This window comes from Mycobacteroides sp. CBMA 271 (genome assembly GCF_009729205.1).
Lineage (GTDB): Bacteria > Actinomycetota > Actinomycetes > Mycobacteriales > Mycobacteriaceae > Mycobacterium.
Genome location: NZ_VTHB01000005.1, coordinates 1 through 57,671, shown reverse-complemented (window position 1 = coordinate 57,671; position 57,671 = coordinate 1). Strand labels below are relative to the sequence as shown.

Genomic DNA, 57,671 nt, shown 5'->3' with positions numbered 1-57,671 from the left:
TCATTACCAACGTGATCGTCTTCGGCATGTGGTACTGGGAGTTCGACCGCGGTGGGCCCTTCGCGCGCCACACCACCGAGCGGCCACACCCCGACTTCATGTTTCCGCAGATGGCCAATCCTGAACTCGCACCTCCGAACTGGCGCCCGAAGTTCCCCGACTATCTGTACGTGAGTTTTACCAACGTGGTGGCGTTCTCCCCGACCGACACCATGCCGATGTCGCGGTGGGCGAAGATGCTGATGACGCTGCAATCAATGGTGGCCCTCTCCACCGTCGCGCTGGTGCTTGCCCGCGCCGTCAACATTCTGAGCTAGCAGTGAATCGGATCCTTCATCTGGTGGCGATGATCGCCGTCAATGCCATTCCGCTGACCGGCTGGTTCGTCGGAGGATGGACGGCCGGCACCACACTTTTGGTCTATTGGTTCGAGACCGTAGTGGCATCCCTGTTCATCGCGCAGCGGGCCGTGCTGCACAAACGGTGGAATCCGCGCCGTGGACACTTCAAGTACCAGGGACCCGGTCCGGGCCCCTCCACTCAAACATCGTTCGTTGGGGGGTTCCTTTTCTCGACCCTCGTCTTTTCGGCCGCGCACGGATTCTTCCTCGGAATGATCCTGTTTCTACTCCATCACAACGGCCAAGGAGCATTGATCGGAATCGACTGGCGCAGTGTGGGAATCGGATGCATACAGGTGTTCGTGGTGCTGGCCGTCGACTTCCTGGTTGATCTACGCGGACTGCGCAGCTGGTCGTTCTGGCAGCTCGAGGTGATGGCCAGTCGCGGCTTCTTACGGGTGGCCGTCGTACACCTCACCCTGATCTTCGGCATGTTCGCGGTCGCCGCAACCGATGCGCCCTCCGCACTATTCGGGGTCTTCGTCGTTCTCAAGACCATGTATTCGCTCAGCACCGCATTGCCGCAATGGGAACCGGACGTGCCGCCCCGCTGGCTCAGCGGAGCAATGAATCGCATCCCCAGCGTGCGCCCGGGGTTGACGTTCGAGCAACAGTGGGCCAAGGACCGTTCCGACGAAGCCGAGCGGCGCGAACGCAATGAGCAGCCGTGGACGGGCGCCCGGCGCTAGGTCAGCCGCCCAGGCAGCCCGGCCCGAGCAGCGCCTTGAGATCACCCATCAACGCCGATGACGGCGTCACTCTCAGCGTCTGATCCAGTTCCAGGGTGGTGACGCGCTCGCCACTGATCAAGCGCAAATGAACCTGGTTGGTGCCGGGATGGCGTGCCAGCACCTGCTTGAGCGCGGTGACCTTGTCGATGGTGCACTGCCGCGTCGGCATGGTCACCGCGACCGGACGGTCATCGGCGGCCTGCGAAAAGTCTGGCACCACAAGATCATTAGCGATCAGGGAGATACGGTCATCCCGAATCGCCACCTTCGCGCTGACCAGCACCACCGCGTCATCGGCGATCTCCGCGCCGTACACCGAGTAAGACTGCGGGAAGAAGAGCACCTCGATACCACCGGTGAGATCTTCCAACTGCGCAGACGCCCAGGGCATTCCGTTCTTATTCACGCGACGGTTCACCGAGGCCAGGATGCCACCCACCCGCACCTGGGTGTCGTTGGCGATATCACCTTCGAGGATCGTGGGGATCTGGGTGTCGGTCTGACGGCCCAGCAGGTGCGCTACCCCGTTGAGCGGATGCCCGGACACGTACAGCCCCAGCATCTCTCGCTCCAGAGCCAGCTTGTGCTTCTCTTCCCACTCGTCGTCGGGGACCTTGATAGCGAAGACAGAAGAGGCATCGGTGTCGTCGTCGCCAGCACCCCCAAACAGGTCGAACTGCCCCATCGCTTCGGCCTTCTTGGTGCCGAGGACCGAGTCGACGGCATCGGACTGCACCAGGAACAGCCCCTTGCGCGAATGCCCCAGGGAATCAAAGGCTCCCGCCTTCACCAGCGATTCCGTGACCTTCTTGTTGCAGGCCGCGATGTCGATCTTGTGCAGATAATCAGAGAAATCGGTGAAGTTGCCTTTGGATTCCCGCGTCGCGATCAGCGACTGCACCACATTGGCGCCGACGTTGCGCACACCGCCAAGCCCGTAGCGGATGTCCTCCCCCACCGAGGCGAAGTTGTGCACCGACTCGTTGACATCCGGCGGCAGCACCGTGATCCCCAGCCTGCGACAATCGGCGAGGTAGATCGCCGCTTTGTCCTTGTCATCACCCACCGAGGTGAGCAGGCCGGCCATGTACTCGCCCGGGTAGTTGGCCTTGAGGTACGCGGTCCAGAAGGACACCAGGCCGTACCCGGCGGCGTGCGACTTGTTGAACGCGTACCCGGCGAACGGAAGAATGGTGTCCCACAACGCCTTCACGGCCTTTTCCGAGAAGCCGTTGTTGGTCATGCCCTCGTAGAAGCCCTTGTACTCGGCCTCCAGCACTTCAAGTTTCTTCTTACCCATGGCCTTTCGGAGCGCATCGGCCTTACCCATCGAGTACGAGGCGACCTTCTGGGCGATGAACATGATCTGCTCTTGGTAGACGATCAGGCCGTAGGTCTCGGACAGGATCTCCTTGAGCGGCTCCTCTAGTTCAGGATGGATCGGCTTGATCGGCTGGCGACCGTTCTTGCGGTCGGCGTAATCGTTGTGCGCGTTCATGCCCATCGGGCCGGGGCGATACAGCGCCAGCACCGCCACGATGTCGTTGAACCCGGTAGGTTGCATACGGCGCAGCAGGTCACGCATGGGTCCGCCGTCGAGCTGGAATACGCCGAGAGTGTCACCGCGGGAAAGCAATTCGTATGTCGCCGCGTCCTCTAGCGGCAGATGGTCCAGGTCCAGGTCGACGCCGCGGTTGGCCTTGATGTTGTCCAGCGCGTCGCCGATGACGGTGAGGTTGCGCAGGCCCAGGAAGTCCATCTTCAACAGACCGATGGCCTCACACGACGGGTAGTCCCAGCCGGTGATGATGGCGCCGTCCTGCGCCCTGCGCCACAGCGGGATCGCCTCGGTGAGCGGCTCCGAACTCATGATGACCGCACAGGCATGTACGCCTGCGTTGCGGATCAACCCTTCCAGGCCGCGCGCGGTCTGGAAGATGGTGCGCACATCCGGATCGGTGTCGATCAGGGTGCGTACCTCGGCGGCTTCCTTGTACCGCTCATGTTCCGGATCAGTGATACCCCACACCGGGATGTCCTTGGCCATGATGGGCGGGGGCAGCGCCTTGGTGATGCGGTCGGCGATCGCGAAACCGGGCTGGCCGTAGTGGATTCGCGCCGAATCCTTCAGGGCCGCCTTAGTCTTGATGGTGCCGAAGGTGATGACCTGTGCAACCTTGTCGCTGCCCCATTTATCGGTGGCATAGCGGACCATCTCACCGCGGCGGCGGTCGTCAAAGTCGATATCGATATCGGGCGCCGACGGGCGTTCCGGGTTGAGGAAGCGCTCGAAGAGCAGTCCATGCGGGATCGGGTCGATGTTGGTGATTCCGAGCGAGTATGCGACGAGCGAACCCGCGGCAGAACCACGGCCCGGGCCAACACGGATGCCAACCTCCTTGGCATGCGCGACAAGGTCGCCGACGACGAGAAAGTATGCAGGGAAACCCTTTTGCTTGATGACGTCGAGCTCGAAGTGAGCGCGGGTGAAGTACTCCTCGGGCACTCCGCCGGCGATGCCGTGGAAACGTCGCTCCAGACCGCGATCGACTTCCTTACGCAGCCAGGAGTCTTGGTCCTCCCCCTCGGGCACGGGGAAAACCGGCATCCGGTCCTTAAAGCTCCAGACGTCGGTGTAGGGCTGGATGCGCTCAGCGATCAGCAGCGTGTTGTCGCAGGCGCCGGGAACCGAGTCGTCCCACAGGTCGCGCATCTCGGAGGCGGGCTTGAGGTAGTACCCGTCACCATCGAACTTGAACCGGGTGGGATCGGACATGGTCTTGCCGGTCTGCACGCACAGCAACGCCTCGTGGTTGTGGGCATGGTCCTTGGTGACGTAGTGACAGTCGTTGGTGGCCAGCGGCGGGATGCCCAGCTTCTTGCCCACCTCGAGCAGACCCTCCCGAACTCGCCGCTCGATGGACAGCCCGTGGTCCATCAGCTCCAGGAAGAAGTTCTCCCTGCCGAAGATCTCCTGCCACCTGGCGGCGGCGGCAACAGCCTCATCCTCCTGTCCGAGGCGCAGCCTGGTCTGTACCTCGCCGGAAGGGCAACCGGTGGTGGCGATGATGCCGCTGGAGTGCTCGGCGATGAGCTCGGCATCCATCCGGGCCCACTTGCCCAGCTGGCCCTCGAAGGAGGCCAGCGAGGACAGCTTGAACAGATTTCGCAGCCCCGTCGCGTTCTCGGCGACCATCGTCATGTGGGTATAGGAGCCCGAGCCCGACACGTCGTCGGACTTCTGGCCGGGATCGCCCCAGAACACGCGCTTGGTGTCGAACCGCGACGCCGGGGCGATGTAGGCCTCGATACCGATGATCGGGGTGACGCCGATATCGGTGGCGACGTTGTAGAACTCGCTGGCGCCGTACATGTTCCCGTGGTCGGTCATGCCCACGGCGGTCATGCCCAGGCGCTCAACCTCGGCAAGCATCGGCTTGATCTTCGCCGCACCGTCGAGCATCGAGTACTCGGTGTGGTTGTGCAGGTGCACGAACGAAGAATTCGAGGAGCTCACACGTGCCTTTCGTACCGACCATGACGGTCGTCAATCGTTAGAGAGGTCAGTTTATGGGCACGGTCCGACAGCCCCGGGCGTGTCGGGGGTGTGTCGCCCAGCTCATCCAGCTACCCGGTTCACACGGGTCACAAAAGCCCCGTCAGCAACTATCGGGACCGGTCCCACCCTTCCGGGCAGGTGACATCCACCGTGAATTCGAAGTCGTATTCCATCCCGCTATCTCTTAGCGCAGTTCCCGAACCCGCCAGCACGTAACCGCCCTGCTTCTTCGTCACCGTGACATTCCCGTTTGAGCCATCTCCTTTGGCAAGGAGCGTCAGCCCATCGACGTTGCGGATGTTCACATATTCCACCTGCGGCGCCAAGGGCTTATTCAAATACGAGCCGATATGACCACCGCCGCCACCGCCGACCTCAATCGCGAAATTCGAGGACGAGCCACCCCTGAACCGGCATTCAACGGGGCCTGTGAGACTCGAAACCTGGCCGCCCAACGTAATCTTGGCGCTCCCACCTGAACCCATTAATGCATTCGGTGGCAAACCGACCTGAGCTCTAGGCGCGTTATTGGCGGTCGCTGCCACGTGTGACGTGGTACTCCTGACGACATCAGCGGTCTGCGAGTCTTTGGCCGAACTGCATCCCGACAGCGCAGTGCCCAGCACCATGGCTCCGGTGACCACGTAACGCCACATATCTGGCAGGCCTATTCCGCGGGGCAGGTGGCGTCGATGGTGAAGGGCACGTCGGTGACGGTATCCATCTTCTCAATGTCGACGCGCTGGCCCTCACCGGTCACGACGTAGTTATCGCCCGTCTTGACGACTTTCACGCCACTTCCGTCGGCCACGCTGACGATGATGTTGCGAGAAATTATCCCCACCGATTTCGCTTTCGGTGACGATCCCTTGGTCAGCTGAACAGCGACATACGCAACCTTCGGGTCGCTACCGATTGCTAGGTAGAACTCAGTCTCAAGGGCCGGGCAGGACACCGGGCCGGTGAGTTTGGAAACCTCGCCGTCGACCGTGATCTTGGCCTTGCCCTCCGGCGCAATCGAGTCGGGGGAACCACCAATCGCGTTGGGGGCCCGCCTCAGCGTATAGCCCGGCACGTTCGTGGCCGCGGCGACGGCGCTGGTAGCCGCACTGGTGACCTGCGCAGCGCTCGACGTGTCCTTGGCCGAACCGCAACCCGTCAGGGCGATGGCAAGAACCGCAGCTCCGGCTATAACAGAACGCAACATGAAGCCCCCTCAGACCTTCGGGCACCGCGCCGGCGCCACAGTGAGCACCACGGTAGCCGGTCAGTACGCGCCGCCACCCGCCTTTGGACAGGTGACGTCCATCGTGATCGCCATCTGTTTGGGCGTGACTCCGTCTCCCCCCGTCCCCTCCCCCTTGATGGTGTAACCGTCCGCGGTCTTGCTCGCCGTACCACTCCCGGCGAACTCGCCACCGAGGAGAAATAGGGTTCCCGCGTCATTCAGCACCACATCCGTCACCTTCAGCTCTGACCCGTCGAGTAGCCGCGCGGCGGCAAAACTTGCACCCGGTGCCATGCCTCCGACCAAAATGGTGATTTCATTCCCGCTGACCCCGCACTGCACCGGCCCGGTAAGTTCCGCGGCCTTTCCATCAACAGTTATGTCCGCCTTCGGCTTTGGCGCCAACGAGTCCGGACCCGCGCTTCTCGTCTCCCGATCCGTTGCCTCGTTGGGCAGGGCGCGCTTCGCGGCCGCCGCGACGCTCGTGGCCGCGCTCGTCATCTCCTCCGGACTTTTCGATGCCTTCTCCGAGGCACCACACCCGCCCAAGGCCACCGCCAGAACCGCACTTCCGGTAATCGCGTAACGCAACATCGAGCCCCCTCGATCGTTCGGCACCCCACTGCGCCGATCAATCCCACGGTATCGCGGCGTCGTGTCCTGGTGAATCAAATCCGGAACTCGTCGACAAGACCGGGAAACGGCGGGGGCATCCATTCCAGAACTGAGTCCATCTGCCGCAGCGACACGCCCCGCGTGCCACGCATCGTGAGGTTGCGCAGCGGGGTGAGCACCGGGCTGGACACCAGGCCCAGTGCACCGAGCCTGCGTGAATCACGGGCGATCCGCTGTGTCCGGCGACGACGCAATGCGTCGTACGCCCGGAGGTCCGGGCACACGCGCGCGAGCGTGATGGCATCCTCCAATGCCTGACAAGCTCCTTGGCCGATGTTCGGCGTCATCGCATGCGCCGCATCGCCCAATAGTGCGACCTTGCCCTTCGCGAAGGTCCTCAGATTTGGCAGATCATGACTGTCATGCTGCAAAACTCCTTCCGGGCCAACCGAATCGAGCAAAAACGACACGGGATCCGGGAATTGCCTGAAGGGATCCAGACCCAAGTCGGGATTGCCGGGCTCGGTGGGCTGGAACCCGTAGCAGTAGGCACGTCCACCGGACATCGGGAAATAGCCGAAGCGCGCCCTATCTCCCCACCGCTCCAACTGTGACCTCGGCTGCTTGTCGCCGAGTGGGACGGTGACGAATCGCGTGATCGAGTACCCGTTGTACCGCGGCGGTTTAGCTTCCGGCCATAGCGCATTTCGCGTGACGCTGTTGAGCCCGTCCGCGCCGATAACGAGGTCGAAGGCGTGGTGCTCACCGTCCACTTCGAGGACGCCGTCGAGACTGACGCCGGTCACCTTGGTCCCCAACTCCACCTTCTCGGATGCGACGGCCTGGGCCAGGATTCCGACCAGCTCCTTGCGATGTACCACGCACGTGTCACCGAAGTTTTCGAAGTAGCGCGCGCCGGGATCGAAGAGTCGCTGCCCGGTGTGGGTAAGGAACGCCCCGCTGCAGTGGTGGATTCCGTGCGCACGCACCTCGGCGCCCAGCCCCAGTGCATCGAGCACACGCATGGCGTTGGGCCACACGCTGATTCCGCAACCGACCTCGGTGAACTTGTCCCGCTGCTCGAAGAGTGTCACATCATGACCCACCTGCGACAGGCTGATCGTCGCGGCGAGCCCGCCCAGCCCTCCTCCGATGACCGCAATGCGCACACACCGACGCTAGCCCGCCGTGGTGGCGTTCCGCCCCGACGATCCTCGGGGTGTGTCAGGTCGCGGCGAGCTGCATCCGGCGGGCCCGCGTGACCGTGTCGACCGTAAAGATCGCCAGCGCCACCCAGATCAAGGCGAAGCCCGCCCACCGCTCCGGCGGCATCGCCTCATGCTTGACCAGCACACCCCACAGCATCTGCAGCGTCGGCGTCAGATACTGCAGCAGCCCCAGCGTAACCAGCGGGATACGTTGTGCGGCAATACCAAACAGCAGTAGCGGTAGTGCCGTCACCACACCGCTGACGACCATCAGCGCGGTGTGACCATGCGTGTAGCCGAAAAAGTGCTGCTGACCGGCGATCCCGAGGAACGCCAGGAAGGCAATCGCGAACGGTGCCGCGACAATCCCCTCGGCAGTCAGGCTCACGCGGGGGTCAACGGTCACCGTCTTCTTAATGGCACCGTATCCGGCGAACGAGACTGCCAGTATCAGCGTGATCACCGGGAGCCGCCCATAGTTGACGGTGAGCACTGCCACCGCCGTGAACGCCAGCACGAGTGCCAATAGCTGCCAACGGCTCAGTGGTTCACGGAAAATCAGCACACCCAGCAGCACCGTGACCAATGGATTGATGAAGTACCCGAGCGCGGCGTCAAGCACATGCCCGGAGTTGACGGCGTAGATGTAGACACCCCAGTTGAGGGCGATCAGCACCGAGGCGCAGACGAGCAGGCCCCAGTTTCGCGCGCCCATGGTGATGAGGTCTCGCAGCCGCCGGGAGATGGCGACCACGACTAGCATCAGCAGCAGCGTCCACACCATCCGATGCGCCAAGATCTCCAGTGCGCTGGCCGGCTCCAGCAGCGGGAAGAACGCCGGGAACATCCCCCACATCAGATACGCGCCGGCGCCGAACAGATACCCGGACTTCAGATTCTGCGCGGAAGCCGGAACGGCCCCACTCATCGCAGAACGTCGAGCGCGTGCGCTAGATCCTCGGGGTACTCACTGGTGATTTCTATCCAACGACCATCTCCCGGATGGGCGAAGGCTAGCGATTTGGCGTGCAGCCATTGACGTTCCAGCCCAAGCTTGGCTGCCAGGGTCGGGTCGGCCCCATAGGTGAGGTCGCCGCAGCAGGGATGTTTGATCGCCGAGAAGTGCACCCGGATCTGGTGTGTGCGGCCGGTTTCCAGATGGATGTCCAGCAGGCTGGCCGACACGAACGCCTCAAGGGTGTCGTAATGGGTGATGGAATGACGTCCGTCTTCGACCACGGCGAATTTCCAGTCATGCCCGCGGTGCCGACCGATGGGCGCGTCTATGGTGCCGCTGGATGGGTCCGGATGTCCTTGTACAAGAGCGTGATAACGCTTTTCCACGCGGCGGTACTTGAAGGCCCGTTTGAGTTCCGTGTACGCCTTCTCGGACAGTGCTACCACCATCACCCCGGAGGTTCCGGCGTCGAGACGATGCACGATGCCCTTGCGTTCCGGCACACCGGAGGTGGTCATGCGGAACCCCGCGGCAGCCAGCCCGCCGAGCACGGTGGGACCGGTCCAACCCACTGAGGCATGGGCCGCGACGCCCGCCGGCTTGTCGACGGCGACGAGGTCGTCATCGGCGTAGAGGATCTTCATGCCCTCGATGGCCTCGACTCGATTCTCCGGCGGCGCCTTGGGTTCTGGGAGGGTGACTTCTAGCCAGGTACCCGCGGTGAGTTTCTCGGATTTCGCGACGACGACTCCGTCCAGGAGCACGGCGCCGTCCTCGGCCAGCGTTGCCGCCGCAGTGCGCGACAATCCGAGCAGGCGGGCCAGCCCGGCATCTACGCGCAGGCCGGCGAGGCCGTCAGGCACCGGCAGGGAACGTGAGGTCATGTCGGCTTGGTCTGCGAAGTCTGCGCGTCGGCGCTCTCGGTGTCCTCTACGTCGCTCTCGGAGGACTCTGGGCTGAACTCCGTGCTCTGCTGATTGTCCTGGTCCTCGGCCGTCCGGCGCTCCGAGCTGTCGTAGTCGTAGCCGAACAGCGACAGCGCCACCAGCAGGATCGCCCCACCCACTACCGCGGGGTCGGCGATGTTGAAGACCGGCCACCATCCCACCGACAGGAAATCCACCACATGACCGCGCAGCGGTCCAGGGCCGCGAAAAAACCTGTCGACCAGATTGCCCAGCGCGCCGCCGAGGATCATGCCCAAGCCAAGTGCCCACCACGTCGAGACCAACCTGCGACCGATGATCAGGATGCCCACTACCACCGACATGGCGATGAGGGTCAGGACCCAGGTGTAGCCGGTGGCGAAGGAGAACGCGGCACCTGAGTTGCGCACCAGTGTCCAGGTGACGGTGTCGCCGATGATGGGGACGGGTTTGCCGGGCTGCAGCAGCTTGACGGCCAGTACCTTGCTGACGATGTCGAGCGCGAGTACCACGGCTGCCACGATGAGCAGCAGTTTTATCCGCCGCTGGGGCTTCGGGGCGGTCTCGGGCTCGTCACTCACATCACCCATCATCCCTTACTCGGCGGGGCGCTTCGCGCAGCGCGTCTGCGATGATCGCGGACGTGACCCTCGTGCTACTCACCACCGGCGGAACCATCGCGACCGCGGTGGGCGCTGACGGCATCGCCCGTCACACCAGCTCTGGGGGCGACCTGCTTACGGCATCCGGAAACGGCGATGTCGTGGTCGACGACCTGATGGCGGTCGACAGCTCGGAAATGACACCGCAGCGCTGGCAGCAGATCTCCGCATCGATCCGTGGCCATGTCGCGGACGGCGCCACCGGGATCGTGATCGCGCACGGCACCGACACCATGGAAGAGACGGCGCTCTGGCTCGCGCTGACGTGTGCGGTTCCGGTGCCGGTCGTGCTCACCGGGGCACAACGCAGTGGGGATCGTCCGGATTCCGATGGCCCCGGCAATCTGCGCGATGCGCTGACTGTGGCCGCCAGCGGCGGCGCCCTTGGTGTGGTGGTGTGCTTCTCCGGGCAGGTTTACCCGGCGGCAGGGGTCCGCAAGATGGACCTCGTGGCGGCGGCGGGTTTCGCCGGTGTCGCGCCCATCGGACAGGTGTGTGGCGGCGTCTTCACGCACAGCGGCGAGGCATCCTCGGCATTTCTCGGCACGGTGACCCACACGGCGCTTCCGCGCGTCGACGTCGTGAGCCTGTATCCGGGCGCCGATGCTGTGGGGCTCGACTCATACGTGCGGGCCGGGGCGCACGGGCTAGTGGTGGAATCCATGGGGGCCGGCAACACCAATGACGCTGTCATTGAATCGGTTTCGCGACACATCGAGGCTGGTATTCGGGTGCTCGTGACCACCCGGGTGCCCAATGGAGCACTTAGGCCGGGCTACGCGCCGGGACAGAAGTTGGTAGACGCCGGCGCTGTCATGGTGCCTAGACTTCGTTCCGCGCAGGCGCGTGTGTTGCTGATGGCGGCGTTGGCCACCGGATCAGATCTCATCTCCGTCGTCGAGCGACTCGGCTGACTCCTCGGGCCAGTCCAGGCTCGCTATCGGGTCGGCGCGAGTGATGCCCGGGTCGTCGACGGCGAAGGTGCGCGCGATTCCCGGTCCGCTGCTTCGCGTTTCAAACCTGACAGTCATAACGCCGTGACCAGTGCCCTGGATCCACCCGTGGCCGAGGTCGGGATAGGCGACGTCATCACCGACATGCCAGTTGGTGGTGGGCGCAGGCTCGGCGGCGGCCGGAGCCTCGTCGGAGTGGGCGACGGATTCTGTCTGATCCAGATCGGGAAACATCGAAGTCTGTTGAACGTCGGAAAAGCCGGAGAACCCCACGCCGACAAGCCGAATGGGGCCGATCTCGATCGGGTCGAGCAGCAGCCGCCGGGCGGCCGACATCAGCACGGCACGCTCCGTGGTGGCATAGGGCAATGTCGCCGATCTGGTCAGGATGCTCATGTCCGAGCGCCGCAGCTTCACAGTGACGGTGCGCACGCCGCGGCCATGCTTGACGAGCCGTCGATGGGCGTGCGCGCCAATCGGTTCGATGGCCTCGCGAAGTTGGTCGATAGTCGTGAGGTCGTCGGCGAAGGTGGATTCTGCGCTGATCTGTTTGGTTTCGGCACGTTCGGCCACCGGCCGCTCATCGATGCCACGCGCGAGCTGATGCAGGGCCGGCCCGATCGTGGCCCCCAGCACGGAGGCGACCTCACTGGTCTGTAAGGCCGCAAGTTGACCAATGGTGTTAATTCCCAGCCGATTCAGCCGTTCTTCGGCCACCGGTCCTATCCCCCACAGTTTACGCACCGGGAGTTCGTCGAGCATCTCACGTTCCGCATCGGGCGCGATGATGCGCACCCCGTCCGGTTTGGCCAGTCCCGAAGCGATCTTGGCGATCTGTTTCCCGGAGCCCGCCCCCACGGATGCGGTGAGCCCGGTCTCGGCGAGCACCCGCGCGCGCAGCTGGGCGACGTATTCGATGACCGAGGCCGCCTCAGCCCCGACTAATTCAGCAGGCTCACCGAATGCCTCGTCAAACGACAACTGCTCAAGCACCGGGATCATCTCGCGGACGGTGGCGAAGACCCGTCGGCTGGCGACACCGTAGACCGCGCCACGCGGCGGTAAGACGACAGCGCTAAGCCCGACCAGGCGGCGGGCCTGATGCATGGGCATGGCCGAGCGGGCGCCGAACACCCGGGACTCATAGCTCGCGCCGGCCACCACGCCGCGACCGCCGGCGCCGCCGACGAGCACCGGACGACCACGCAGGGTTGGCCGGGTCAGCTGCTCGACGGAGGCGAAGAAGGCGTCCATGTCGAGGTGCAGAACCCATCGACCGGCAGCACACACGGCACTCATCGTATTGCCGCGGGCCGACAGCTAACATCGGAGACATGAAACACGCGGGGGCTGCCCTGTTGGCGGTAGTTATGGCAATCATGCTGGCGACTCCAGCAGGGGCAACATCACCGGAAGCGATATCGAAGATCTTCCTGTCCACGGACGAGACAGCCACATTGCTCAATGCGCCGTTGACTTTGGAGACACCATTCGACAGTCCGTACCAAGACTTCAACATCGACGTTGCTGCCTGCCATGACGCGGTGGATATCGGCTTGCCATCGGTGTTTGAGACCGCCTCCCTGCAGGCCTTTCACATCTCACTGATGCGCGATGTCCCGGTGAACGGGCGGTACTTCATCAAGCAGGCGGCTGGGATCTTTGCGGACGCTGCCGCTGCTAAGGCGGTATTCACTGGTCTGGGCGGGGCGCTTGCGGCGTGCTACCGGACACCCGGTGCGGTAGAGATGACCTTCCCGGGCGGCGGCGCCCCCGAGCACTGGCGATTCCAGGATCTCGCCGGCGGCGGCACCGATCGGCTGACCTGGCGGAAGAAGGAAACCGTCGATATCGGCTGGGAATGCACCTTCGGCGCACAGCTCAAGGGCAATGTGGTGCTGCAGGCCAAGACATGCGAGTACTCGTATCCGGGCGCGCACAGCACCGCGCTGTTGAACGCGATGCTCGCGCGCACGCCGAGCTAGTGCGGCGGCCGTTTTGTCCGAACCGCGACAACCTTTGGCCAAATACGGATACCCAGCCTGAATCCTTGTCCCTAGCCTGGTGACATGGCAATGAATCTGGTGCATCGCTGGTGCTGTAGCTCAGAGTTGTGGGCGCGCAAGACCGAGAAGCAGCTCCTCCCATGGGCGTTACAGGGAGTTGAGCTCGGCGAAGACGCTCTGGAGATCGGACCCGGTTACGGCGCGAATCTGCGCGTACTCACCGACCGAACCCCACAGCTGACGGCCGTCGAGATCGACGAGACCATGGCTTCACGCCTGCAGCGGCTCTACGCCGACAGGGCGACGGTCATCCAGGGTGACGGCACCCAACTAGGGTTCGACAACAACCGGTTCAGCTCCGTGGTCTGCTTCACCATGCTGCATCACGTGCCGACACCGGATCTGCAGGATGCCCTGTTCGCGCAGGCGCATCGCGTGCTGGCACCGGGCGGTATTTTCGCGGGCAGCGACGGCGTGCATTCGACCATGTTCCGGCTGCTGCACATCGGCGACACCTACAACCCGATGCCGACATCGTCATTCCCGGATCGGTTGCGGGCCGCGGGATTCACCGACATTGAGCACCACGCGGAGGGCGGCAATCAACGCTGGCGCGCCGTGAAGGCTGCCTAGCCACCCGCCTTCGTCAAGGACACCCGGACCCCGTCGCCGATTTCGGTGGCGGGGTCTGTGGCTTCGCCGATTTCCAGTGTCGTGGCCAGGATTTCGCCGGCGATCAGCTCACGATGACGTTCGGCCCACGTGCGACGCTCCGCGGGCACGTCGAGCACTACTTGGATCCGATCGGACACCTCAAGGCCCGTCGACTTGCGTAGGTCCTGAAGCTCGCGGATCAGATCACGTGCCCAACCCTCGGCTTCGAGTTCCTCAGTGACGGTGTCGTCGAGGATGACCAGCCCGCCGCCCTCAGGTAGCGCCGCCGTCGAATCCGGTTCAGCTGCGACCAGTTTCGAGTCGAACTCGCCCTCCTGGAGGGTGATGCCCGCGGCGGTGACGGTGCCGTCGGCGTTCTGCTCCCAGTCGCCGGACTTCACCGCACGAATGACCGTCTGCACGTCCTTGCCCAGTCGCGGACCGGCGGCACGCGCGTTCACGGTCAATTCGAACTTGCCGTAGGCGGCAATATCATCGGTCAGTTCAACGGATTTCACGTTGAGCTCATCGGCGATCAGTGCAGTGTAGGGCTCCAACCGTTTCGGATCGGGCACCGCCACCGTCAACTTGCGCAGCGGCAAGCGCACCCGCAGTTTCTTGGCCTTGCGCAAAGAGGACCCGGTGGAGGCCACCTTTCTCACCTCGTCCATGGCGGCCACCAAATCGGGATCGGCGGGCAGCGCGCCCTCGGCGACCCAGTCGGTCAGGTGCACCGACCGCTCCCCCGTCAGTCCGCGCCAGATGACCTCGGTGGTCAACGGAAGCAGCGGCGCAGCCAGCCGGCACGTCGTCTCCAGCACGGTGTGCAGGGTGTCGATGGCATCCGTGTCCTCTTCCCAGAACCTCGAACGTGACCGCCTCACATACCAATTGGTGAGTGCATCGGTGAATTGCCGCAGCTGCTCACACGCCACCGAGACGTCGCAGTCGTCCATGGACTTGGTGAGGTCATCGCGCAACTGTGCCAACTTGGCCAGGATGTACCTGTCCAGCACCTGCGTCGAATCGGTGCGCCAGGTGCCCGCCTTGGGCGCATACAGCTGCAGGAAGCTCCATGCGTTCCACAGCGGCAGGAGGACTTGCCGCACGCCTTCACGGATGCCCTGTTCGGTGACGATCAGGTTGCCGCCACGCAAGATCGGTGAGGCCATGAGGAACCATCGCATCGCATCGGAGCCGTCGCGGTCGAACACCTCGTTGACGTCCGGGTAATTGCGCAGCGATTTACTCATCTTCTGGCCGTCATCGCCTAGCACGATGCCGTGTGACACACAGGTTCTGAACGCGGGCCGATCGAAGATCGCGGTGGCCAGCACGTGCATCACGTAGAACCAGCCGCGGGTCTGCCCGATGTACTCCACGATGAAGTCGGCCGGGAAGTGGCGGGCGACCTGCTTGTCAGGGTCGGCGGATTCGACTCCGTCGAACCAATCGGCGTTCTCGAACGGGTAGTGCACCTGTGCGTAAGGCATTGAGCCCGAATCGAACCAGACATCGAAGATGTCGGGGATGCGACGCATGGTGGACTTGCCGGTCGGATCGTCCGGGTTCTGCCGGGTCAGCTCGTCGATGTACGGCCGATGCAGGTTCGTCGGACGAACCCCGAAGTCGCGTTCCAGCTCGTCCAGACTGCCGTAGACATCGATGCGCGGGTAGGCCGGGTCGTCCGACTTCCACACCGGAATGGGGCTGCCCCAGTAGCGGTTTCGTGATACCGACCAGTCGCGCGCGCCTTCCAGCCATTTGCCGAATTGGCCGTGCTTGACGTGCTCCGGATACCAGGTGATCTCCTCATTGAGCTCAACCATCCGGTCCCGGAAATCGGTCACCTTGATGAACCAGGAGGACACCGCCCGGTAGATCAACGGGTTTCGGCAGCGCCAGCAGTGCGGGTATGAGTGGTCATACGTCTCGTGACGCAGCAGGACAGCACCGTTGGCGGCAGCAGAACCGGTGCCGTTCTTGAGGTCCTTGATGATCTGCGCGTTGGCGTCGAAGACCTGCTGGCCCTCGTAATCGGGCACGGTCGCATCGAAGCGCCCCTTGGAGTCGACAGGGGTTACCGGAGTGATACCGGCCTTGTCGGTGACGTTCTTGTCCTCTTCACCGTAGGCGGGCGCCATGTGCACGACGCCGGTTCCGTCCTCGGTGGTGACGTAATCGGCGGGCAGTACCGTGAAGGCATTCGGCGAGGCGTCCTGCTGAAAGTACGGGAACGGGGGCACGTAACGCAGGCCCAGTAGATCCTCACCCGTGTAGGTGTCCAGGACCGTGGGCTCTTCGCCGATCTCGCGGGCGTACGCGCCAACCCTGGCCTGCGCCAACAGGTAACGATCCTCTGAACCCTCAGGCTTGACGACGACGTAAGTCACCGCGGGGTTGACCGCGACGGCCAGGTTCGATGGCAGGGTCCAGGGCGTGGTGGTCCAGATCAGCAGGCGGGCACCGTCAAGACCCGCCCACCGGGTGTCCTCGTTGCCGGCGATGCGGTAGCCAACGGTGACGGCGGGGTCCTGACGACTCTGATACACATCGTCGTCCATGCGCAGCTCATGGTTGGACAACGGTGTTTCATCGCGCCAGCAGTACGGGAGCACGCGGTAGCCCTCGTATGCCAACCCCTTGTCCCACAACTGCTTAAACGCCCAGATGACCGATTCCATGAAGGTCGGGTCGAGCGTCTTGTAGTCATTGTCGAAGTCCACCCAGCGCGCCTGCCGGGTCACATACTCGCGCCATTCCTTGGTGTAGCGCAGCACCGATTCGCGGCAGGCGTCGTTGAATTCGGCAATGCCCATGGCGTCAATCTGCGACTTATCGGTGATGCCAAGCTGACGCTCTGCCTCCAGCTCGGCGGGCAATCCGTGGGTGTCCCAACCGAATCGGCGGTCTACCAGGTACCCGCGCATGGTCTGATAGCGCGGCACGATGTCCTTGACATACCCGGTAAGCAGGTGCCCGTAGTGCGGCAGACCGTTTGCGAATGGCGGGCCGTCGTAGAAGACGTATTCCGGGGAGCCCTCGCGGTTCGCGATGCTGGCGCGGAAGGTGTTGTCCCGATCCCAGTAGCTCAGCACCTGCTTTTCGAGCGCAGGAAGATTTGGAGATCCGCTGCGCTGATCGGCGCCTAGATCGGTGCGCGGGTACGCGTCCATCGATGTGTACTCCCTGTGCTCACTGGCACGGGGACGATGGGACGCCGTCGGCGTACCTCCGCGGTACCACCCCGCTTGCCCCTGCCGGGGCCGCTTGTAGGCGGCTGTGACGGGCCTACCCGTCCGGTTCTACTGGGCGTCCTTAGGAACTAAGAATGCTTTTCTTCCGGAGACTCCCCGGTGATGGCCGGATCGGTGTCTATGGTGGCAATTCTATTCGGGTGCGTTGATATGGCCAAACTGTTTGCTACAGTGACCCGAAAATCGAGGTATGGGGGCTCATATCATGTCATCTACAAGGTTCGTCGCGGGTCTCACGTGTGGACTGGTCGTTGGTGTTGGTATTTGCGCTGGGATTGTCGCCAAGAACAACCACCGCGTGGTCGATTTCCCTCGGTTCGCCGAGAACACCGACCCGTCCCTGTTCGTCGCGACCTACCCCACGCAGGACATCACTACACAGGCCGACCTGCCCCGCTGGACTGTACGTATCGAGAACGTCGAAAAACGCCCTAGCAGCAGAGGCAACTGGGCGTTTGAGACGGCCACTGCCGCCGCCTTTGTGACCTACCGCGGACCGGGCGTCACCCGAGGCAACACCGGTGATCTCATCCTCAAGCGGACGTATTCTCGACCATCTGGAAGTGGTTCGTGGGAGGCAACCAGTATTGACGGCACGTGCTCCGCAGAGGACCAGGCTGCACAGAGGCACTCGTTGCCCCCGGGCCAGGAGGTTCGAATACCGTTGTGCCTGTACGGAATCGACGGCAATGTCATGAGCGATCATCCCGTTGTTCCGCCCTATACATTCGATATGGCGATCTACGACCTGGGCGAAACTCCGAAATACGAGCCGTTCGGAGGCATCGGCACTGTCAACCAGGCCAACGTCGTCTCCTCCCCTGGCCTGAAAGAGCACCGGCTCCAGTGGGATTTCTTCAACGAGGCCGGCGTGATCGTTCCACCGACACAGCAGCATGAGCGCCCCTTCGGCGCCCTCGGTGTGCACTATCGGGGAGTGTTCATGGTCACGCGGCCCGCGGAACTGCCGACCGACCGCCAGCTCGTATTGGCGCCGAACGAATCCGGTTGGCCGGCCGGCGCCAGCATCGTGCCGTGCCCAGGACAACGATTGGTAATACCTATCGACCTCGACCTCTACGCCCAAATGGGATCGAGCGCGGAGACATCCGCATGTTTTAGAGAGCAAGGTGTCAGCGCCGAGCCAGACCTGCGGAAGGATCTCACGCGCTCCCATGTGAGTAGCTTTATGCTGCACACCGTTTCCCGCGTGATCTGGCGGATGTCCGGCCCTTAGGCATGCTTCCGGAACACCATCACCGTGGCCAGGACCAGCGCGAATGCCAAGAGAACACCGACGAAGGCCACCGTCAGCGACCATCCCCCGGACTGATAGGCCAGCCCACCCGCAGCGCCCGCCACCGAGCTGCCCAGGTAGTAGCTGAACAAATAGAGCGCCGACGCCTCAGCACGATCGCGCTGCGCGACGGCCCCGACCCAGCCGCTCGCGACAGTGTGGGCGGCGAAGAAACCTGCCGTAAAGATGCCAACACCGATGATCACCGCGATCAGCGAGTTCGGAATGGTCAGCGCCAGACCCACCGCCGTGACGGCGACGGCGCCGATCAGGACCAGTCCCCTGCCACGCCGGTCGGCCAACCGTCCGGCCGTCGCCGACGAGACCGTGCCGGCCAAATACAGCAGGAACAGCAGCCCAGCGATAGCCGTCGGCAGACCGAACGGCGGCGCGACGAGACGGTAACCAAGGTAGTTGTACACGGTGACGAATCCGCCCATGAGCAGGAATGCCAGCCCGAACATGATGAGCAGGACCGGGTTTCGCAGGTGCCTGCCAAGAACGCGGATCGTGGTGCCAACCCTGACGTGCTTGGGCACGAAGAATTGCGACCGCGGCAGCAGCATCGCGAAGAGCACCGTGCACACCAGTGTCATGACGCCGCTGCCCAATAGCGCGATCCGCCAATTGCTTAGGTCGAGCACCGAGGACGCCACCAGCCTCCCGGCCAGCCCGCCGACCGTCGTCCCGGCGACATACCTGCCCATCGCCGAGCCGAGCGAGCCCGGATGCACCTCTTCGGCTAGGAAGGCCATGGCCACCGCCGGAATCCCGGCGAGGGCAACGCCTTCCGCGGCACGGCCGATCAACAACACCGCGAACGTAGGGCTCGCGGGCAGCAGCAGCCCGATGATCGTCGTGGCTATCGCCGACACCAGCATGACCCGCGTGCGCCCGAACCGTTCGGAGAGCGCACTGGCCGGAATGATCGATAGCGCCAGCATTCCGGTGGTCACCGAGACGGTTAGCGCCGCTGCCGCGGGACTAACCCCCAAATCCTCCGAAAGCGCCGGCAGCACGGCCTGCGTGCCATAGAGGGCGGCGAAGGTGGCCAGCCCGGCCGCGAAGAGGGCTCCGGTAAGGCGCCGGTACCCGGCGGTTCCAGTCTCATGTGGCGTGGGAATCACACCGGACTCTGCGGGGGTGCTCGTCCTCATCGCCATAGAGGTGAATCCTGCCCCGACCGGTCATATCGCGGAAATGAGAATTTTGGCGCTCTATAATTCGCCTGACACATAAGTAGAGGTGGAAGCATGACGGATGGCGACTACGAGTGGTACATCACACTCGCCGAGCTGCAAAACGTCACCGCGGCCGCCGCCCAGCTCCGCCTCGCCCAACCCACACTCACCAGGATGTTGGCCCGCTTGGAACGGCGTCTCGACGTGCAACTGTTCGATCGACACGGCAAGCGGCTCGCGTTGAATCCCTTCGGCCGGATCTTCTATCAGCACGCCCGCCGGGCCCAGATGGAGCTCGACTCCGCGCGACGCGCCATCGCCGACCTCGCCAACCCCGCCGAGGGCGAGATCAGGCTCGGATTCCTGCATACCTTCGGCCCCACGCTGGTGGCCGGCTTGATCGCAAGCTTCGCCGAGACGTCACCGCATGTGCGGTTCGTCCTGGAGCAGGGCGCCGCGGGCAGCCTCGATGACCTCGTGGCGAACGGCGATCTTGACGTTGCGATCGTCTCCCCCCGCCCTCGTCGCCCGAACCTCAGTTGGCGCAATCTCTTCCGACAGCGTCTTGGCGTCGCCGTACCCATTGACCATCGACTCGCAAGCGCCGAAGAGGTGACCATGTTCGACCTCGCCGATGAGTCCTTCGTGGGTATGCATCCGGGGTTCGGAATGCGCCGCATACTCGAAGAGCTTTGCGCTGCAGCGCAATTCCAGCCGAATATCGTTCTCGAATCAAGCAATCTCACGACATTGGCGGGTCTGGTCGCGGCCGGCCTCGGCATCACGGTGCTACCGGTTGACGGCAGCACCTACCCGCCAGAACTCAGGATGCTGCGCCTTGTCGACGCCGATGCCCACCGTGACGTCGGCATCATCTGGAGTTCCGGGCAATCGCTCTCGCGTCCGGTCCGCGATTTCATATCCCACGCTGTCGCGTCGACCTGAGTAACAATCATCCCCATGCCACCCGAGAACGGGATCGCCGAAGCCATTGCGCAGATCGACGCCGCCGCTGACGAAGCGGCGTTCTGCACGGCGGTAGGCGCTGCACGGATGATGATTGCCCTGGAGGTTCGGGCCCGCACACCCGAGCCGGCTCTTGCCGCCGCCTGGTCAGAGGCGTTACTGCACAGTGTCCGCACGGCGGCCCGGCTCGTCACCGACGGCGCGAATCCTGGCTGGAGCTGGTTCGTGTCGGGAAGCGTCGCGCGCGGCGAGGCGGCACCCGGCTCGGATATCGAGACACTGCTTGTCCTGGATGACGCCGTAGACGCTGACGGCAAGACCCGCATCATGGACAAGGCCGCCCAAGTCCATGCCATGCTCGAGCGCGGCGGCATCGGTAGCGATGCGAACGGGGTTCTGGCCAGCCGCGGCCGATTCTGCCGCAGGACCGCCAGCTGGTTCGACGGCATCGAGCGCTGGTGCGCCAACCCACCCGAAGACCGCGGAGTGGTGATGGCGGGGCTGATGGCCGACGCCCAGGGCGTGGGCACGAGTTCATCGGTGTCGGACAACGTCCTTCGTGCCGAGAATGCCCGCTGCGCGCTCCAGCACTACCCCATTCGTTTGGCCATGCTCCAGGATGCCGTGGCGGTACGTGCCGGATTCCCCTCGCGGCTAAGGATTTTCGCTACACAATCCGACACCGTCGACCTCAAGATCGCGGCGATCGACCCTCTGGTCAAGATCGCACGCTGGGGAGCGCTGTCGGCTGGCTCGGATGCACTCGCGACGCTGGACCGTCTCGATGCAGCCGCCGCAGCCAAGGTTCTCGATGCCGATGATGCCTCGACACTGCGGGATTGCTTCGGCTGGCTACTGCGATTCCGGTGGCGGTCGCGCGCTACGGCATGGCAGGACGGACAGCACCTATCCGATACGGTCTCGCTGTCGGCCTTGGCCCCGCAGGAACGTGCGGTGCTGCGCACCATCGCTCGTGAAATAGCGGGGATCCGACGCAAGCTGATCTATTTGTCGTCGACATCCTCATTCAGATAAGCGGTCATACCAGCGCATCGCCCAGCGAGCGTCGCCGACCGCTGTATGGCGCTGGCCTGCGCTCGGAAGTTTCACGCCGAATTGCAATGACAGGTTGGAGTAATCGGCATCCGGCACCAACCCGCGCTCGCGAAGCCTTGTCGCGGTCATGGCGACAACATCAACGAGCGCCGGATTCCATGTCGGGCTGACTCCATGCGTCAGGAACATCTGCGTCAAACACTCCGCATCGAACTGAGGTATCACCCCGACAACGGTGGCTCCCGCGGTCCATTCCTCGACAAGCGAAACGGCATCAACGGCACGAAAGACGCGGGGAAACTGCAGTGGTCTCAGCCGAACTTGCGGATGGCGCTTGTGGAACCCGCTGATGTCAAGGCCAGCCGGATCGGCCGAGTCCAGATCTAAGTCCTGGACGTCCACACACAGGTGCAGCTGCCGTTGCCCGTCATCGGTCCGCCGGATAATTGCAATCTCCCACGGCTGACGTTCCCGGTGGAGCCCGGTGGTCTCGGTGTCGAGGAAGACGAGCGCCATAGAGACATCTTCGCGCGAGCGACACGTTATGTGCGCCAATACCGGCGTGTCTGCGTGCGCAACGCGACGCTCGCGTTCATGGCGGTGGGCTAGGCCGCTCGCTTGAGGTGCCAGGTCAGACGTGAAATTAGTGCTGTCGGGTTCCGACGAACATCATCGACGGTAATCGGCACAACCGTCCACCCGCATCGTTGCAGACCCGCGAATCGCGCTTTGTCCTTGCGCATCGCGGTCGCACCGACATGCCACTGGTCGCTGTCATACTCTGCGGCCAATCGAACAACGGGCCAAGCGAAGTCCACGCGCCAGCCACCGATCTCGTGCTGTAGCTCCGGTCGAGGCAGCCCGGCGTCTAAGATCACAAGCCGCGCTTCGCTTTCCATCGGCGATTCGGCTCGCTCATCAACCAATGGGAGCAGTTCACGAACCTGCGCGATCCCCCTTCGGCCCGCTTGCAGGCGCACAGCGCTTTCCAGGCTGAGCCTGCGACAATGTCGACTGCGCATAGAGGCATCCAAGGTGGCCAACGCCCGCGGTCGAGAAAGCCCTCTGGCCACCTCGATCGCCGTCCAAGCGGGCGCTGTCACTCGTCGGCCGGCCAACAATGTAGTCGGTGCGTCGTCCCGTCGATGTATGCACAAGCCGCTTTGGTCACGCAGCCGAGAAAGCTCAGGTTGCAGGACGTGAATATCCTCCGATCGCTCGGTATCGAAACCATATAGCGTCGCGGCAGTCGCCAGGCACGGCACGACCGGTCTACCCACCAACAGATCTAACCCTCGTAGCCGAAGCTGAGTTTCGGGAATCCCATCGGTGTATACGCCATGCCAGAGACGCTGCAGCGCACCGCATTCCACCAACTGCGCCAACACCCGCCTGGAGATGACAGTCAGCAGTTGTTGGTAGGTAACAACCCCCGACTGTTTTGCGAGCAATGCCGCCACCCCATCGTGCATGCCGCCAGGCTTACATGCCGAGGCCCTGCCGCCAAGAGCAAAGCCGCAGTTGTGGATAACAAGCGACCCATCAGCGACACGTTATGTGCGCCAATACCGGCGTGTCTGTGTGCGCAACGCGACGCTCACCGAGAGCATTCAGCCGGCGGCGTTGAGCAACCGCTCGGCGGCCAGCGCGGGTGTCAAGGCGCCCTCGCGCACCTGCTGCTCAATATCCGCCCGCACCGCCTTCACGTCGGGCGCATTCAGCACACGGTCCAAGACCGCATCGCGCACCATCGCCCACATCCAGTCCACCTGTTGGCGGCGACGCTTCGCCTCGAATTCACCCGCCTCGGTGAGCACCTCGCGATGCCGCAGCACGGTGTCCCACATCTCGTGTACCCCGTTGTTCTCCAGCGCACTCATCGTGAGAACCGGTGGGCGCCAGATGGTGTCGTGCGGATAGATCAGACGCAAGGCCCCCGACAGCTCGCGCGCGGCTTTCTGAGCCTCGATGGCGTGCTGACCATCGGCCTTGTTCACCACCACGATATCGGCGAGTTCCAGTACACCCTTTTTGATGCCCTGCAACTGATCTCCGGTGCGCGCCAATGTCAGGAACACAAATGTGTCAACCATGTTGGCGACGGTGACCTCGGACTGCCCCACGCCGACGGTCTCGATGAGGATGACGTCGAACCCGGCAGCCTCCAGCAGCACCACCGTCTCACGGGTCGCCCTGGCTACGCCGCCGAGCGTGCCGGAGGTGGGCGATGGTCGAATATAGGCATCGGGATGCACTGAGAGACGACCCATCCGGGTCTTGTCGCCCAGAATCGAGCCGCCGGTGCGGGTGGACGACGGGTCAACCGCAAGCACCGCCACCCGGTGCCCCTGTTCGATGAGGTACATACCGAGGGCCTCGATGGTGGTCGACTTCCCCACCCCTGGCACGCCCGTAATACCCACCCGCAGCGCATCTCCCGCATCGGGCGAGATTTCCAGCAGCAATTGCTGCGCTTGAGCACGGTGATCGGGACGCGTCGACTCCACCAGCGTGATGGCTCTCGCGAGCACCGAACGATCGCCCGAACGTATTGCGTTCCTCTGATCCATTTACGCGAGCTTGTAGCCGAGTCGTTCAGCCAGCTTGTGCAACAAGCCAATTGCAGCCTCTGAAATGACCGTGCCCGGCGGGAAGATAGCCGCGGCACCCGCTGCGTACAGCTCGTCGAAATCACCGGGAGGGATAACTCCGCCGACGACGATCATGATGTCGGGACGCCCCACCGCGGCCAACGCCTCGCGCAGCGCGGGCACCAACGTCAGGTGACCGGCAGCCAACGAGGACACCCCGACCACGTGCACGTCGTTATCGGCCGCCTGGCGGGCGACTTCCTCGGGGGTCTGGAACAACGGGCCCACGTCTACGTCGAAACCGATATCGGCGAAGGCCGTCGCGATCACCTTTTGTCCGCGGTCGTGCCCGTCCTGCCCCATCTTTGCGACCAGCACGCGGGGCCGGCGGCCATCGGCTTCGGCGAACTTCTGCACCAGCTCGGTCGCTTGAACGACGGCGCCGACCGGGCCATTCCGCCCCACCTCGTCCCGATACACCCCGCTGATGGTACGGATTTCGGCATGATGCCGCCCGTAGACGGTCTCTAGCGCATCGGAGATCTCCCCGACAGTGGCTTTGTGGCGGGCGGCGTTGATTGCCAACGCCATGAGGTTGTTGCCCAATCCGTCTTCCCCAGCGCGGCTGGAATCGGCTGCTGCACGGGTCAACTCGGCCAAAGCGGCCCGCACTGCGTCGTTGTCGCGCTCAGCGCGCAGCTGTTGCAGCTTGGCAAGCTGCTCGGCGCGCACGCGCGAGTTCTCGACCTTGAGAACCTCGATCTGCTGATCCTCGGGGACCTGGTACTTGTTGACGCCGATCACGGGCTGGCGGCCGGAGTCGATACGCGCCTGGGTACGCGCGGCGGCCTCTTCGATCCGCAGCTTCGGGATGCCCTGGTCGATGGCCTGCGCCATACCGCCGGCCTCGGTGACTTCCCGAATATGTTCGCGCGCACGCGAAGCAAGTTGATGAGTCAGCCATTCCACGTAGTACGAACCGCCCCACGGATCGATCGGGCGACAGGTGCCCGACTCCTGCTGGATGAGCAGCTGCGTGTTGCGGGCGATGCGCGCCGAGAAGTCGGTCGGAAGGGCCAACGCCTCATCGAGAGCATTGGTATGCAGCGACTGGGTGTGTCCCTGGGTCGCGGCCATCGCCTCGATACAGGTGCGCGCCACGTTGTTGAACACGTCCTGTGCGGTGAGCGACCAGCCCGAGGTCTGCGAATGCGTGCGCAAGGATTGGGATTTGGCGCTCTTCGGATCAAACTGCGCCACCAGCTCGCTCCACAGCAACCGCCCGGCGCGCAGCTTGGCAACCTCCATGAAGAAATTCATGCCGATCGCCCAGAAGAACGACAGACGCGGAGCGAACACGTCGATGTCCAGGCCGCCGCCCAGACCGGCCTTGATGTATTCGACACCGTCCGCGAGGGTGTATGCCAGCTCCAGATCGGCTGTGGCACCAGCCTCTTGGATGTGATACCCCGAGATCGAGATGGAGTTGAACTTCGGCATCTTGGCGCTGGTGAACGAGAAGATGTCCGAGATGATTCGCATCGACGGCTTCGGCGGATAGATGTAGGTGTTGCGGACCATGAACTCTTTGAGAATGTCGTTCTGGATGGTCCCTGCCAGCTGCTGGGGGCTGACGCCCTGTTCCTCGGCGGCCACCACGTAGAGCGCCAGGATCGGGAGCACCGCACCGTTCATGGTCATCGACACCGATACCGATCCCAGGTCGATGCCGTCAAACAGCTGACGCATATCGAGGATGGAATCGATGGCCACACCGGCCATTCCAACGTCGCCCTGCACGCGCGGATGATCCGAGTCGTATCCACGGTGGGTCGCCAGATCGAAGGCGACCGACAGCCCCTTCTGGCCCGAGGCAAGGTTGCGACGGTAGAACGCGTTTGATTCGGCGGCGGTGGAGAAGCCCGCGTACTGGCGGATGGTCCACGGCTGGTTGACGTACATCGTCGGGTACGGGCCGCGCAGGAACGGCACCCGCCCGGGGAAGCTATCCAACGGATACCCGTCCGCGCACACGGCTTCTCGATCGGCCGCCGTGTAGATCGGCTTGACGGTGATCGCCTCGGGCGTCTCCCAGTCGAGTTGCTCCGGCGTGTATCCGTGCGCGCCAGCCGCCTGGGCGATGGCTTGAGTCACGGCGTCCGCGTCCACGGCATCCGAGGCCGAGGACGCGCCCTCACCGTGTAACGGAACGTCAGCAAAACTGCCAAGAATGCCCTCGGATACCGATAGATCAGTCATGTCACGCCCCCAACTTGGTCAGCATGGCCGAAAGCACTTCGACAGCATTGATTTTCATGGTCAGGTAGCCATCCGGGCGCGAAGCCTCGGCGACCTCCGCGACGGCCTTTTCCGGCCCCGCGAGATAGACGTCGGTGACGCCGACTGCCCTCGCCGCATCGACGACGGCACCCGCTTCAGCGGCGTACCGGGCATCGGTCCCGCAGATCACGACGAGGCGCGCTCCGGCCTCGTTCACCGCACCCGCCACCGCACCGGCATCGAGAGTGCCGGGGTTGATGCTCTCAATTCCACCGGAAGCCAAGAGGTTCGATGCGAAGGTAGTCCGCACGTTGTGCTCGGCCAGCGGGCCAACCGGAATCAGCAGCGCGACGGGACGAGCGCCCGAGGACGCCAGGAATGCGTCGGAACGATCGCGCAGGTTCTCGAAGCCGGCAGAGTAGCGGTACCCGACGGCCGGGTTCGGCGGCAACGGCGCTTCGGCCAGGTTCGGGAACTCGTTCACACCCGTCACCGAGGTGCGCCGGTGCGCGATGTCATCGGTGCGCTGCGTACGGGTCGCGGCGATGCGTTCCTGGATCAGAGCGGCGGCCGACTCGAATCCGCCCGCACCCTCGATCTCGGTGAACAGCGACCACGCCTGCTGCGCAAGGGTTTCCGTGAGATCCTCGATGTACCAGGAGCCGCCGCCGGGGTCGAGCACCCGTCCCACATGGGACTCCTCGATGAGCAGCAGCTGGGTGTTCCTGGCGATCCGTGCGGAGAACGCCGGCGAGACCGAATCCAGTCCACCGGCGATGGCGTCATCGAATGGTCGCACCCGAACGCTGTCCGCCCCACCGACCCCGGCACCAAAGGCAGCCAGGGTGGTGCGCAGCATGTTCACCCACGGGTCACGTTGGGCCATCATCGGTTCGGAGGTCACCGCGTGCATGGCGGCGCCGCCGTCCTCCGGCGCACCCGCCACCTCGGCCACTCTGGCCCAAAGCACCCTCGCGGCACGGAATTTGGCGATCGACAGGAACTGGTCGTCGGTGGCGGCGAATCGGAAGCTGATCTGTCGCAATGCTTCTGCGATGCCTAGGCCCGCGTTCTGCAGCAGCCGCAGGTAGGCAACCCCGGCGGCCACCGTCACCGCGAGCTCCTGGCCATCGCTGGCACCCAGCTCGTGTGTGACCGTCCCGTCGACGGTGATGGCACGTACCTGCCCGGTCCGCGCGCTCGCGTGTCGGGCCAGTGCAACCGCTTCCTCGACCGATACACCCGAGCGTCCGGAGAACGAATCACCGAGCGGGTCGGCGCCGAGATCGACAATGACTCCGTCGGCATTACCGTCGTAGGCATCCAGCACCGCAAAGAGTGCCTCGGCCACGCCGGGCAGTTCGGCGCCGGATTCCACCTGGATGGGAGCCAGATCGAGATACACCCCTTGCAGCGCGCGGCCGATCGCCTCTGGCCGGAGACCTGCCAGGACGATGGCGCTGGTCCCCTGCCCCAGTGCGTCGAGAATGGCCTCGTTCACGAGGGCCGCGTCGGTGCCACCGAAATGCTCGGCGACCTTCCATCCGCTGGTCACATCGCGGCGGGGATCGCCACCACGGACAAACGGCCACTGTCCGGGCAGCGAGGGCTCGGGACGCTCATCCAGTGCCGTGTACAGCGGACGGATCGCGATTCCGTCGTATGTGGGTGAGTCGAGCAGACGCTCGGGGTCGGCGGGCAGCTCCTCGACTGCCTTACGCGTGGTCTTGGCCAACACCCCGGCGACATCCTTCTGCCACCGCGCGAAGTCACGCTGAATCTCGGGTACCTCAACAGTGCTGGATCCTCTTCGCGCAAGCGGCTCATCAGTCACCGAACTGTCTCCCTGCTGCTCGTCGCCGAGCCACATATATGGCACTCCATGCCGAAATGCCTATCACACTTACTCATCAGGCTAAATGACGCCGTCGCTACTACCCAGTACGGGGGCGCAACACCCGGAACACCCGTGTCCCGGCGCCCACAGTTCATTAGGGCTCCGTAGGCTTGATCACCATGGGATTGCGGCAGGTCTGGGGGGCGGGGGTCGCACTGCTGCGGCGGCTGCCACGTCGCCAGCTGCTGTGGACCGCCGCAGCCCTTCTTATCGTGGTTGCGGTCGTGCTGTTCCTCCCGCTGCCGACCGCTCTTCAGATGCGCGACTGGGCCCGCGACCTCGGCCCCTGGTTTCCGCTGATCTTCCTGGGCGCACACACGATCGTGACGGTGCTGCCCTTCCCCCGCACAGCCTTCACTCTTGCCGCCGGGCTGCTGTTCGGAACGCAGCTCGGTGTTCTGTTGGCCGTCGTGGCGAGTACTGCGAGCGCGGTCGTGGCGCTGTGGGGTGTCCGCGCGCTCGGCTGGAAGCTCAGCGCGCTGCATCACCGTCCGGCAGTGAAGAGCGTCGACGACCAATTGCGCCGCCGCGGCTGGCTCGCGGTGATGTCGATGCGGCTCATTCCGGCCGTGCCGTTCTCGGTCCTCAACTACGCGGCGGGGGCCTCCGCGGTGCGGGCGTTGCCATACACACTGGCGACCTTCGTCGGACTACTGCCGGGCACCCTTGCAGTCGTCGTGCTCGGCGATGCACTCACCGGACACATCAGCGGCACGCTCTTCGCGGTCTCGTTGGTCACCTCGGTGGTCGGGGTGCTGGGCATCCTCTACGAGATCCGGCGCTACAAGCGCACGCACACTGAGATTGTCAGCCCGGAAGCCTCCGAGGAGCCCGAACGAGTCGGCGGCTAGGCCCGCACGGAATCCTTCTCGTCAAATCCCTTACCTGCGAGGACCGCGAACCATACCAACAAACTCGCTGCCGGCAGCGCGTGGAGCACGGAGTCCCGCACCCGCACGTGCGCTCCGACCGCCAGCGTGAAGTACACGGCCAGCATGAACGCCGTCATCCTGCCCAGCGCCGCCGAACGGATGCCCCCAACGAGCCCCACCGCCGAGGCCGACTTCACGACCGGCAAGATCCACCAAATCCTTTGTGGCAGACCCACTTTCTCCAGCGATTCTTTGATGGGTTTGAGCGGGGACACGCACGCCGCGGCATCGGCAGCCTGTATCGCCGCGAGTGCGACCAGTACCTTCGGTTTCGCCAAAAGCCGCTCCGTCATGACGACTTCGCCGTCAAACCCTTGGCTGCCAGCGCACCGTAGGTGGCTAGCAGCGCCGACGCCGCGGCGGCGTTCAAGCCAATGTCGCGCACCCGTAGGTGTGCGCCGACCGCGAGGGAGAAGTAGATGGTGAGCATGACCAGCGTCAGCTTGGCCAGCGGCGGGAACCGGATTCCGCCGAGCAGCCCTAGCGCGGAAGCGCCCTTGATGACCGGAAAGATCCAGCGGGGCTCCTGCGGATAACTCACATCATCGAGACACTTGGCCACATAAGGAACCGGCTGGACACAAATGGCGGCGTCAACGGCCTGCATTGAGGCCAGCAGGGCTAGAAATCGGGGCGATACGAAAGCGTCGTTGCTCATCACTCCAGTGAACCACTACTACGCCACGTAGTCGATGAGTCGGCCGATTCTCGCTAGTGGGGCGCGTGCGCGCCGAGAGATGCCGACACCACGGCCAGCGGCGAGTAGGTCAGCTGCATGTTGGCGCGCTCCTGCGGGGTCAGTTGACGGCGGTCCCAGAAGCGACGCAATGCGCGAAAACTCATCCCACCATGAGACGCGGTCGCGCCGAAAGAATCCAGCGCGACCGCGACATCTCAACGATTTCATTACGCGTTGTCGTACGCGTCCTTCAACTACCGTGTGCGAGTTGAATTGCCTTCACCACCAACAGAATGGCGCCGACAACCAGGTATCCACGGAGTGCAAGCATGCCTAATTTGGTACCCGGACTCCACGTGACTGGTTCGAGCAGGGCCAGCGGCGGCATCCGCCAGGTCCGCGGATCGACGTGTGCCAACGACTTGTTCATCGCAACGACCGCCGGATCCGTCCGTCGCCGCCCGGACAGCCACCACAGAGCTATCCCGATCAACGCCGCGAGCACTGAGACACCTGCGGCCAGATACCCCGATACCTGCACGACGTCCAAGTCAGGGAAGAGCGTGGTGGCCATCAGGATGCCGGACAGCAGCAGCAGCACCCCAACGATCAACCCGGCCACGATATTGAGCCACGGTTTATTGACCCACGGTCCCAGCACTGCTTTGTCATTGCAGAGCAGCAGCAGGAACACACTCGCACTGGGCAACAGCAGACCCGCGAGGGCCTGTACCGCGGTAGTCATCAGCCCCAGGGGCGCGTTCGGGATCAACACGATCGCCGCACCCACCGCCACCATCACGGTGTACGACAGATAGAACGGCTTGGCGTCCTTGAAGTTGCGGTGCAATGAGTGCTTGAGTCCGAAGGTATCCCCGAACGCGTAACTCGTGGCCAGGGTGACCGCCGCGGCACCGACGATCGAAGCATCCAGCAGCACAATCGCGAAAATCTTCCCGAGTACCGGCTGAAGCTGTCCCAGCCAATTGGCGATCAAGCCGGCATCGCCATCATCGCCCCACTTGTCCGGCCCCGAATTGCCGGTCGCACGAGCCGCATAGTCGGCAGTCATTACCAGCGCAGCGGCACCCACCACCACCACCAGCGAACCGATGACGGTATCGGCACGTTCATATCCGATAAACCGCGGAGTGATGCGCTTGTCGACGATGTTGGACTGCTGGAAGAACAGCTGCCACGGCGCCACGGTGGTTCCCACCATGGCGATGATGAGCAGCACTGCACCCGAACTGATTCCGCCATGGATACCTGGGACCACGAAATCGTGTGCGGCCCTCCCCCACTGCGGATCCGACATCAAGAACATCGGAATCTGCAGCAGGGTGATGGCGATAAACACGAACATGGCACGCTCCCAGCGCCGGAAGCTTCCGGTCGCCATGATCAGGACGAGCGCGAGCGCGGCAACGGGCACCGTGTAGTACTTCGGCACTCCCAGGTACTCGGAAGCCAGTGCGACACCGATGAATTCAGTGACAAGTGTCAGGAAGTTCAGGATGAACAGGTCGCCGACCGAGAACCAGCCCCAACCCCGGCCGAACCGCTCGTTGATAAGCCGCGCATGCCCGACGCCGGTGACTGCGCCAAGACGGACCACCATCTCCTGGTTGACGACAAGAACCGGAATGAGTAGCAGCAAGACCCACAAAAGGCTGTACCCATAGCTCTGACCTGCCTGTGCGTAGGTGGCGACGCCGCCCGCATCGTTGTCGCCCACCATCACGATGATGCCCGGACCCAGGATGGCGGCCATGGTCATCATCCGGGTCTTGAAGGTACGAGCCTGGCCTGGATCGCTCACGCTGATCTTGCCAAAGGCACCCTCGATATCACCCAAGTGTGCCGAATCTAGGACCGCGCTCTTCTGTTGGACCACTGCCACTTTGGGTTCGCTCATGGCGTTGCCCCGTCTGGAGCCGATGAGTACTGACGGACCGGACGCGGGGCGGGTTCCCGACGGCGCCAATCCTCGGGGATGAGCGCGGCGAGCACGTCGTCATAGGTCACCACGCCCAGTACCTTGTCCCCGTCGTCGACGACCGGAATAAGGGCCAGGTTGTAGTCGGCCATCAAGAGCGCGACGTCGGTCAGGTCGGCTTCCGGGGCGACACGCACCGGGTCGTCGTCCATGATCGAATCCACGGCGGTATCGGACTCGGCTTGGAGCAACCGGATCACCGACACCACGCCGACTAGTTCGCCGGCGGCAGCGAGCACGTGGATCTTCAACAGTGCCTCAGGCTGTAGGGATTTGGCTCCAGCGATGGCGCCGAGCGCATCGCCGGCGGTGCTGCCGAGCGGGCACGAGACGATGTCGACATTCATCAGACCACCGGCCGATTCGGGGCTAAAGCCCATCAAGGTGACCACCTTGGTGCGCTGCGGGGCCGGCATCAGGTCCAGGACCGCGCGGCGGCGGGACTGCCTCAGGTCAAAGATGGCATCCGCCGCGTCGTCGGCACGCATGCGGCCAAGGAGGGCCGCGACATCGGCATCGGACATATCTTCGAAGAGCTTGCTTGCCTTGTCCGAGTCGAGTTCCTCGAACACATCCGCTTCCAACTCGGGGTTGGCACGGACTCGGTCGAGGATCTCCCCGCCCTCTTCCTTGGTGGCTTCTTCGAGCAGGTCGGCGATCTCGGCGGGCTTGAGGGTGTTCACTCGCCCTCCGACGCGGCGGGCCAAGAGTGACCCGCCGTGGCCGATCATCGGCTCGAAGGCTTTCCAATCGCGGCCCGCATGGCCCGCGCCGGCCCTAATCAATCCGAAAAACCTTGCGGGACGGCGCGTATCAAGACGGGCAAGAATCCATCCCTCGGCGGATTCCATGAGCTCGATGTCGTACGCATGTACCAACTCGGCGTTGTCCACATCGATGAACCGATGGTCAAGCACGTCCTCTTCGAGCAGGTACTCCCCATCTCGGCGTTCAAAGCCACGAAGATCGACTTTGTTCTTGCTCAACTCAATTCGATCCGATGCCACGGTGGAGACGACTTCAGCAGATACGAAGACCGTGCGTCCGCCCATATCGACGACGTACCCGGTGACGACCGGATACTCATCCGCCCCCCGCAGCCGAACGATGACGTCTTCTAGCCGGCCGATGGTGTCGCCCGAACGCGCAACAACAGGAGCCTTCAACAGGTCCGAAAATTGAATTACCCGCGCACTATTCGAAGTGCTCATGACAACTCCTCAACGTTTGCGCCAATACGCTTCGCCCGCCGCCACGAGCGGACGAAGCGTATTGGCCTCGAATGAATTCCGAATGTCCGCGCACTGTGAATCAACTGTGCGCGGACATGTGGGGGTGCGCCCGCGGGCTACCGCGGGGGGTGCGCCCCAAGAGATGCCGAGACGACGGCTAGCGGCGAGTAGGACAGCTGCAGGTTGGCCCGCTCTTGCGGCGTAAGCCGGTGCCGCGCCCACATCCGCCGTACGGCGTGAAATGTAGTGTTCATGATTCTGACTCCTTATGGAGGGAGCCGCATGCCAAAGCGCAAACGTCAAAAGTGTTGACTCAAGCGAGGATTCAGCCTCGCGCGATCGGCAAGGCATGCGGCATCGATTGTCTATGCGGACTATCGCCGGATATCACGGTTGTGCCTCACCTCCTTGCCGTCGGGGCGCACGCGGGCGCCAGCTGTGGAGCAGCGCGCACTGAGAGAATCACCAGGCAGCGATACCGCCCGGCGGACACCTCTCTCGTCAGGGCTTCGGCACTGCGCGACGTGTCCGTATCCGGAAGCCACTTTGGGTCATCCCTTAGTCCGGGAAGACCTGTCCTAACCTTGGGCGTCTCTCGACGTCGTCAGATCAGTGGCCTGTGTTCGCGCAGGAGCCTCACCTAGCAAGGTGCTGAACCGGTACCCATGATGGGCCCGACGAATCGCCTTGTCAAGCGGGCCAAGCCTCGTCAGGCCTCAGGCAGCTGTGGCCGGCTCGCCGGATCGATCTGCCCGCCGACCTCCTTGGCAACTGCTGCAGCGACTTCCGGGCTGGTCTTGGTCTCAAACCAACCAGCGACCTCATCGGAGTCGTCCTCGGGACGCTCTGACGACTCATCGGACGGAGACGGTTCGTAGCGGAACACGCCATCCTGGCCGGGCGCACCCAACAGCTTCGTGAATCCCTGCAGCGCTGAACCGAAGTCGCTGGGGATCAGCCACACCTTGTTGGCTTCTCCCTGCGCCATTTTCGGCAGTGTCTGTAAATACTGGTACGCCAACAACTCTGGGGTGGGCTTTCCGGATTTCACTGCGGCAAAAACCTTTTCAATGGCCTTTGCCTGGCCCTGAGCCTGCAGATACTGTGCGGCGCGTTCGCCCTCGGCGCGCAGAATGCGGGACTGTCGGTCCGCCTCGGCTGACAGGATCGCCGCCCGCTTGGCACCCTCGGCGGCCAAGATCTGGGACTGCTTCTGCCCCTCGGCCTGCGTGATGGAAGCCTGCCGGACACCTTCGGCGGTCAGGATCATGGCGCGCTTCTCCCGGTCGGCCTTCATCTGCTTTTCCATCGATTCCTGCACCGAGGGCGGCGGATCAATGGAGCGCAGCTCAACCCGGGCCACCCGCAGGCCCCAACGCCCCGTGGCCTCGTCTAGAACCCCGCGAAGTTGACCGTTGATCTGATCGCGTGAGGTCAGCGTCTGCTCCAGGGTCATGCCACCGACCACATTGCGCAGCGTGGTGGTGGTGAGCTGCTCGACACCCACGATGTAATTACTGATCTCGTACACCGCGGCCTGCGGGTTCGTGACCTGGAAGTAGACGACGGTATCAATATTCACCGTCAGGTTGTCCTCGGTGATCACCGGTTGCGGAGGGAAGGACACCACCCGTTCACGCAGGTCAACCTTGGCACGAATGCGGTCCACGAACGGCACCAAGATGGTCAACTGACCACTGACGGTCTTCGAGTACCGTCCCAGGCGCTCGATCACCGCGGCCTCCGCCTGCGGGACGAGTGCCACGGACTTCAGCACGATGGTGACGCCCAGGATGATCAGAACGATCAACACGAACAATCCGGCAGCTACGCCCATATCCGTACTCCCCTCACTGAGTTCTTGGTTCTTGCGCTAGATCTTCTCGACAACCGCGGTGGCGCCGTCAATTTGGACGACCGTCACCGTCTCACCCTGCTCGAACCGCCCGGACTTCTCCAGGCTCCGCGCAGACCACATCTCACCACCCAACCGAACCAACCCATGGATGTCGTCGACGGGTTCAATCACAATGGCGCTCTTCCCCTCCAATGCCTTGGCGTTGGTGTGGAGAATGGGGCCCGCGGTCAGGCGCTTACGCAAGGCAGGTCGCACACCGACCAGCAGAATGACCGAGCTGATCACGAAAACCAGCCCCTCGGCCCACAGCGGCATGTCGAACGCCCACCCGATACCGGCCGTGACCAGGGCCGAACCGCCCAGCATCAACAGGAACATGTCACCTGTCATCAATTCGGCGGCCGCGAGCAGGATGCCTGCGACAAGCCACACAATCGGCATGCACCCACATTAGCCCGCGTGGGCAATTGGTGGGGGCGGATGCGGCGCCTTACACTGCGAACATCATGGCGAATCCGAGTGTGTCCCTGGCGGTGTGGGCAAGCGCATGGCTGGCCGGCCGCGCTGCGCCCGACGACGTCATTGACGCCCTCATCGCCTGGGCCCCACGCCATTTGGTCACGGCGTACGATGCGGTGGCGGCCGGCCATACGGGACTCTCCTGGCCAGACATGGACGACAACGGCCCCATCGGCCTACTGCAGACGATCCGTACCGCGACCGGGCAGCCACATGGTTCGCCCGATATTCACGTGATCCTGCCCGCTCCCGGTGACCCCCGCGGCCTGCCCGCCGGCACTCAGTTCCAGCGCGATGCGATGGAGTCCAGTGAGGCGATTGTGCTCTGCGATCGTGAAAATAATTCCACGGCAATAGGATTGGTTCCCGCCGTCGAGTACGACGAAGACCGCGACGAGGCCGTCGGCCTGTCCTGGACCGTGTATTCGCTGCCCTCAAGGATCGCCGCACGCCCCGGGCCAGACCTCGGAGAAGCCGAATACCAACTACGCCAGGCAGTCCGGACCGCCACCGCGACCCTCGATCGACTGGACCGCGCGGTGGGCGCAATCGACGTGGACCCCCGTGCCCTGGTCGAGGACGTGCTGTCCACGCTACGCGGGCATCGCCTACCGGACTACGCGCCGGATCGTGCAGTCCGGGTCCTCGACTCGGCCAACCAGGTGGAGGCCATCGCCACGGCGGCAGCCGAGATCATGGAGGCTCCCGGTGCTCTCGACGACGGCGCCGTTGCCGACGTGCTGCGTCCCCTCGTGATTCTGGTGCGCGAGGCACGGATGGCCGCTGCTGCCGCCATCATCGAATCCGCCGGCTAGTCGCCTGACCGGCCGCAGCACAGCGGCGAGCAGGGAGCACCGTTCACACTGAATCCGTATCCAGGAACGGGATTTTCACCGGCCGCGCGTAGCTGCGCGCCCCCATCTGCGACCTCACCGATCAAGTCGACCGCGATCCGCGCGAATCGCTCGTCGGCACCCGGCGTCGCCGCCCGCGCGAACTCGATGCCATGTTCGTCAGCGTACTCGCGGGCCTCGTTGTCCAAGTCCCACACCACCTCCAGATGGTCCGAGACGAAACCGATAGGGGCTACGACTACAGATCGCACTCCCCGATCCCGCTGAGTCGCAAGATGAGCCAAGTAATCCACGATGTCCGGTTCGAGCCACGGCACCTGCGGCGGGCCGGAACGCGACTGCCACACCACGTCGAACTCCCGGTAACCGGCTGCGGCGGCCACCAGTCGCGCGAGGTAGTGCACCTGGCGGCTATACAGCTCCGGACCGTGTCGTCGATCGGCCGCGACAGGGATGGAATGTGCGGTGAACACCAGCCGCGGCGCACTCCCTAAACCCGCAGCCGCCGCCGTTACGGCATCTGCGTACATCCTGACCAGCGCCGGGTGGTCGAAGTACTGGCGGAGCTTCACCAGCTCGGGCGCTCCGTCGCCGACCGCGGCACGGGCACGGGCAATGTCCTCCACATACTGTGTGCATCCCGAGTACCCACCCCAGGCCGAGGTGGTGAACACCGCCGCGCGTCGAATCCCCTTGTCGCGCATATCGGTAACGGTGTCTTCCACCATCGGATACCAGTTGCGATTGCCAAAGAACACGGGCAGCCGGCGCCCGGCCAGCTCCAGCTGCCGCTCGATCTGCGCAATCAGTGCGCGGTTAATGCCATTGATCGGCGACACACCGCCGAAATGGAAATAATGTTCCGCAACCTCGTCGAGGCGCTCGGGCGGCACCCCGCGACCACGCGTTACGTTCTCAAGGAACGGCCGGACCTCCTGCGGCCCTTCGGGTCCACCGAACGACAGCAGGAGAACGGCATCAAACTCCACTTAGACCAGCTGAGTGTGCGCGCCACCGTCGGCGAAGATGATGTCACCGGTGGTGGCGGGCAGCCAATCCGACAACAGGGCGCACACCGTCTTGGCAACCGGCGTCGGATCCTTCATATCCCAGCCGATCGGGGCGCGCTGATCCCAGCCGTCCTCCAACACAGTCATCTTCTGGCCGGCCTCGTCGCCGAGCGCACCGCCGACGATCGCGCTCATCGCCAACGTCCGGATGGGTCCTGCGGCAACGAGGTTCGAACGAACACCGGCCTCCCCAGCCTCGCGCGCGACGAACCGGTTTACCGATTCCAGCGCACTCTTGGCGACGGTCATCCAGTTGTAGAACGGCATCGCCCTGGTGGGATCGAAGTCCATACCCACAATGCTGCCGCCCCGGTTCATGACCGGCAGCACGGCCTTGGCCAGCGAGGCATACGAGAACGCCGAGATGTGGAAGCCCTTCGAAACGTCCGCGAAGGGGGCCTCGAAGAACGGGTTCATCCCCATCCCGGTCTGCGGCATGAAGCCGATCGAGTGGACCGCACCGTCAAGCTTGTTGCCCTCCCCGATCACCTCGGAGACACGGCCTGCGAGAGAGGCCAGATGCTCCTCGTTCTGCACATCCAGCTCCAGCAGCGGCGCCGGCTCCGGAAGGCGCTGGGCTATGCGCTCGATGAGCCGCATTCGGTCGAACCCAGTGAGCACCAGCTGCGCGCCCTGCTCCTGCGCGACCTTTGCAATGTGGAACGCGATCGACGAATCGGTGATGATGCCCGTCACCAGGATCCGCTTGCCCTCAAGTAGTCCCGCCACGATTCTCCTTAGTTGTGTTCTCGCCCTGCAGAATTAGATCGGTCTTAGTGGCCCATGCCGAGGCCGCCGTCGACCGGGATAACAGCACCCGAGACGTACGCGGCGTCGGGGGACGCCAGCCAGCTGACCACGCCCGCGACCTCGGTGGGCTCGCCGATGCGCCCCATCGGGATGGCCTGCAACGCAGTCGCCACATGCTTCTCGCCGAGTTCACGGGTCATGTCGGTGTCGATGAAACCGGGTGCCACCACATTGGCGGTGATCGAGCGCGATCCCAGCTCACGGGTGAGTGCGCGGGCCATACCGACCAGGCCGGCCTTGGAGGCCGAGTAGTTGGCCTGCCCCGGCAGGCCAATCTGGCCTGCGACCGAGCCCATGAAGATGAGACGCCCGAAGCGCTTCTTAATCATGTTGCGCGAGGCGCGCTTGGCCAGCCGGAAGGTGCCGATCAGGTTGGCATCGATGACCTTGAGGAACTGCTCCTCGGTCATCCGCATGATGAGCATGTCGGCGGTGATACCGGCGTTGGCGACCAGCACCTCGACCGGACCCTGCTTCTCTTCGACCTCCTTGAAGGCCGCGTCGATCTGCTCGTTGTCGGTGATGTCGCACTGCACGCCCAGCAGGCCCTCCGGGGCTCCCGAGCCGCGGTGTGTCACCGCCACCTTGTGCCCGTCAGCGGCTAGGCGCTGCGCCACGGCCAGACCGATTCCCCGGTTGCCACCGGTGACGAGAACGGAACGAGGAACGAAGTCGGCGCTGGCGCCGGGAGCATCAGACATGGGAGCCAACTTATCGTCTCCTTAGACTTTGGCCTAACCGACTGGCCCACACGACAGGCTGAAGTGAACCCGCCGTGCTGATACCGACCTAGTTCGGAAGGCGCCGGTTGACCAGCACTCCGACGAAGGCTGCCGCCAGGACAAGCAATGCCCCCAGCCTCAGCCAGCCGACGCTCGCGTCACCCCGAATCGTTTCGTAACCGATCTGCTGCTGCAGGTTGGCATAGACCTGTTTGAGCTCGCCAAGTGACGACGCCGTGTAGGTTTCGCCACCCGAGAGCTTGGCCACCTTCTCCATCATGTCGGGGGCGTACGGAACGGCCTGACGCTGCCCATTGATCTCGACGTACCCATCCTTGGTGCCGAAGGCAATGGTCGAAATCGGCACCTGCTGGTCCTTGGCGGTCCGTGCCGCGGTGTAGGCGCCCTTCGGGTTATCGGGGTTCGACGGCACCGTCTCCTTACCATCGGACATCAGCACGATGCGGGCTGGAGGCGCCTTATCGCCGCCGCCGATGACCGCGCCCACCGTGGCAATGGCCTGTAGCGCCGTGAAGATGCCCTCGCCGGTGGCGGTGCGGTCAGCCAGTTGCAGATTGTCGAGCGCGTTGACGGTGGCGTCCCGGTTGGTGGTGGGCGAGACCAGCACTGTTGCGGTACCCGCGTACGCAATGAGACCCAGGTTGATCCCCGGGGTGAGATTGCGCGCGAACTCCTTGCCGGCTTCCTTCGCAGCGCCGAGGCGGTTCGGGGCCACATCGGTGGACTCCATGGAGCGAGAGACGTCGATGACGAGCATCACCACGGCACGGTTACGCGGAATCCGCACGTCATGACTGGGGCCCGCGAGCGCGACGGTCAGCACGACCAGCCCGACAACCAGCAGCGCGGTGGCCGCGTGGCGCCAGGTACGCGGACGCTTGGGGGCGACGGAGTCCAGCAGTTCGGTGTTCGCGAACCGCAGCACGCGCTTCTCGCGCAGATACTGCGCAAACACGTAGAGCCCGACCAACGCGGCGACCAGCACCAGCACGAAGAAGAACCACGGGTGTGTGAAGCCCGTGAGAGTCATCGGCCCAAAGAACGGCAGATCACTCATCGGGCCCCCGATCCCGTCCCAGCCACCGCACCGCGGCGCTGCTGGGAGACGAATCTCACGATGTCGTTGATCCAGTCACGGTCGGTCCGAAGGCTCAATATCGGTGCACCGCAACGTCGTAATGTACGTGCCACCTCTTCATGATGCCTGGCCGCCGCCTGTTCAAAATCTCGGCGCAGGTTCTCATCGATTCGATACTCCTTGGTGACCCCGGACTCGGCGTCCTGCAGCAGAACCTCGCCGACATCGGGAAGCTCCATGTCACGCGGGTCGAGCACCTCGATACCGAGCACTTCGTGCCGCGCGCCGATGGCACGCAGCGGACGCATCCAGTTGATGGGGCCGAGGAAGTCGCTGATCACGACCGCCATGCCGCGGCGACGCTCCGGGCGCCGCAACGCATCGATGGCCAATGAAAGGTCGCCGCGCACACCCTGCGGCGCTTTCGGCATGGTCGCGATGCTGCGCAGGATGTCCTGCTCATGGGCGCGACCGGATCGTGCCGGCAACCGAACAATCCTGTCCCCGTTGGCAATCAATGCACCGAGCCGATTTCCGCCGCCACTGTTGAGGAAGATGATGGCCGCTGCCGCCGCGACCGCGAGATCGCGCTTCTCGCAGTTGGTGGTGCCAAAATCCAGGCTTGCCGACATGTCGACCACCAACCACGTCTCCAGCTCGCGATCGGCGATCATCTGGCGCACGTGCGGGCTGGTGGTACGGGCGGTCACCGACCAGTCCATCCGGCGCACGTCGTCACCGGGCTGATACAGCCTCGACTCCCCCGGCTCCGATCCCGGGCCCGGAATGAGCCCGAGGTGGTTGCCGTGCAGTACCCCGTCGAGCTTGCGCCGAATCTTCAGTTCCAGTGTCCGCAGCGCCGCCGACAGCTGCGGATCACGGATCTCGCCACGACGCAGGGACGGAATGTCTACCGGCCGACCGGCGCCAGAACTGGGGGTGTTCACCTGGGCGCGGCGTTATGGCCGGCCGGGACCGGGTTGTTCGTCCCCACCATCGCCGGCGGCACCGAATGTCCTTGTTGCGGGACAGCATTCACCTGCGGCAGCCCAACCGTCTGCAGAATCCGGTTAATCGCGGTGTCGGCGGTAACCTCGTCGGCCAGGGCGTCGTAGCTCATCACCAGGCGGTGACGGAGCACGTCCGGAATGACCTCGATGACGTCCTGCGGGATCACGTAGTCGCGACCGCGAACCAGCGCCAACGCACGGGACGCGGCAATGATGCCGAGCGAGGCACGGGGGCTGGCGCCGTAGGAGATCCAGTTCGCGACATCGCCGAGGCCAAACTGCGCCGGATTACGGGTCGCCGAGATGACTCGAACCACGTAGTCGACCAGGGCGTGATGCACGAAGTTGTTGGCCGCGAGGTCCTGCAGGCGCAGCAATGCTTCGGCCGACAGGATCTGCTTGGGCTCCGGCGGGGTGACACCCATCCGGTAGATGATTTCGCGCTCTTCCTCGACGGTCGGGTAGTCGACGTTGATCTTGAAGAGGAAACGGTCACGCTGCGCTTCCGGCAGCGGATACACGCCCTCGTTCTCGATGGGGTTCTGAGTCGCCATCACCAAGAACGGCTTGGGCATCGGATAGGTCTGTCCACCGATCGAGACCTGCCGCTCGGCCATGACCTCCAGCAGTGCCGACTGCACCTTGGCGGGCGCACGGTTGATCTCGTCCGCCAGCAGGAAGTTGGCCACCACGGGACCGAGCTCGGTATCGAACTCTTCCTTGCCTTGACGGTAGATGCGCGTACCGATGATGTCGGTGGGAACCAGGTCGGGGGTGAACTGGACACGGGAGAAGGAGCCACCCACCACCTTGGCGAAGGTCTCCACCGCGAGCGTCTTGGCGACACCGGGCACACCTTCGAGCAGCACGTGCCCCTTGGCGAGCAGGCCGACCAGGATTCGTTCAACGAGCCGGTCCTGGCCCACGATGATGCGCTTGACCTCGAAGATGGCGCGCTCGAGGTTCTGCACCTCGGCGGCCAGGGCCGGAGATGTCGCACCCTGCGGGGCGTGCGGCACGGGGCCGGCGCTTCCGCCGGGGTACCCGGCACCTCCCCCTGGTGACCCTGGTGATGACATCAACTTCCCTCCGGCTCTGCCTGACGATTCATGCGCTGTTGGTGGCCCTAACGGCCGGGTTGTCCCTGCGAGCGGCGCCCAAGCCTGGGCGACGCCTTCGGTCCACTATTCCAGCATCCCTGGATTTGGTCCACGTACCCGTTCGCTGGCGCGCCCTTTTGGGGCCAGAGGCGATTACCAGGCGATGATGCGCACCGCATACGGCGTCATGCCGCCGGTACGCACCGGAGACACCGTCACCTTCTCCGCGCTACCGCTGGCCTCGAGCATCTGGCCGTTGCCTAGATAGATCACCACGTGCTGGGAACCACCGGGCCCGTAGAAAAGGAGATCGCCGCGCTTTGCCTGCGACACCGGGACCTTCATACCCGCGTTGTACTGATCACCCGAGTACTTCGGCAGCTTCACGCCCGCGGCCGCGTAGGAGAACATGGTGAACCCCGAGCAGTCGTATCCGACCTTGCCAGCGTCGTAGTCCACGCCGCCGCTGGGTCCACGCACGGTGCCGCCACCCCATGAGTACGGGACACCCATCTGGGTGCCACCACGCTGGATGACGCGCTCGACTGCCGCGCGCCCGTACACGAGCGGACGTCCCTGCCCGGCGGCCGCGGCGGACCGGTTCCCGCCGATGCCCAACGCACCGAGCGCGGACTGGCCGACGCCCATCACGCCGTTCATGATCTTCGTGGGGTCGGCGCCCTGGCTGGGCCCGGCGAAGGGCAGTGTGTTGTCCCAGTCACCACCCGAGGGGTTCAGGCCGAGGGCATTCAGAAACGCCCCACCAACGTTGGGGGCAACCGGGTTCTCATCGGCCGTGGCACGCGGGACACCCATGAAGAGCGTCAGAGCGACCGCGATGGACGCAGCGATCGCTGCCCGCAATAGGAAGAGGCCCTGCGCTTTTAGTGATCTGATCGTTTTCGCTGTGCTCACCGGTGCTACCACTCAATCAATCGGGTTACGAAGGGTGTCATACCGCTGGTGCGAACCGGTGACACCTTGACCACATCGCCAGTATTCGGCGCTTCGAGCATCTGACCGTTGCCGAGGTACAGCGCAACGTGCTGACTTGCGTTGGGGCCGTAGAAGATCATGTCTCCGCGCTTCATCTGCGCCGTGGGAACCTTGCGACCGGTGTTGTACTGGTAGCCGGTGTAGTGCGGCAACCGAATGCCGACGGCGGCGAATCCATACATCATCAGCCCCGAGCAGTCGTATCCGACAGTTCCTGCGCCAGAATCGATTCCCTTGGTCGGCCCGTTGTAGGAACCACCGCCCCAGGAATATGGCGTACCCATCGCGCTCCCGGCGCGGGCAATAACCCGCTCCACGTTCTCCCGGCCGTAAACCTTCGGAATGTCGGTGCCCGAACCTGTCGCCGCCGGTGCGGGCTTGGGGCAGAACATGCCGATGACACCGCAGACCGCGGACTGCCCAAGATTGGTGACGCCGTTGGCTGCGGTACCGCCGATGCTGAGCACCGTATTGATCGTGGCCATCGGATCAGTGGGAACGTTGGCGCTCGCGATCATCGGCAGCGTCGTGTCCCATTCGCCGCCAGCCGCGGGCGCCGCCGCCGGACCCTCCGTCCATTCATTGCCGTTACCCGCAATCGCAGCACTCGGATTGACCACGCGAACACTCGCGGTCGAGCCCGCGAACTCCGGTCCACGGGCCGCGGCGAGCTGCGCCTCGGCGCTCTTCTTCTTGGTAGCCAGCTCGGAGGCGGCACCGCGCTGGGATTCAAGCTTCTTCTGCACATCGTGCATCGAGGCCACCAGGTCGTCCTGCTGCTTTTGCACGTCGGCAGCAGCCTGGTCGGCCTTCTCCTGGATGGCCCGCGCCTGCGACTCCTTGTTGACCTGTTCGGTGCGTGCGCGGCGCAGGTTGTCCATCACTGTCTGCGAGCTCGACTCCAGGCTCTTGGTCACCGACGCCAGACGCACGACGTCGTCGGCGTTGGTCGCGGTCAGATAGGAACCCGACGGACCCGCCATGTAGGTGGCCACCGCCATCTGGTCGAATTTGCCCTGGGCATCTGTGATCGCTCCGTTGGCGACGTCGACGGCACGCTGCCCCTCGTCGACCGCCTGAGCTGCGCCTGCCGCGTTGTCACGCGCTGTCTGCAGATCGACCAAGCCCTTGTTGATGGACTCCTGTTGGGTCTGCACATCGGCGGTGAGCTGTTCGATCTGCTGATTGGTGTCGGCCAGTTGACTGATCAATGAGGCGAGATCGTTCGGTTCGGCAGAGGTGACGGCCACGGTCGGGGGCATCATGATCAGGCCCGCGGCCAGCAGCGGGGGCACCACCAGAGCGGCCGTCGCGGTTCGTTTACTACGCCCCGCGAAACGGTCATTGGCTGTCCGTTTCATCCGGTCTGCCGCCTCCGTGTTTCTGCCTGTCGGTTGCGTCCGTCGAGCCTTCTCGGTCATCAGCGGCCCTTCCCCGACACGCTCCCAGTTGTCACATCAGACGCACTAACAACATTGGCGCCACTTGCACCGTACGTCACTTTTGCCACTAATGAAACTCCAGTCACAAATTACAGATGTGTAATTAAATAGCCTCTGACAGGCAATTGATGAGATGTCATCTGACGGTTAATTGGCGTGAATTGAATACCGGCAGTTCATCCGGGTTCCATAGTGCGCGCGGCTATTTCGCGACGGAATGACCTGCGCGAATGGTTTGCAAATCGTTACTTAACCGAGTCATTCGTGAACCGGCCGCGAACCACCGTAATTCCAGCGCACACCGCGGCAACAAGCAGGACCAGCACAATGGTCAGCGCAGTCCAGGAGAAGTGCTCACGCCCGAGCTCGTTCACGAAGTTGTTGGCCGAAACCACCGGGTTGCCGGTCTTTGCGACGTCCTGCCCAGCTTCCAGCGTCACCCTGTCGTAGGTGGCGCTGTAGGTGCCGGCGAACGACGGACTGATTACGAGAACCGTCGAGTCGGGGTGATCCTTGCCAATCTCGGTGGCGATATCGCGCAGCGGGGTGTCGATCCCCGGGTTGTTAGGGAGTGCGATGACCTTCAGGTCGATGTTCTTGGCGTGCGCCTGCGCGACGACGTCCTTCAATCCGGGAACATCTGCCGAGGGCGCGGCCACGCCGTCCTCGTTGACATCCGTGCGCGTCATCTCTAAGCACTTGGTCGCCCAGCCCAGAGGGTCGGTACCCGCGGTCTGGATCGACACGCCCACCGCCTGGCACAGCTCGGCGGGAATGAAGGTGGGCAGGTGCTGGGGGGTCACGCGATCAATCTAACGCGCTGAAAAGGCACCCATGCAGATCGCTTCTCGCGTTTCGTCTGCATCAGTACCTTCTCGGGGGAACTGTCGGCGAATTTCCGGCATCCCCCTTATTACGGGACAAGCGTACTGTTAGGATGGAAACGGAAGGCAGCCATCTTCGGTGGCGCCTCGCCGAACCCCGCCTGGCACAGCCCGCCGACGGGAGGCCTTTCGAGCTTTGGAGCTGATGTGACTAGCAGTCCTAACAAGACAGAATCGGTGAACTCCTTCGGCGCCCGCGGCACTCTGCAGGTTGGCGACGAGTCGTACGAGATCTTCCGCCTGAATGCCGTGCCCGGTACCGAGAAACTGCCCTACAGCCTGAAGGTGTTGGCGGAGAACCTGTTACGCACCGAGGACGGCGCGAACATCACCAAGGACCACGTCCTAGCGCTGGCCAACTGGGACCCCTCGGCGGAGCCGAGTGTCGAGATCCAGTTCACCCCGGCCCGGGTGGTCATGCAGGACTTCACCGGCGTGCCCTGTGTCGTCGACCTTGCCACCATGCGGGAAGCGGTCGCAGCGCTCGGTGGCGATCCGGACAAGGTGAACCCGCTGTCCCCCGCCGAGATGGTGATTGACCACTCCCTGATCCTCGACGTCTTCGGTTCCTCCGATGCCTTCGAGCGCAACGTCGAACTTGAGTACGAGCGCAACGCCGAGCGCTACCAGTTCTTGCGTTGGGGCCAAGGCGCTTTCGATGACTTCAAAGTCGTCCCGCCCGGCACCGGCATCGTGCACCAGGTGAACATCGAATACTTGGCCCGAACCATCTACACGAGAAACGGCCAGGCCTACCCCGACACCTGCGTGGGCACCGACTCCCACACCACGATGGTCAACGGCCTGGGCGTCCTCGGCTGGGGTGTCGGCGGTATCGAGGCCGAGGCAGCGATGCTCGGCCAGCCGGTCTCGATGCTGATCCCCCGCGTCGTCGGCTTCAAGCTGACCGGTGAGATCCAGCCGGGCGTGACCGCCACCGACGTGGTGCTGACCGTCACCGACATGCTGCGCAAGCACGGCGTGGTGGGCAAGTTCGTCGAGTTCTACGGCAAGGGTGTGGCCGAGGTGCCGTTGGCCAACCGCGCCACGCTGGGCAACATGAGCCCCGAATTCGGTTCTACCGCAGCCATCTTCCCGATCGACGAGGAGACCATCAGCTACCTGCGCCTGACCGGCCGCGACGATCAGCAGCTTGCGCTGGTCGAGGCGTACGCCAAGGAACAGGGCATGTGGCACGACGCGGACCACGAGCCCGCCTTCTCGGAGTACCTGGAGCTCGACCTCTCCACGGTCGTGCCGTCCATATCCGGGCCCAAGCGCCCGCAGGACCGCATCGAGCTGTCCGACGCCAAGAACGCGTTCCGCAAGGACATCCACAACTACGTCGAGGAAAACCACCCGGCACCGCACACCCAGCTCGACGAGGCGGTTGAAGAGTCGTTCCCGGCCAGCGACACCGCAGTGCTCTCCTTCGCCGAGGATGACGCGGTCATCCCCAGCGCTGCCAACGGCAACGAGGGCCGCCCGTCCAAGCCGGTCACGGTGAAGTCTGCCGAGCGCGGAAACTTCGTCCTCGACCATGGCGCGGTCGTGGTCGCGGGCATCACCTCCTGCACCAACACCTCCAACCCGTCGGTCATGATCGGTGCCGCCCTGCTGGCCAAGAAGGCTGTGGAATTGGGTCTGACCAGCAAGCCGTGGGTCAAGACCAACATGGCTCCCGGGTCGCAGGTTGTCACCGACTACTACAACAAGGCCGGCCTGTGGCCGTACCTGGAGAAGATGGGCTACTACCTGGGCGGCTACGGCTGCACCACGTGCATCGGCAACACCGGCCCGCTGCCCGATGAAATCTCCAAGGCCATCAACGACAACGACCTGTCGGTGACCGCGGTGCTCTCCGGTAACCGCAACTTCGAAGGCCGCATCTCCCCCGACGTCAAGATGAACTACCTGGCGTCTCCGCCACTGGTCATCGCGTACGGCATTGCGGGCACCATGGACTTCGACTTCGAGTCTGACCCACTGGGACAGGATCACGACGGAAACGACGTGTACCTCAAGGACATCTGGCCTAGCGCCTCGGAGATCGAGGAGACCATCGCCTCGTCGATCAACCGTGAGATGTTCACCAACTCCTACGCCGACGTCTTCAAGGGCGACGAGCGCTGGCGCGGCCTACCCACTCCGGAGGGCAACACCTTTGCCTGGAGCGAGGATTCGACGTACGTGCGCAAGGCGCCGTACTTCGACGGCATGCCGCTAGAGCCCACCCCGGTCACCGACATCACGGGCGCACGGGTGCTTGCCCTGCTCGGCGACTCGGTGACCACCGACCACATCTCGCCGGCCGGTTCCATCAAGTCAGGCACCCCGGCCGCGGTGTACCTCGATGAGCACGGCGTGGACCGCAAGGACTACAACTCGCTGGGCTCACGCCGCGGTAACCACGAGGTGATGGTGCGCGGTACCTTTGCGAACATCCGCCTGCGCAACCAGTTGCTCGACGATGTTTCGGGCGGTTACACCCGCGACTTCACCCAGGACGGCGCACCGCAGGCATTCATCTACGACGCGTCGGTGAACTACCAGAAGGCCGGTATCCCGCTAGTCGTGCTGGGCGGCAAGGAATACGGGTCAGGCTCGTCCAGGGACTGGGCCGCCAAGGGCACCCGCCTACTGGGCGTCAAGGCGGTCATCACCGAGTCATTCGAGCGCATCCACCGGTCGAATCTGATTGGTATGGGCGTCATCCCGCTGCAGTTCCCGGCCGGAGAGTCGGCGGCCTCGCTGAAGCTCGATGGCACCGAGACCTATGACATCAGCGGTATCGAGAAGCTCAATGAGGGCTCGACCCCGGCGACCGTGCACGTGACGGCGAAAAGACTTGCGGAAGACGGCACTGTGTCTTTCCAGGTGGAGTTCGACGCGGTGGTCCGGATCGACACCCCCGGTGAGGCCGACTACTTCCGCAACGGCGGCATCCTGCAGTACGTGCTGCGGAACATGCTGGCCGGCTAGAACGACGAAGCGAAACGGCGCCGCGCTGTGCCTAGGGTAAGCGAGGATCATCTCGCGGCTCGTCGCCGCCAGATCCTCGATGGCGCGCGGCGCTGTTTCGCCGAGTACGGCTATGACGGCGCCACCGTGCGCCGTCTGGAGCACACCATCGGCATGTCGCGGGGGGCGATCTTCCACCATTTCCGCGACAAGGACACCTTGTTTTTCGCGTTGGCCCGCGAGGATGCCGAACGGATGGCCAACGTGGCCAGCCGCGAGGGCCTGGTGCAGGTGATGCGCGACATGCTGGCCGATCCGAACCAATTCGATTGGTTGGCAACCCGTTTGGAGATTGCCCGCAAGCTGCGTAACGATCCCGAGTTCCGACGGGGCTGGAATCAGCGCTCCGAAGAGCTCAACACCGCCACCCTGGCACGGTTGCAACGCCAAAAGAAGGCCGGCCGTTTGCGCGAGGACGTGTCCAGCGAGGTGATCCTGGGCTATCTGGATTTGGTGCTCGACGGCCTGGTGGCCCGCCTGGCCGCCGGTGAATCCACCGAGAGCCTCAGCCGCGTACTAGATCTCGTCGAAGATTCGGTGCGCCGTGCCGATCTCTCCTGACACCAAGGACTGGACCTGGGTCCTGGAGAATCCGTGTCGCGAATGCGGATTTGATCCCACCGCAACGTCATTCGCCCAGATCCCGGAAGTCGTGCGGGCAAATGTGCAGGCCTGGCGGCCGGTGCTGGAGCGCCCCGACGTTCGGGAACGCCCGAACGAGAGCACCTGGTCTGCACTCGAGTACGGCGCCCACGTTCGCGATGTGTTCCGCATCTTCCGGACCCGTCTACAACTGATGCTGACCGAGGATGATCCGCTGTTCGAGAACTGGGATCAGGACAAGACAGCTGTCGAAGACCGCTACGCCGAACAAGATCCAGGGACCGTGGCCCATGAGCTGGCGACGGCCGGCGAAGCCGTCTCTGTGGCCTTCCGCGATGTGCCTGCATCGGCATTACTGCGACGCGGACGACGAAGCAACGGCTCAATTTTCACTGTCGAAACCCTGGGCCTGTATTTCGTGCACGACCCCGTGCATCACCTGCACGACGTGAAGGGCTAGTGCGGGAAGTCGATGACTGCCCGCGGAGGCGTATCGGTGACGTAGACCTCCGGACATTTGGCTGCCTGAGCGGCGACCTTCCACGCCATCACGCCGCTCTTATCCATGAAGACATCCGGGTCCTGCACCAGCCGTGCGGATCGGACCACTGGTGCGCCCGGGGGCGCCCCAATGTCGTTCGGCTGAGGGAACGACTTCACATGCTTGTTCTCGGAGCTCTGCGAGGTCCCCACAATGGTGGTGTGCGCGGCGGCCCCCCGGAACGCCACCGCATACGCCCCATCCACTTGCGTGACTGAGAACGGTGGAGCTTGCCAATAGGTCACTGGCCCCGCAGGCGGCGCCAGCCTGTCAGGCCCGAAAGTGAACGTGACCCGGTCGACGTCGTCAACGTTCTCAATACGCACATCCCGCAGGATCGTCGCGTAGTTCTCCACGCCGCCATCAGTTAATGTCGGACACGCTGGTGCGGCCACCGCATGCGGGGCCCCCGTCAACGATCCAACTACTAGTACAACCGGTACCAGGTATCGATTCATGATTAGCGAATGTACGGCGCGCGAGGAATTCCTGCTGGCGTTCGACAAGGGAGCGTCTCCTTTGGGTAACCCAGCGCCAGACAGTGGTGCTGCGGCACACGTGATCAGTGCGGAAGGTCCACCACCAGACGCGGCGGGTTGGTCAGCGTGCTCACCTGTGGGCAGCGCTGCATGTTCAAACCCAACGCCCACCGAACCTTCCCCTCGAAGTCCTCGCCCTGCTTGGCCTCTGCCAAAATTAGGAAGTCTTTGGGCTTGATCTCATTGGGCCCCGGATATGAACGGATCGGTTTGTCGGGTTCATGCGCCGAGGCCCCGTCGAAGAGAACGCCCAGCAACGCAGTTCCGGCGACGATCACGTTGTCGCCCTTGGGGCCTGCGGAAACGCTTGCCGGGCTGTCAACCGTGTACTTGGGGACTACCAACTGATCCAGTGGCACCTTGTTTTTCGCGTCCGGACCGAATTCGAAGGTGACCCTGTCGTAGTCGTCCTGCTTGCCGACCCGGACATCACGCAACACGGTGGCCACGTTCTTGCCGCCGCCACCGCTGACCGTCTCACATGCCTTGACCCGAAAGGTCTCCGGCGCCCGATCCGACGGCACCGTGGATGTCTCGGGCAGGGCCGTCGTCGTCGCTACCGGTGCCACCGAATCATTCACTCGGTGCACCTGACCTGCGCATCCCGTCAACATCGCCAGTGCCAGCGCGGTAGCGCTGATGTGCCGGATAGGGCGCGGTACCTGCATCGCTATACGTTAGCAACTACCGGGTCCCGAAAGCTCAACGCGCACACTGCGTGTCGGGCCTCTACGGCGCCTTGCGTCCTCGCCGATTCGGCCCGCCGCGCCCGCGCAGGGTCACACCCGATTCCACGAGAGCGCGATGGATGTAGCCATACGATCGGCCGGACTGCGCGGCTAGGACGCGAATGCTCGCACCCTTCTCGTATGCACTCTTCAGCTCAACTTGCTCTTCGTCGCGCGTTTTTGCCATCGCGATCCTTCTCCCGACTCCATACCGCCACCCTCATAGGTAGCTCGACCCGATTGCACCATAGCGCAAATGTGGTTACGTATGTACGCGAGACGCGGGCGGGGTGAAAAAATAGAGTTAGGCCAGCTCGATGAGATCCCGATACTCGTCGGACCAGTAATCCTCTGTGCCGTCTGGCAACAATACGACCCGCTGTGGATCCAGAGCCTCCGCCGCCCCGGGATCGTGCGTCACAAGCACGACGGCCCCAAGATAACTGCGCAACGCGTCTAGAACTTGCTCACGCGAGGCCGGGTCCAGGTTGTTGGTCGGCTCGTCGAGCAGCAATACGTTGGCTGTCGAGGCCACCAACCCGGCAAGGGCCAGCCGGGTCTTCTCGCCGCCGGACAGGGTGCCCGCCGGCTGCTCCAGCTGCGGACCGCTGAACATGAACGCGCCGAGGATTCCACGTAGTTCCTGCTCCCCCGTGTCCGGAGCAGCGTGGCGGATGTTCTCCCACACCGTCGCGTGATCGTCCAGGGTGTCGTGCTCCTGGGCGAAGTACCCGAGCTTGAGGCCGTGGCCCGGTTCCAGCACTCCGGCGTCTGCGATCTCCGCGCCCGCCAGCAGGCGCAGCAGCGTCGTCTTCCCCGCACCGTTGAGCCCAAGGACCACCACCCGAGAACCGCGATCGATGGCCAAGTCGACGCCCGTGAAGATCTCCAGGGACCCGTAGTTCTTGGTCAATCCCTTGGCCACCAACGGCACCCGACCGCAGGTTGCAGGGGTCGGAAACTTGATGCGGGCCACCCTGTCGGCCACGCGTTCTTCGTCGAGCCCGGACAGCATCTTCTCGGCGCGACGCAACATATTCTGCGCGGCAACGGCTTTAGTTGCCTTGGCGCCCATCTTGGCGGCTTGGGTGCGCAACGCGGAGGCCTTTTTCTCCGCGTTGGCCCGCTCACGTCGGCGACGCTGCTCATCCACCGACCGGGCGTCCAGGTACTTCTGCCAACCCATGTTGTAGACGTCGACCTCACCGCGCACCGCGTCGAGGAACCACACCTTGTTGACCACATCCGCCAGCAGGTCGACGTTGTGACTGATCACCACGAGACCGCCGTCGTGGTTCTGCAGGAACCCGCGCAACCAGCCGATCGAGTCCGCGTCCAAGTGGTTGGTGGGTTCGTCCAGCAGCAGCGTCATATTTGATCCCGCGCCACCTTCGGCCGCCCCGAACAGAATCCGCGCCAACTCCACACGCCGCCGTTGACCGCCCGAGAGCGTCCCCAACGGCTGCGTCAGCACTCGCTCGGGCAGCCCGAGACTCGAACAGATGCGGGCGGCATCGCTCTCGGCGACGTACCCGCCCAGCGCCGAAAACCGCTCCTCCAACTGTCCGTAACGACGGATCGCCTTGTCGCGCTGATCGTCGTCGGCCACCTCGGCCATCAGCGTCTGCTGCTTCTCCAGGTCGCTGATGATCGTGTCCAGGCCGCGCGCCGACAGCACCCGATCGCGCGCCAGCAGATCCAGGTTCCCTTCCTTCGGATCCTGTGGCAGGTAACCGATTTCACCGATCCGCGCCACCGATCCGGCGTACGGCTCGCCCTCGCCAGCCAGAATCCTCATCGAGGTGGTCTTGCCGGCCCCGTTGCGTCCCACTAGCCCAATGCGGTCGCCGGGCTGGATGCGTAAGGCGGGGCCCGGCGCGTACACGAGCGTGCGGGCGCCGGCGCGGACCTCAAGGTCCGTCGCGGTAATCACTACGTTCTCCCTCTAATTACTGCTGAGCGCCTATCAGCGCTTGTCTCGGAAGGTCGCTTTACGCTGCTCTTTGCGGGCGGCGGTAGCTTCCTCGAAGTTGTCGGTGAGCAGCCGAACATACAGCTGGCCCAGACCCTCCTGATGCATGTGGCTTTCCAGGCTAGCGGCGTCCATCCCGCTCCAGATGGTGCGCTTGGTCAGTTCGATCCCTGGACGGGAGAACCCGGCGATGCGTTCTCCGATCGCGTAACACTCTTCCAGCAGCGACTCGGACGACACCGTGCGGGATACCAAACCGATGCGCTCGGCCTCCTCGGCATCGACGTCCCGGCCGGTCAACATGATGTCGGACGCCCGGGACGTTCCGATAGCGCGCGGCAACAGATAGCTCAGGCCCAGCTCGCTGGCGGTCAGCCCGTTGTTAATACCGGCCGCCCGAAAGTAGGCGTCCGGGGATGCCACCCGGATATCGCAGGCCAGCGCCAGGCACAGACCACCGCCGATGGCCGCGCCGTTCACGGCCGCGATGACCGGCTGATGCATGCGACGCAGGGTCAGAATCACCTCATCGAGCAGTTCCATCGAACGCAGCGCGACGGTCGGCTGGGTGAGCCCCGCGATATGCGGGATAGGCCCGGCAGACTTCTGATCGGCACCCGAACAGAAGCCCTTGCCCGCCCCGGTGATGACGACGGCACGCACATCGTTGTCGTGGCTGATGTCCACCAGCATCTGCTTAAAGGGCAGCATCACGTCGAACGCCATCGCGTTCATCCGCTCGGGTCGGTTCAGGGTGACCAGGGCAATATCCGGACGCGGCCGATCCACCAGGACGAAACTCATGTGTCCATATAACCGACAGCACCGAGCTGCACCAAATCGTTTGTGTGCGCTGGCGCCCTCGGCGCGTTACGCCTCTTGCTCGCGCAGCGCCGCCTCGACGTCGAGTTCACGAACCTTCTGCACCAGATCTGCCAACGACGCCGGGGGCAGCGCGCCGGCCTGGTTGAACACCAGCTGACCTTTCTTGAACGCCATCAGTGTTGGAATCGAGCGGATGTTGGCGGCCGACGCCAGCGCCTGCTCGGCCTCGGTATCCACTTTTGCATAGACGACATCGGGGTTCTCCTCCGACGACGCCTCGAACACCGGGGCGAACTGACGGCACGGACCGCACCACGACGCCCAGAAATCAACGAGCACCACATCGTTCTCATTGATCAGGTCATTGAATGCGTCAGCGGTGATCTCACGTGTTGCCATGCTGTCCTCAACGTTGCCGGTGTTCTCGATGTTCCAGCCTCAATGCAGCGAGCCTCAGTACAACGCGGCGAGGGCCTTACCGATATTGAATCCGACGAACTCGTCATGACGTCCGGCCCGCAGCTTGTTGACCCACTCAGGGTCTGACAACAGCGCGCGACCGACCGCAATGACGTCGAACTCGTTGTTGTCGAACTGTCGCAGCACAGCCTCGACCGTCGCGGGCTCGATGTCGCGCACCTCGGTGGGCTTGAATTCGGTTTGCAGCCCCACGGAGCCGACCGCGATGGCCGGCAGACCCGTGACGCGTTTGGTCCAGCCCGCCAGGCTCAACTCGCCGTCGGCGCCCGTTAGATCCGCGAATGCAGGCACGTAGTGCCGACGAGTAGACGGATGGAAGACATCTACCCCCGACTCGACAAGTGGCGCCAACAGGCGCTCCAACTCGGTCGGACTGTCCGCCAGCATGGCCGTGTAATCCGCCTGCTTCCACTGCGAAAATCGGTACAGGATAGGAAAATCCGGCCCGACAGCGGCACGTACCGCCCGTACCACCTCGACCGGGAACCGCAGCCGGTCGGCCGCTGACCCGCCGTAACCGTCGGCCCGAATGTTGGTGCGTTCCCACAGGAACTGGTCGAGCAGATAACCGTGGGCGCCGTGCAACTCGACGGCATCAAACCCTGCATCCCGCGCGTTGCGGGCCGCCGTCGCGTACTGCTCCGCGAGCGGACCGAGCTCACCGGTTAGCAGCGCACGACCCTGCGGCGAGGCGTCCCCGGCCAAGCCGGAGGGGCTCACCGACTGCACCTGTGGATTGAATTCAGGTTTCGCACCGCGTTCAACGCCCTGATGCCACAGCTGCGCGGCGATCACCGAGCCCTCCGCGTGCACGGCCTCGGTGACCGCCGACCATCCGGCCAGTGAGTCGTCGCCGATCAACTGCGGAACGCTGGACTGACCACCCGCCGCATCATCGGGGATGAAGACGCCCTCGGTGATGATCAACCCCACCCCGCCGGCGGCCCGACGCCGGTAGTAGGCGGCCACGTTCTCGCCAGGCACACCGCCCGGCGACGCCGACCGCGTCATCGGTGCCATCGCGAACCGGTTGGGAGCGGTCAGCGATTTGACGGTGAATGGTTCAAAGAGGGGCGCTACCTCAAGTCTCGCATCGGTCACGAGGTGTCAAACTACGCCGTTGCCGGACCCTATTCCGGATACCGTGATTGACCATGTCACTGAACACCTGGCCCGCAGTGCTTGCGATCACCGGGGCCGTCGTGTTCTCTTGCGCGGCATGCGGCGGATCCGAGAACAACTCCGCGAGGACGTCAGCGGCACCCGCATCGACGATACCCACGCGCCACGCGGGCAGCCGAGACCACGTCGGCGGGTTGATCACCGCCGTCACCGGCCACTCCATCACCGTGACCACACCGGGCGAGCCCGCCGATATCGACTTCAACGCGATGACGAAGATCACCGAGATACAGCCCGCAGAACTTTCCGATGTGGTCGTGGGCAGCTGCGTCAGTGTGCTCTCGGCAACCGGCGCCGACACCTCCACCGAGGCCACCGCGCAGCGAGTCTTGATCAGCGCCTCCGAAGACGACAAATGTGCAGTGGATACGCCGCCCGGGAGTGCGCCACCACCCGGTGTACCGCCAGGACCGCCCCCGCCCGGCGAGGGCCCACCGCCAGCAGGACCCGGTGCGCCGCCGCCGTTCGGCGGCCCGAACGCCCAGGGTGCGGTCGCATCGGTCAATGGCGACACCATCGTCATCGCCAACACCGATCCCAGCGGCGCATCGGAGATTCAGACCAATGTCGCCGTGACCGCCGACACCAAGTACGACAGGCGGCAACCTGCCGAGGCCACCGCGATCACGGCCGGCAAATGTGCGGAGGCACGCGGCACGAAAAACTCCGAACGGCTCTTACAGGCCACGAAGCTGGATCTTGGCCCTGCCACCGATGGGCACTGCGGACCACCCAAACCGTAGGTCGGATTACCGTGGACAGCGATGGTGCTCAGCTTCGCGCCAGTACCGTCCGGCGAGGACCGCGTCTGCTTCGTGCGCAAAATCGCATGAGCGCTGCAACACACAGCAACCTCCCACAAACGCCGGAGCACAACTTCAGCCAATGCGCGCAGGCTGAGGTGTCCCATTCATCGACCACGGAGAGCACTGATGTCCCCAACCCCGATACTTGCCCATCCCCGGTTCGCGCGAGGCGCTCTGTTCGCCCTGGCCGGAGTCACCGCTCTTTCACTGGCGGCATGCGGGTCGCAGACCGAGAACAACAGCGCGTCCTCGAAGTCGTCGGCGCCGGCGACTTCGTCGGCAGCACCCAAGGGCGAACACAACGAAAAGGACCGCGTCGTGGGACTTATCGCCTCCGTATCGGGTGGCACCGTCCAGGTGACCAAGAAGGACGGGAATGCAACGGTAGGAGTCAGCCAGTCCACGAAGGTCTCCGAGATATCGGCCGCGCAGCTCTCGGATGTCGCGGCCGGGAGCTGTATTGCCGCGATGACCCAGCGGGACTCCAACCCGTCTACTGCAGGTCACGTGATGATCTGGCCGGCTGCGAACGGCAGCTGCGCCGGATCACATCAAAAGGACCGCCCCGAACCCTCTACCCCGCCTTCGGGTAAGCCTGCCGAGAATCGGGCTACCCGCGGAACGGTGGCATCCGTCAGCGGCAACACCATCACGATCAGCGGCACCGACCAGAACGGCGGCAACGCCACGCAGACGAACGTGACCGTGAACAACGACACCACCTACGCCAAGCGCGCCCCGGCAGACCAGAGCGCCATCGCGACAGGCAAGTGCATCGCCGCCCGTGGCACCGACGACGCGTCGGGCACCCTGCAAGCCGTGTCGGTAACGCTGCGTGCCGCCAAGGACGGCTCATGCGAAGGCCACGAAGGCCATCATGGGCGTTAGACGGTGAGGCCGAGGGCCCGGATTTCCCGACCCTCGTCGGTGATCTTGTCCGGGCCCCACGGCGGCACCTATGACAACGTGCGCGGCCGGAACGTCCACCAGGTGACCGCACCGGCCGCTCGATCATTTCTTAGCCACCATTGGGGCCTTGTCCGACGATGCGTTCTTGGAGTCGGTAGAGGGTGTATTTGAAGCTGCCGACGAAGTAGGCCCAGTCTGCTTGCTTGGGGCCGTGGTTTTTGTCGACGCCTTTGTTGCCTGCGTCATCGAGATTGCCCAGCGCAAGCTTCGCGATAGTCATGTCACCGATAATCCCCGGCCCAGCAGTGGCCTTGATGAGAACGGGCATCAGTCGGTTGATCGCGACGAGGCTGGTGTTGGGGCTCACCGTGATGTCATTGGCGCCGCGTGCAATCGAGTTGAGGTCGGCGAACATGCTGCGGGTGTCGGTGCC

The 57,671-nt window shown here is 64.0% G+C and carries 56 protein-coding genes, 2 pseudogenes and 1 riboswitch (1 of these 59 running past the window's edge); of the genes and pseudogenes, 16 read left to right on the top strand and 42 right to left on the bottom strand.

Translation table 11 applies throughout. The features are described 5' to 3' along the window. Together FZI91_RS14030 and FZI91_RS14025 are read left to right on the top strand one after the other, a co-directional pair. Positions 1-317, top strand: the 3' end of a protein-coding gene (locus FZI91_RS14030) for a hypothetical protein (protein ID WP_239001884.1). The gene continues 373 nt to the left of window position 1, outside the view; only the last 317 of its 690 coding nucleotides appear in the window; its start codon lies beyond the left edge, outside the window; it ends in the stop codon at positions 315-317. Between the two features lie 2 nt (positions 318-319). Further along, on the top strand, positions 320-1,090 hold the full coding sequence (locus FZI91_RS14025; RefSeq protein WP_162526471.1) for a DUF6498-containing protein: 771 nt from the start codon (positions 320-322) through the stop codon (positions 1,088-1,090). 1 nt (position 1,091) lies between these two features. On the opposite strand, the gene dnaE is transcribed toward FZI91_RS14025, so the two are convergent. From dnaE to FZI91_RS14005, 4 genes are all read right to left on the bottom strand, one after another. Then, positions 1,092-4,649 carry a DNA polymerase III subunit alpha gene (gene dnaE, locus FZI91_RS14020; RefSeq protein ID WP_162526472.1) on the bottom strand — a complete coding sequence of 1,186 codons (3,558 nt, stop codon included), beginning with the start codon at positions 4,647-4,649 and terminating at the stop codon, positions 1,092-1,094. A 149-nt stretch (positions 4,650-4,798) separates the two neighbouring features. Beyond that, positions 4,799-5,236, bottom strand: coding sequence for a lipoprotein LpqH (locus FZI91_RS14015; RefSeq protein ID WP_162526473.1), 438 nt, complete (start codon positions 5,234-5,236; stop codon positions 4,799-4,801). A 122-nt stretch (positions 5,237-5,358) separates the two neighbouring features. After that, entirely contained in the window at positions 5,359-5,898 is a 540-nt protein-coding gene (locus FZI91_RS14010) for a lipoprotein LpqH (protein WP_155939630.1), read from the bottom strand. 60 nt (positions 5,899-5,958) lie between these two features. Then, positions 5,959-6,261: a lipoprotein LpqH gene (locus FZI91_RS14005; protein ID WP_313884538.1), complete on the bottom strand. Its 303-nt coding sequence runs from the start codon at positions 6,259-6,261 to the stop codon at positions 5,959-5,961. Between the two features lie 37 nt (positions 6,262-6,298). Between FZI91_RS14005 and FZI91_RS23975 the strand changes: the two genes are divergently transcribed. Then, complete coding sequence (locus FZI91_RS23975; RefSeq protein WP_243733999.1) at positions 6,299-6,505, top strand: hypothetical protein; 207 nt, start codon at positions 6,299-6,301, stop codon at positions 6,503-6,505. Positions 6,506-6,587: 82 nt separating this feature from the next. On the opposite strand, the gene FZI91_RS24230 is transcribed toward FZI91_RS23975, so the two are convergent. The 4 genes from FZI91_RS24230 to lspA are packed head-to-tail and all read right to left on the bottom strand — an operon-like array spanning position 6,588 to position 10,219. Then, positions 6,588-7,703, bottom strand: a complete 1,116-nt coding sequence (locus FZI91_RS24230) for an FAD-dependent monooxygenase (RefSeq protein ID WP_155939628.1) — start codon at positions 7,701-7,703, stop codon at positions 6,588-6,590. A gap of 55 nt (positions 7,704-7,758) precedes the next feature. Then, on the bottom strand, positions 7,759-8,670 hold the full coding sequence (rarD, locus tag FZI91_RS13995; RefSeq protein ID WP_155939627.1) for an EamA family transporter RarD: 912 nt from the start codon (positions 8,668-8,670) through the stop codon (positions 7,759-7,761). Continuing rightward, the gene (locus tag FZI91_RS13990) at positions 8,667-9,584 is read right to left on the bottom strand and encodes an RluA family pseudouridine synthase (protein WP_155939626.1); all 918 of its coding nucleotides are present in this window, start codon (positions 9,582-9,584) and stop codon (positions 8,667-8,669) included. The genes rarD and FZI91_RS13990 overlap by 4 nt, the downstream gene beginning before the upstream one ends. After that, on the bottom strand, positions 9,581-10,219 hold the full coding sequence (gene lspA / locus FZI91_RS13985; protein WP_155939625.1) for a signal peptidase II: 639 nt from the start codon (positions 10,217-10,219) through the stop codon (positions 9,581-9,583). Before lspA ends, FZI91_RS13990 begins: the two co-directional genes overlap by 4 nt. Positions 10,220-10,257: 38 nt before the next feature. On the opposite strand from lspA, the gene FZI91_RS13980 reads away from it, so the two are divergent. Beyond that, positions 10,258-11,202: an asparaginase gene (locus tag FZI91_RS13980; protein WP_155939624.1), complete on the top strand. Its 945-nt coding sequence runs from the start codon at positions 10,258-10,260 to the stop codon at positions 11,200-11,202. Here the strand turns inward: FZI91_RS13980 and FZI91_RS13975 are convergent. After that, positions 11,167-12,531, bottom strand: coding sequence for a DNA polymerase IV (locus FZI91_RS13975; RefSeq protein WP_309224168.1), 1,365 nt, complete (start codon positions 12,529-12,531; stop codon positions 11,167-11,169). The genes FZI91_RS13980 and FZI91_RS13975 overlap by 36 nt on opposite strands. 44 nt (positions 12,532-12,575) lie before the next feature. Here FZI91_RS13975 and FZI91_RS13970 point away from each other — a divergent pair, with 44 nt between their 5' ends. Next, entirely contained in the window at positions 12,576-13,226 is a 651-nt protein-coding gene (locus FZI91_RS13970; protein WP_155939622.1) for a sensor domain-containing protein, read from the top strand. Positions 13,227-13,310: 84 nt separating this feature from the next. After that, positions 13,311-13,880: a class I SAM-dependent methyltransferase gene (locus FZI91_RS13965; protein WP_203448858.1), complete on the top strand. Its 570-nt coding sequence runs from the start codon at positions 13,311-13,313 to the stop codon at positions 13,878-13,880. On the opposite strand, the gene ileS is transcribed toward FZI91_RS13965, so the two are convergent. Further along, a complete protein-coding gene (gene ileS / locus FZI91_RS13960; RefSeq protein WP_155939621.1) occupies positions 13,877-17,077 on the bottom strand; it encodes an isoleucine--tRNA ligase in 3,201 nt (1,066 codons plus the stop codon). The two genes, FZI91_RS13965 and ileS, sit on opposite strands and share 4 nt — an antisense overlap. Before the next feature lie 775 nt (positions 17,078-17,852). Between ileS and FZI91_RS13955 the strand changes: the two genes are divergently transcribed. After that, positions 17,853-18,395 (top strand): hypothetical protein, encoded by a 543-nt coding sequence (locus FZI91_RS13955; RefSeq protein ID WP_155939620.1) that lies wholly within the window; start codon positions 17,853-17,855, stop codon positions 18,393-18,395. On the opposite strand, the gene FZI91_RS13950 is transcribed toward FZI91_RS13955, so the two are convergent. After that, positions 18,392-19,612, bottom strand: coding sequence for an MFS transporter (locus FZI91_RS13950; protein ID WP_375234382.1), 1,221 nt, complete (start codon positions 19,610-19,612; stop codon positions 18,392-18,394). The genes FZI91_RS13955 and FZI91_RS13950 overlap by 4 nt on opposite strands. Before the next feature lie 96 nt (positions 19,613-19,708). On the opposite strand from FZI91_RS13950, the gene FZI91_RS13945 reads away from it, so the two are divergent. Beyond that, the gene (locus FZI91_RS13945) at positions 19,709-20,581 is read left to right on the top strand and encodes a LysR substrate-binding domain-containing protein (RefSeq protein ID WP_155939618.1); all 873 of its coding nucleotides are present in this window, start codon (positions 19,709-19,711) and stop codon (positions 20,579-20,581) included. Positions 20,582-20,596: 15 nt separating this feature from the next. Beyond that, the gene (locus FZI91_RS13940) at positions 20,597-21,637 is read left to right on the top strand and encodes a putative nucleotidyltransferase substrate binding domain-containing protein (protein ID WP_155939617.1); all 1,041 of its coding nucleotides are present in this window, start codon (positions 20,597-20,599) and stop codon (positions 21,635-21,637) included. On the opposite strand, the gene FZI91_RS13935 is transcribed toward FZI91_RS13940, so the two are convergent. The 5 genes from FZI91_RS13935 to mutA all read right to left on the bottom strand — a co-directional run bounded on the left by FZI91_RS13935 (position 21,626) and on the right by mutA (position 28,363). Beyond that, a complete protein-coding gene (locus tag FZI91_RS13935; RefSeq protein WP_155939616.1) occupies positions 21,626-22,174 on the bottom strand; it encodes an exonuclease domain-containing protein in 549 nt (182 codons plus the stop codon). The two genes, FZI91_RS13940 and FZI91_RS13935, sit on opposite strands and share 12 nt — an antisense overlap. 89 nt (positions 22,175-22,263) lie before the next feature. Further along, on the bottom strand, positions 22,264-22,557 hold the full coding sequence (locus FZI91_RS24225) for a DUF559 domain-containing protein (protein ID WP_313884534.1): 294 nt from the start codon (positions 22,555-22,557) through the stop codon (positions 22,264-22,266). Between the two features lie 711 nt (positions 22,558-23,268). Next, positions 23,269-24,228, bottom strand: a complete 960-nt coding sequence (meaB, locus tag FZI91_RS13925; protein WP_155939614.1) for a methylmalonyl Co-A mutase-associated GTPase MeaB — start codon at positions 24,226-24,228, stop codon at positions 23,269-23,271. Then, the gene (gene scpA, locus FZI91_RS13920; protein WP_155939613.1) at positions 24,229-26,508 is read right to left on the bottom strand and encodes a methylmalonyl-CoA mutase; all 2,280 of its coding nucleotides are present in this window, start codon (positions 26,506-26,508) and stop codon (positions 24,229-24,231) included. 1 nt (position 26,509) lies between these two features. Continuing rightward, the gene (gene mutA / locus FZI91_RS13915) at positions 26,510-28,363 is read right to left on the bottom strand and encodes a methylmalonyl-CoA mutase small subunit (protein WP_309224169.1); all 1,854 of its coding nucleotides are present in this window, start codon (positions 28,361-28,363) and stop codon (positions 26,510-26,512) included. A 182-nt stretch (positions 28,364-28,545) separates the two neighbouring features. On the opposite strand from mutA, the gene FZI91_RS13910 reads away from it, so the two are divergent. After that, positions 28,546-29,277: a TVP38/TMEM64 family protein gene (locus FZI91_RS13910; RefSeq protein WP_155939612.1), complete on the top strand. Its 732-nt coding sequence runs from the start codon at positions 28,546-28,548 to the stop codon at positions 29,275-29,277. Here the strand turns inward: FZI91_RS13910 and FZI91_RS13905 are convergent. From FZI91_RS13905 to FZI91_RS13880, 8 genes are all read right to left on the bottom strand, one after another. Beyond that, entirely contained in the window at positions 29,274-29,651 is a 378-nt protein-coding gene (locus tag FZI91_RS13905) for a DoxX family protein (protein WP_155939611.1), read from the bottom strand. The two genes, FZI91_RS13910 and FZI91_RS13905, sit on opposite strands and share 4 nt — an antisense overlap. Beyond that, entirely contained in the window at positions 29,648-30,016 is a 369-nt protein-coding gene (locus FZI91_RS13900) for a DoxX family protein (protein WP_155939610.1), read from the bottom strand. Before FZI91_RS13900 ends, FZI91_RS13905 begins: the two co-directional genes overlap by 4 nt. Positions 30,017-30,069: 53 nt before the next feature. Continuing rightward, positions 30,070-30,201, bottom strand: coding sequence for a hypothetical protein (locus FZI91_RS24100; RefSeq protein ID WP_255455888.1), 132 nt, complete (start codon positions 30,199-30,201; stop codon positions 30,070-30,072). 86 nt (positions 30,202-30,287) lie between these two features. Next, positions 30,288-31,955: an Nramp family divalent metal transporter gene (locus tag FZI91_RS13895; protein WP_155939609.1), complete on the bottom strand. Its 1,668-nt coding sequence runs from the start codon at positions 31,953-31,955 to the stop codon at positions 30,288-30,290. Further along, positions 31,952-33,247: a magnesium transporter MgtE N-terminal domain-containing protein gene (locus FZI91_RS13890; protein WP_155939608.1), complete on the bottom strand. Its 1,296-nt coding sequence runs from the start codon at positions 33,245-33,247 to the stop codon at positions 31,952-31,954. The genes FZI91_RS13895 and FZI91_RS13890 overlap by 4 nt, the downstream gene beginning before the upstream one ends. A gap of 137 nt (positions 33,248-33,384) precedes the next feature. Then, positions 33,385-33,522 (bottom strand): hypothetical protein, encoded by a 138-nt coding sequence (locus FZI91_RS23700; RefSeq protein WP_166548254.1) that lies wholly within the window; start codon positions 33,520-33,522, stop codon positions 33,385-33,387. A gap of 232 nt (positions 33,523-33,754) precedes the next feature. Further along, positions 33,755-33,923: riboswitch (M-box (ykoK) riboswitch) on the bottom strand. Positions 33,924-33,977: 54 nt separating this feature from the next. Beyond that, positions 33,978-35,105, bottom strand: coding sequence for an SPFH domain-containing protein (locus FZI91_RS13885; RefSeq protein ID WP_155939607.1), 1,128 nt, complete (start codon positions 35,103-35,105; stop codon positions 33,978-33,980). Between the two features lie 36 nt (positions 35,106-35,141). Then, positions 35,142-35,567, bottom strand: a complete 426-nt coding sequence (locus tag FZI91_RS13880; RefSeq protein WP_155939606.1) for an NfeD family protein — start codon at positions 35,565-35,567, stop codon at positions 35,142-35,144. 65 nt (positions 35,568-35,632) lie between these two features. Between FZI91_RS13880 and FZI91_RS13875 the strand changes: the two genes are divergently transcribed. Next, positions 35,633-36,460, top strand: coding sequence for a hypothetical protein (locus FZI91_RS13875; protein ID WP_155939605.1), 828 nt, complete (start codon positions 35,633-35,635; stop codon positions 36,458-36,460). Here the strand turns inward: FZI91_RS13875 and FZI91_RS13870 are convergent. The 9 genes from FZI91_RS13870 to FZI91_RS13830 form a co-directional block, all read right to left on the bottom strand. Beyond that, positions 36,457-37,488 (bottom strand): ferrochelatase, encoded by a 1,032-nt coding sequence (locus tag FZI91_RS13870; RefSeq protein WP_162526145.1) that lies wholly within the window; start codon positions 37,486-37,488, stop codon positions 36,457-36,459. The two genes, FZI91_RS13875 and FZI91_RS13870, sit on opposite strands and share 4 nt — an antisense overlap. Beyond that, entirely contained in the window at positions 37,489-38,298 is an 810-nt protein-coding gene (gene inhA, locus FZI91_RS13865; RefSeq protein WP_162526146.1) for an NADH-dependent enoyl-ACP reductase InhA, read from the bottom strand. Between the two features lie 44 nt (positions 38,299-38,342). Then, positions 38,343-39,080 carry a 3-oxoacyl-ACP reductase FabG1 gene (gene fabG1 / locus FZI91_RS13860; RefSeq protein ID WP_155939604.1) on the bottom strand — a complete coding sequence of 246 codons (738 nt, stop codon included), beginning with the start codon at positions 39,078-39,080 and terminating at the stop codon, positions 38,343-38,345. 88 nt (positions 39,081-39,168) lie between these two features. Continuing rightward, a complete protein-coding gene (locus FZI91_RS13855; RefSeq protein WP_155939603.1) occupies positions 39,169-40,179 on the bottom strand; it encodes a VWA domain-containing protein in 1,011 nt (336 codons plus the stop codon). Next, positions 40,176-41,147: a DUF58 domain-containing protein gene (locus tag FZI91_RS13850; protein WP_162526147.1), complete on the bottom strand. Its 972-nt coding sequence runs from the start codon at positions 41,145-41,147 to the stop codon at positions 40,176-40,178. Before FZI91_RS13850 ends, FZI91_RS13855 begins: the two co-directional genes overlap by 4 nt. After that, positions 41,144-42,289 (bottom strand): MoxR family ATPase, encoded by a 1,146-nt coding sequence (locus FZI91_RS13845; protein WP_155939602.1) that lies wholly within the window; start codon positions 42,287-42,289, stop codon positions 41,144-41,146. The genes FZI91_RS13850 and FZI91_RS13845 overlap by 4 nt, the downstream gene beginning before the upstream one ends. A gap of 174 nt (positions 42,290-42,463) precedes the next feature. Continuing rightward, positions 42,464-43,126, bottom strand: coding sequence for an NlpC/P60 family protein (locus FZI91_RS13840; RefSeq protein ID WP_239001785.1), 663 nt, complete (start codon positions 43,124-43,126; stop codon positions 42,464-42,466). A gap of 104 nt (positions 43,127-43,230) precedes the next feature. Beyond that, complete coding sequence (locus tag FZI91_RS13835) at positions 43,231-44,667, bottom strand: NlpC/P60 family protein (protein ID WP_155939601.1); 1,437 nt, start codon at positions 44,665-44,667, stop codon at positions 43,231-43,233. 326 nt (positions 44,668-44,993) lie between these two features. After that, on the bottom strand, positions 44,994-45,551 hold the full coding sequence (locus FZI91_RS13830; protein WP_162526149.1) for a DUF6676 family protein: 558 nt from the start codon (positions 45,549-45,551) through the stop codon (positions 44,994-44,996). A gap of 258 nt (positions 45,552-45,809) precedes the next feature. Between FZI91_RS13830 and acnA the strand changes: the two genes are divergently transcribed. From acnA to FZI91_RS13815, 3 genes are read left to right on the top strand one after another with little or no spacing between them, the layout of a single operon-like run. Next, positions 45,810-48,614 carry an aconitate hydratase AcnA gene (gene acnA, locus FZI91_RS13825; protein ID WP_162526155.1) on the top strand — a complete coding sequence of 935 codons (2,805 nt, stop codon included), beginning with the start codon at positions 45,810-45,812 and terminating at the stop codon, positions 48,612-48,614. Between the two features lie 27 nt (positions 48,615-48,641). Beyond that, on the top strand, positions 48,642-49,214 hold the full coding sequence (locus tag FZI91_RS13820) for a TetR/AcrR family transcriptional regulator (protein ID WP_162526150.1): 573 nt from the start codon (positions 48,642-48,644) through the stop codon (positions 49,212-49,214). Next, positions 49,198-49,716: a DinB family protein gene (locus FZI91_RS13815; RefSeq protein ID WP_162526151.1), complete on the top strand. Its 519-nt coding sequence runs from the start codon at positions 49,198-49,200 to the stop codon at positions 49,714-49,716. Before FZI91_RS13820 ends, FZI91_RS13815 begins: the two co-directional genes overlap by 17 nt. On the opposite strand, the gene FZI91_RS13810 is transcribed toward FZI91_RS13815, so the two are convergent. The 7 genes from FZI91_RS13810 to FZI91_RS13780 all read right to left on the bottom strand — a co-directional run bounded on the left by FZI91_RS13810 (position 49,713) and on the right by FZI91_RS13780 (position 55,442). Continuing rightward, positions 49,713-50,303: a hypothetical protein gene (locus FZI91_RS13810; RefSeq protein WP_155939600.1), complete on the bottom strand. Its 591-nt coding sequence runs from the start codon at positions 50,301-50,303 to the stop codon at positions 49,713-49,715. The two genes, FZI91_RS13815 and FZI91_RS13810, sit on opposite strands and share 4 nt — an antisense overlap. Before the next feature lie 56 nt (positions 50,304-50,359). After that, positions 50,360-51,004, bottom strand: a complete 645-nt coding sequence (locus FZI91_RS13805; protein ID WP_155939599.1) for a hypothetical protein — start codon at positions 51,002-51,004, stop codon at positions 50,360-50,362. 61 nt (positions 51,005-51,065) lie between these two features. Beyond that, positions 51,066-51,257, bottom strand: coding sequence for a helix-turn-helix domain-containing protein (locus tag FZI91_RS13800; RefSeq protein ID WP_309224135.1), 192 nt, complete (start codon positions 51,255-51,257; stop codon positions 51,066-51,068). Positions 51,258-51,368: 111 nt separating this feature from the next. Next, the gene (locus FZI91_RS13795; protein WP_162526152.1) at positions 51,369-52,997 is read right to left on the bottom strand and encodes an ABC-F family ATP-binding cassette domain-containing protein; all 1,629 of its coding nucleotides are present in this window, start codon (positions 52,995-52,997) and stop codon (positions 51,369-51,371) included. A 33-nt stretch (positions 52,998-53,030) separates the two neighbouring features. After that, complete coding sequence (locus FZI91_RS13790) at positions 53,031-53,840, bottom strand: enoyl-CoA hydratase (protein WP_155939597.1); 810 nt, start codon at positions 53,838-53,840, stop codon at positions 53,031-53,033. A gap of 66 nt (positions 53,841-53,906) precedes the next feature. Continuing rightward, positions 53,907-54,260, bottom strand: a complete 354-nt coding sequence (gene trxA, locus FZI91_RS13785) for a thioredoxin (protein WP_155939596.1) — start codon at positions 54,258-54,260, stop codon at positions 53,907-53,909. Positions 54,261-54,314: 54 nt separating this feature from the next. After that, on the bottom strand, positions 54,315-55,442 hold the full coding sequence (locus tag FZI91_RS13780) for an NADH:flavin oxidoreductase (protein WP_162526153.1): 1,128 nt from the start codon (positions 55,440-55,442) through the stop codon (positions 54,315-54,317). Between the two features lie 53 nt (positions 55,443-55,495). Between FZI91_RS13780 and FZI91_RS13775 the strand changes: the two genes are divergently transcribed. Together FZI91_RS13775 and FZI91_RS13770 are read left to right on the top strand one after the other, a co-directional pair. Continuing rightward, positions 55,496-56,266, top strand: a complete 771-nt coding sequence (locus FZI91_RS13775) for a hypothetical protein (RefSeq protein ID WP_375234367.1) — start codon at positions 55,496-55,498, stop codon at positions 56,264-56,266. Positions 56,267-56,455: 189 nt separating this feature from the next. Further along, a complete protein-coding gene (locus FZI91_RS13770) occupies positions 56,456-57,217 on the top strand; it encodes a DUF5666 domain-containing protein (protein ID WP_155939595.1) in 762 nt (253 codons plus the stop codon). Here FZI91_RS13770 and FZI91_RS23820 read toward each other — a convergent pair. Together FZI91_RS23820 and FZI91_RS23695 are read right to left on the bottom strand one after the other, a co-directional pair. Then, positions 57,214-57,285 (bottom strand): annotated as a pseudogene (locus tag FZI91_RS23820) (metal-sulfur cluster biosynthetic enzyme); the annotation flags it as partial. The gene FZI91_RS13770 and the pseudogene FZI91_RS23820 sit on opposite strands and share 4 nt — an antisense overlap. Before the next feature lie 62 nt (positions 57,286-57,347). Beyond that, positions 57,348-57,671: pseudogene (locus tag FZI91_RS23695) on the bottom strand (mammalian cell entry protein); the annotation flags it as partial.

Bases quoted from the DNA above. Each gene is read 5' to 3' on its own strand.
- FZI91_RS14010 (WP_155939630.1), bottom strand. From the start codon at position 5,898: ATGTTGCGTTCTGTTATAGCCGGAGCTGCGGTTCTTGCCATCGCCCTG.
- FZI91_RS23975 (WP_243733999.1), top strand. From the start codon at position 6,299: ATGTCCGCCTTCGGCTTTGGCGCCAACGAGTCCGGACCCGCGCTTCTC.
- rarD (WP_155939627.1), bottom strand. From the start codon at position 8,670: ATGAGTGGGGCCGTTCCGGCTTCCGCGCAGAATCTGAAGTCCGGGTAT.
- FZI91_RS13990 (WP_155939626.1), bottom strand. From the start codon at position 9,584: ATGACCTCACGTTCCCTGCCGGTGCCTGACGGCCTCGCCGGCCTGCGC.
- lspA (WP_155939625.1), bottom strand. From the start codon at position 10,219: ATGATGGGTGATGTGAGTGACGAGCCCGAGACCGCCCCGAAGCCCCAG.
- FZI91_RS13980 (WP_155939624.1), top strand. From the start codon at position 10,258: ATGATCGCGGACGTGACCCTCGTGCTACTCACCACCGGCGGAACCATC.
- FZI91_RS13970 (WP_155939622.1), top strand. From the start codon at position 12,576: ATGAAACACGCGGGGGCTGCCCTGTTGGCGGTAGTTATGGCAATCATG.
- FZI91_RS13965 (WP_203448858.1), top strand. From the start codon at position 13,311: ATGGCAATGAATCTGGTGCATCGCTGGTGCTGTAGCTCAGAGTTGTGG.
- ileS (WP_155939621.1), bottom strand. From the start codon at position 17,077: ATGGACGCGTACCCGCGCACCGATCTAGGCGCCGATCAGCGCAGCGGA.
- FZI91_RS13955 (WP_155939620.1), top strand. From the start codon at position 17,853: ATGAGCGATCATCCCGTTGTTCCGCCCTATACATTCGATATGGCGATC.
- FZI91_RS13950 (WP_375234382.1), bottom strand. From the start codon at position 19,612: ATGAGGACGAGCACCCCCGCAGAGTCCGGTGTGATTCCCACGCCACAT.
- FZI91_RS13945 (WP_155939618.1), top strand. From the start codon at position 19,709: ATGACGGATGGCGACTACGAGTGGTACATCACACTCGCCGAGCTGCAA.
- FZI91_RS13940 (WP_155939617.1), top strand. From the start codon at position 20,597: ATGCCACCCGAGAACGGGATCGCCGAAGCCATTGCGCAGATCGACGCC.
- FZI91_RS13935 (WP_155939616.1), bottom strand. From the start codon at position 22,174: ATGGCGCTCGTCTTCCTCGACACCGAGACCACCGGGCTCCACCGGGAA.
- FZI91_RS24225 (WP_313884534.1), bottom strand. From the start codon at position 22,557: ATGGAAAGCGAAGCGCGGCTTGTGATCTTAGACGCCGGGCTGCCTCGA.
- meaB (WP_155939614.1), bottom strand. From the start codon at position 24,228: ATGGATCAGAGGAACGCAATACGTTCGGGCGATCGTTCGGTGCTCGCG.
- scpA (WP_155939613.1), bottom strand. From the start codon at position 26,508: ATGACTGATCTATCGGTATCCGAGGGCATTCTTGGCAGTTTTGCTGAC.
- FZI91_RS13910 (WP_155939612.1), top strand. From the start codon at position 28,546: ATGGGATTGCGGCAGGTCTGGGGGGCGGGGGTCGCACTGCTGCGGCGG.
- FZI91_RS13905 (WP_155939611.1), bottom strand. From the start codon at position 29,651: ATGACGGAGCGGCTTTTGGCGAAACCGAAGGTACTGGTCGCACTCGCG.
- FZI91_RS13900 (WP_155939610.1), bottom strand. From the start codon at position 30,016: ATGAGCAACGACGCTTTCGTATCGCCCCGATTTCTAGCCCTGCTGGCC.
- FZI91_RS24100 (WP_255455888.1), bottom strand. From the start codon at position 30,201: ATGAGTTTTCGCGCATTGCGTCGCTTCTGGGACCGCCGTCAACTGACC.
- FZI91_RS13895 (WP_155939609.1), bottom strand. From the start codon at position 31,955: ATGAGCGAACCCAAAGTGGCAGTGGTCCAACAGAAGAGCGCGGTCCTA.
- FZI91_RS13890 (WP_155939608.1), bottom strand. From the start codon at position 33,247: ATGAGCACTTCGAATAGTGCGCGGGTAATTCAATTTTCGGACCTGTTG.
- FZI91_RS23700 (WP_166548254.1), bottom strand. From the start codon at position 33,522: ATGAACACTACATTTCACGCCGTACGGCGGATGTGGGCGCGGCACCGG.
- FZI91_RS13885 (WP_155939607.1), bottom strand. From the start codon at position 35,105: ATGGGCGTAGCTGCCGGATTGTTCGTGTTGATCGTTCTGATCATCCTG.
- FZI91_RS13880 (WP_155939606.1), bottom strand. From the start codon at position 35,567: ATGCCGATTGTGTGGCTTGTCGCAGGCATCCTGCTCGCGGCCGCCGAA.
- FZI91_RS13875 (WP_155939605.1), top strand. From the start codon at position 35,633: ATGGCGAATCCGAGTGTGTCCCTGGCGGTGTGGGCAAGCGCATGGCTG.
- fabG1 (WP_155939604.1), bottom strand. From the start codon at position 39,080: ATGTCTGATGCTCCCGGCGCCAGCGCCGACTTCGTTCCTCGTTCCGTT.
- FZI91_RS13855 (WP_155939603.1), bottom strand. From the start codon at position 40,179: ATGAGTGATCTGCCGTTCTTTGGGCCGATGACTCTCACGGGCTTCACA.
- FZI91_RS13845 (WP_155939602.1), bottom strand. From the start codon at position 42,289: ATGTCATCACCAGGGTCACCAGGGGGAGGTGCCGGGTACCCCGGCGGA.
- FZI91_RS13840 (WP_239001785.1), bottom strand. From the start codon at position 43,126: ATGGGTGTCCCGCGTGCCACGGCCGATGAGAACCCGGTTGCCCCCAAC.
- FZI91_RS13835 (WP_155939601.1), bottom strand. From the start codon at position 44,667: ATGAAACGGACAGCCAATGACCGTTTCGCGGGGCGTAGTAAACGAACC.
- FZI91_RS13805 (WP_155939599.1), bottom strand. From the start codon at position 51,004: ATGCAGGTACCGCGCCCTATCCGGCACATCAGCGCTACCGCGCTGGCA.
- FZI91_RS13790 (WP_155939597.1), bottom strand. From the start codon at position 53,840: ATGAGTTTCGTCCTGGTGGATCGGCCGCGTCCGGATATTGCCCTGGTC.
- trxA (WP_155939596.1), bottom strand. From the start codon at position 54,260: ATGGCAACACGTGAGATCACCGCTGACGCATTCAATGACCTGATCAAT.
- FZI91_RS13775 (WP_375234367.1), top strand. From the start codon at position 55,496: ATGTCACTGAACACCTGGCCCGCAGTGCTTGCGATCACCGGGGCCGTC.
- FZI91_RS13770 (WP_155939595.1), top strand. From the start codon at position 56,456: ATGTCCCCAACCCCGATACTTGCCCATCCCCGGTTCGCGCGAGGCGCT.